Source organism: Lysinibacillus macroides (assembly GCF_001281525.1).
GTDB lineage: Bacteria > Bacillota > Bacilli > Bacillales_A > Planococcaceae > Lysinibacillus > Lysinibacillus macroides.
This window is the reverse complement of the sequence record NZ_LGCI01000011.1, coordinates 142,735-200,405: the sequence shown is the minus strand read 5'-3', so window position 1 is coordinate 200,405 and position 57,671 is coordinate 142,735. Positions and strand designations below refer to the sequence as shown.

At 37.2% G+C, this 57,671-nt stretch carries 61 protein-coding genes and 1 other annotated feature (2 of these 62 only partly in view); of the genes, 11 read left to right on the top strand and 50 right to left on the bottom strand.

Annotation, left to right across the window (positions count from 1 at the left end; translation table 11 throughout):
* From ADM90_RS21350 to ADM90_RS21290, 13 genes are all read right to left on the bottom strand, one after another.
* Positions 1-621, bottom strand: the 5' portion of a protein-coding gene (locus ADM90_RS21350; protein WP_053996888.1) for a YebC/PmpR family DNA-binding transcriptional regulator. It extends 99 nt beyond the left edge of the window; 621 of the gene's 720 nt are visible here — the first part of the coding sequence; the start codon lies at positions 619-621; its stop codon lies beyond the left edge, outside the window.
* A gap of 167 nt (positions 622-788) precedes the next feature.
* Entirely contained in the window at positions 789-1,256 is a 468-nt protein-coding gene (locus tag ADM90_RS21345; RefSeq protein WP_053996887.1) for a low molecular weight protein-tyrosine-phosphatase, read from the bottom strand.
* 59 nt (positions 1,257-1,315) lie between these two features.
* Positions 1,316-1,918 (bottom strand): lysophospholipid acyltransferase family protein, encoded by a 603-nt coding sequence (locus ADM90_RS21340; RefSeq protein ID WP_053996886.1) that lies wholly within the window; start codon positions 1,916-1,918, stop codon positions 1,316-1,318.
* Positions 1,919-2,000: 82 nt separating this feature from the next.
* Positions 2,001-2,834, bottom strand: coding sequence for a putative RNA methyltransferase (locus ADM90_RS21335; protein WP_053996885.1), 834 nt, complete (start codon positions 2,832-2,834; stop codon positions 2,001-2,003).
* A 2-nt stretch (positions 2,835-2,836) separates the two neighbouring features.
* Complete coding sequence (locus tag ADM90_RS21330) at positions 2,837-4,204, bottom strand: MATE family efflux transporter (protein ID WP_053996884.1); 1,368 nt, start codon at positions 4,202-4,204, stop codon at positions 2,837-2,839.
* A gap of 125 nt (positions 4,205-4,329) precedes the next feature.
* Positions 4,330-5,097 (bottom strand): tyrosine-protein phosphatase, encoded by a 768-nt coding sequence (locus tag ADM90_RS21325; protein WP_053996883.1) that lies wholly within the window; start codon positions 5,095-5,097, stop codon positions 4,330-4,332.
* A 152-nt stretch (positions 5,098-5,249) separates the two neighbouring features.
* A complete protein-coding gene (locus ADM90_RS21320; RefSeq protein ID WP_053996882.1) occupies positions 5,250-5,753 on the bottom strand; it encodes a hypothetical protein in 504 nt (167 codons plus the stop codon).
* Between the two features lie 12 nt (positions 5,754-5,765).
* Entirely contained in the window at positions 5,766-6,998 is a 1,233-nt protein-coding gene (locus tag ADM90_RS21315) for an aminopeptidase (RefSeq protein WP_053996881.1), read from the bottom strand.
* Between the two features lie 24 nt (positions 6,999-7,022).
* Positions 7,023-7,784: an ABC transporter permease gene (locus ADM90_RS21310; protein WP_235473772.1), complete on the bottom strand. Its 762-nt coding sequence runs from the start codon at positions 7,782-7,784 to the stop codon at positions 7,023-7,025.
* Positions 7,785-7,787: 3 nt separating this feature from the next.
* The gene (locus ADM90_RS21305) at positions 7,788-8,726 is read right to left on the bottom strand and encodes an ABC transporter ATP-binding protein (RefSeq protein WP_053996880.1); all 939 of its coding nucleotides are present in this window, start codon (positions 8,724-8,726) and stop codon (positions 7,788-7,790) included.
* Positions 8,727-9,329: 603 nt separating this feature from the next.
* Positions 9,330-12,737, bottom strand: coding sequence for an InlB B-repeat-containing protein (locus ADM90_RS24090; protein WP_083448652.1), 3,408 nt, complete (start codon positions 12,735-12,737; stop codon positions 9,330-9,332).
* A gap of 590 nt (positions 12,738-13,327) precedes the next feature.
* Positions 13,328-13,516: a hypothetical protein gene (locus ADM90_RS21295; RefSeq protein WP_053996879.1), complete on the bottom strand. Its 189-nt coding sequence runs from the start codon at positions 13,514-13,516 to the stop codon at positions 13,328-13,330.
* A gap of 138 nt (positions 13,517-13,654) precedes the next feature.
* Positions 13,655-14,209, bottom strand: a complete 555-nt coding sequence (locus ADM90_RS21290) for a hypothetical protein (protein ID WP_053996878.1) — start codon at positions 14,207-14,209, stop codon at positions 13,655-13,657.
* Between the two features lie 90 nt (positions 14,210-14,299).
* Between ADM90_RS21290 and ytvI the strand changes: the two genes are divergently transcribed.
* The gene (gene ytvI / locus ADM90_RS21285; RefSeq protein WP_053996877.1) at positions 14,300-15,358 is read left to right on the top strand and encodes a sporulation integral membrane protein YtvI; all 1,059 of its coding nucleotides are present in this window, start codon (positions 14,300-14,302) and stop codon (positions 15,356-15,358) included.
* 59 nt (positions 15,359-15,417) lie between these two features.
* On the opposite strand, the gene ADM90_RS21280 is transcribed toward ytvI, so the two are convergent.
* The 11 genes from ADM90_RS21280 to hmpA all read right to left on the bottom strand — a co-directional run bounded on the left by ADM90_RS21280 (position 15,418) and on the right by hmpA (position 24,808).
* Positions 15,418-16,551, bottom strand: a complete 1,134-nt coding sequence (locus ADM90_RS21280) for a C40 family peptidase (protein WP_053996876.1) — start codon at positions 16,549-16,551, stop codon at positions 15,418-15,420.
* A 330-nt stretch (positions 16,552-16,881) separates the two neighbouring features.
* Positions 16,882-18,870, bottom strand: coding sequence for an ABC1 kinase family protein (locus ADM90_RS21275; protein WP_053996989.1), 1,989 nt, complete (start codon positions 18,868-18,870; stop codon positions 16,882-16,884).
* Between the two features lie 150 nt (positions 18,871-19,020).
* Complete coding sequence (locus ADM90_RS21270; protein ID WP_053996875.1) at positions 19,021-19,803, bottom strand: sulfite exporter TauE/SafE family protein; 783 nt, start codon at positions 19,801-19,803, stop codon at positions 19,021-19,023.
* A gap of 69 nt (positions 19,804-19,872) precedes the next feature.
* Complete coding sequence (locus tag ADM90_RS21265; RefSeq protein WP_053996874.1) at positions 19,873-20,100, bottom strand: sulfurtransferase TusA family protein; 228 nt, start codon at positions 20,098-20,100, stop codon at positions 19,873-19,875.
* Positions 20,101-20,190: 90 nt separating this feature from the next.
* Positions 20,191-21,318, bottom strand: a complete 1,128-nt coding sequence (locus ADM90_RS21260; protein ID WP_053996873.1) for an MBL fold metallo-hydrolase — start codon at positions 21,316-21,318, stop codon at positions 20,191-20,193.
* A gap of 83 nt (positions 21,319-21,401) precedes the next feature.
* The gene (locus ADM90_RS21255; protein ID WP_053996872.1) at positions 21,402-21,797 is read right to left on the bottom strand and encodes a DsrE/DsrF/DrsH-like family protein; all 396 of its coding nucleotides are present in this window, start codon (positions 21,795-21,797) and stop codon (positions 21,402-21,404) included.
* A 15-nt stretch (positions 21,798-21,812) separates the two neighbouring features.
* Complete coding sequence (locus ADM90_RS21250; RefSeq protein WP_053996871.1) at positions 21,813-22,361, bottom strand: sulfurtransferase TusA family protein; 549 nt, start codon at positions 22,359-22,361, stop codon at positions 21,813-21,815.
* A gap of 62 nt (positions 22,362-22,423) precedes the next feature.
* Positions 22,424-22,723: a rhodanese-like domain-containing protein gene (locus ADM90_RS21245; RefSeq protein WP_053996870.1), complete on the bottom strand. Its 300-nt coding sequence runs from the start codon at positions 22,721-22,723 to the stop codon at positions 22,424-22,426.
* A gap of 11 nt (positions 22,724-22,734) precedes the next feature.
* Positions 22,735-23,076 (bottom strand): rhodanese-like domain-containing protein, encoded by a 342-nt coding sequence (locus ADM90_RS21240; RefSeq protein ID WP_053996869.1) that lies wholly within the window; start codon positions 23,074-23,076, stop codon positions 22,735-22,737.
* 43 nt (positions 23,077-23,119) lie between these two features.
* Positions 23,120-23,380, bottom strand: a complete 261-nt coding sequence (locus ADM90_RS21235; protein WP_083448651.1) for a metal-sensitive transcriptional regulator — start codon at positions 23,378-23,380, stop codon at positions 23,120-23,122.
* A gap of 264 nt (positions 23,381-23,644) precedes the next feature.
* Entirely contained in the window at positions 23,645-24,808 is a 1,164-nt protein-coding gene (hmpA, locus tag ADM90_RS21230) for an NO-inducible flavohemoprotein (RefSeq protein ID WP_053996868.1), read from the bottom strand.
* A gap of 189 nt (positions 24,809-24,997) precedes the next feature.
* Here hmpA and ADM90_RS21225 point away from each other — a divergent pair, with 189 nt between their 5' ends.
* A complete protein-coding gene (locus ADM90_RS21225; protein WP_053996867.1) occupies positions 24,998-25,435 on the top strand; it encodes an Rrf2 family transcriptional regulator in 438 nt (145 codons plus the stop codon).
* Positions 25,436-25,470: 35 nt separating this feature from the next.
* Here ADM90_RS21225 and ADM90_RS21220 read toward each other — a convergent pair whose 3' ends face one another.
* The 5 genes from ADM90_RS21220 to ADM90_RS21200 form a co-directional block, all read right to left on the bottom strand.
* Entirely contained in the window at positions 25,471-26,451 is a 981-nt protein-coding gene (locus ADM90_RS21220; RefSeq protein WP_053996866.1) for a GNAT family N-acetyltransferase, read from the bottom strand.
* A gap of 345 nt (positions 26,452-26,796) precedes the next feature.
* Positions 26,797-27,141 (bottom strand): hypothetical protein, encoded by a 345-nt coding sequence (locus ADM90_RS21215; RefSeq protein WP_053996865.1) that lies wholly within the window; start codon positions 27,139-27,141, stop codon positions 26,797-26,799.
* Positions 27,142-27,393: 252 nt separating this feature from the next.
* The gene (locus ADM90_RS21210; protein WP_053996864.1) at positions 27,394-28,521 is read right to left on the bottom strand and encodes a DUF4179 domain-containing protein; all 1,128 of its coding nucleotides are present in this window, start codon (positions 28,519-28,521) and stop codon (positions 27,394-27,396) included.
* Complete coding sequence (locus tag ADM90_RS21205; protein WP_053996863.1) at positions 28,493-29,083, bottom strand: RNA polymerase sigma factor; 591 nt, start codon at positions 29,081-29,083, stop codon at positions 28,493-28,495. Before ADM90_RS21205 ends, ADM90_RS21210 begins: the two co-directional genes overlap by 29 nt.
* Positions 29,084-29,337: 254 nt before the next feature.
* A complete protein-coding gene (locus ADM90_RS21200; protein WP_053996862.1) occupies positions 29,338-29,832 on the bottom strand; it encodes a DUF1648 domain-containing protein in 495 nt (164 codons plus the stop codon).
* A gap of 309 nt (positions 29,833-30,141) precedes the next feature.
* On the opposite strand from ADM90_RS21200, the gene ADM90_RS21195 reads away from it, so the two are divergent.
* Together ADM90_RS21195 and ADM90_RS21190 are read left to right on the top strand one after the other, a co-directional pair.
* The gene (locus ADM90_RS21195) at positions 30,142-31,836 is read left to right on the top strand and encodes a methyl-accepting chemotaxis protein (protein WP_053996861.1); all 1,695 of its coding nucleotides are present in this window, start codon (positions 30,142-30,144) and stop codon (positions 31,834-31,836) included.
* Between the two features lie 227 nt (positions 31,837-32,063).
* Positions 32,064-32,303, top strand: a binding site (T-box leader).
* Between the two features lie 85 nt (positions 32,304-32,388).
* Positions 32,389-33,960 (top strand): 2-isopropylmalate synthase, encoded by a 1,572-nt coding sequence (locus ADM90_RS21190; protein WP_053996860.1) that lies wholly within the window; start codon positions 32,389-32,391, stop codon positions 33,958-33,960.
* A 95-nt stretch (positions 33,961-34,055) separates the two neighbouring features.
* Here the strand turns inward: ADM90_RS21190 and ADM90_RS21185 are convergent, their stop codons facing one another.
* From ADM90_RS21185 to ADM90_RS21165, 5 genes are all read right to left on the bottom strand, one after another.
* Positions 34,056-34,715, bottom strand: coding sequence for an HAD family hydrolase (locus ADM90_RS21185; RefSeq protein ID WP_053996859.1), 660 nt, complete (start codon positions 34,713-34,715; stop codon positions 34,056-34,058).
* Positions 34,716-34,909: 194 nt separating this feature from the next.
* Positions 34,910-35,668: an ABC transporter permease gene (locus ADM90_RS21180; protein WP_053996858.1), complete on the bottom strand. Its 759-nt coding sequence runs from the start codon at positions 35,666-35,668 to the stop codon at positions 34,910-34,912.
* Entirely contained in the window at positions 35,665-36,381 is a 717-nt protein-coding gene (locus tag ADM90_RS21175; RefSeq protein WP_053996857.1) for an ATP-binding cassette domain-containing protein, read from the bottom strand. Before ADM90_RS21175 ends, ADM90_RS21180 begins: the two co-directional genes overlap by 4 nt.
* A gap of 347 nt (positions 36,382-36,728) precedes the next feature.
* Entirely contained in the window at positions 36,729-36,947 is a 219-nt protein-coding gene (locus tag ADM90_RS21170) for a hypothetical protein (RefSeq protein WP_053996856.1), read from the bottom strand.
* A gap of 48 nt (positions 36,948-36,995) precedes the next feature.
* Positions 36,996-37,205 (bottom strand): helix-turn-helix transcriptional regulator, encoded by a 210-nt coding sequence (locus ADM90_RS21165; protein WP_053996855.1) that lies wholly within the window; start codon positions 37,203-37,205, stop codon positions 36,996-36,998.
* A 290-nt stretch (positions 37,206-37,495) separates the two neighbouring features.
* Between ADM90_RS21165 and ADM90_RS21160 the strand changes: the two genes are divergently transcribed.
* The 3 genes from ADM90_RS21160 (at position 37,496) to rpmG (ending at position 39,373) form a co-directional block, all read left to right on the top strand.
* The gene (locus ADM90_RS21160; protein ID WP_053996854.1) at positions 37,496-38,578 is read left to right on the top strand and encodes a type III polyketide synthase; all 1,083 of its coding nucleotides are present in this window, start codon (positions 37,496-37,498) and stop codon (positions 38,576-38,578) included.
* A gap of 1 nt (position 38,579) precedes the next feature.
* Entirely contained in the window at positions 38,580-39,122 is a 543-nt protein-coding gene (locus ADM90_RS21155; protein WP_053996853.1) for an isoprenylcysteine carboxyl methyltransferase family protein, read from the top strand.
* Between the two features lie 101 nt (positions 39,123-39,223).
* Positions 39,224-39,373: a 50S ribosomal protein L33 gene (rpmG, locus tag ADM90_RS21150; RefSeq protein WP_053481849.1), complete on the top strand. Its 150-nt coding sequence runs from the start codon at positions 39,224-39,226 to the stop codon at positions 39,371-39,373.
* Positions 39,374-39,471: 98 nt separating this feature from the next.
* Here the strand turns inward: rpmG and ADM90_RS21145 are convergent, their stop codons facing one another.
* The 4 genes from ADM90_RS21145 to ADM90_RS21130 all read right to left on the bottom strand — a co-directional run bounded on the left by ADM90_RS21145 (position 39,472) and on the right by ADM90_RS21130 (position 41,770).
* Complete coding sequence (locus ADM90_RS21145) at positions 39,472-40,203, bottom strand: coiled-coil domain-containing protein (RefSeq protein ID WP_053996852.1); 732 nt, start codon at positions 40,201-40,203, stop codon at positions 39,472-39,474.
* A gap of 11 nt (positions 40,204-40,214) precedes the next feature.
* Positions 40,215-40,475 (bottom strand): hypothetical protein, encoded by a 261-nt coding sequence (locus tag ADM90_RS21140; RefSeq protein WP_053996851.1) that lies wholly within the window; start codon positions 40,473-40,475, stop codon positions 40,215-40,217.
* On the bottom strand, positions 40,468-41,040 hold the full coding sequence (locus tag ADM90_RS21135) for a hypothetical protein (protein WP_152928063.1): 573 nt from the start codon (positions 41,038-41,040) through the stop codon (positions 40,468-40,470). The genes ADM90_RS21140 and ADM90_RS21135 overlap by 8 nt, the downstream gene beginning before the upstream one ends.
* A gap of 91 nt (positions 41,041-41,131) precedes the next feature.
* The gene (locus ADM90_RS21130; RefSeq protein WP_053996849.1) at positions 41,132-41,770 is read right to left on the bottom strand and encodes a BMQ_0737 family morphogenetic spore coat protein; all 639 of its coding nucleotides are present in this window, start codon (positions 41,768-41,770) and stop codon (positions 41,132-41,134) included.
* A gap of 200 nt (positions 41,771-41,970) precedes the next feature.
* Between ADM90_RS21130 and ADM90_RS21125 the strand changes: the two genes are divergently transcribed.
* Complete coding sequence (locus ADM90_RS21125; RefSeq protein ID WP_053996848.1) at positions 41,971-42,969, top strand: coiled-coil domain-containing protein; 999 nt, start codon at positions 41,971-41,973, stop codon at positions 42,967-42,969.
* A 266-nt stretch (positions 42,970-43,235) separates the two neighbouring features.
* A complete protein-coding gene (locus tag ADM90_RS21120; RefSeq protein WP_053996847.1) occupies positions 43,236-43,856 on the top strand; it encodes an exosporium glycoprotein BclB-related protein in 621 nt (206 codons plus the stop codon).
* Positions 43,857-43,917: 61 nt separating this feature from the next.
* On the opposite strand, the gene ADM90_RS21115 is transcribed toward ADM90_RS21120, so the two are convergent.
* The 10 genes from ADM90_RS21115 to ADM90_RS21070 all read right to left on the bottom strand — a co-directional run bounded on the left by ADM90_RS21115 (position 43,918) and on the right by ADM90_RS21070 (position 53,930).
* Positions 43,918-44,430 carry a YfiT family bacillithiol transferase gene (locus ADM90_RS21115; protein WP_053996846.1) on the bottom strand — a complete coding sequence of 171 codons (513 nt, stop codon included), beginning with the start codon at positions 44,428-44,430 and terminating at the stop codon, positions 43,918-43,920.
* A gap of 197 nt (positions 44,431-44,627) precedes the next feature.
* Positions 44,628-45,107 (bottom strand): DUF4871 domain-containing protein, encoded by a 480-nt coding sequence (locus ADM90_RS21110; protein ID WP_235473769.1) that lies wholly within the window; start codon positions 45,105-45,107, stop codon positions 44,628-44,630.
* A gap of 49 nt (positions 45,108-45,156) precedes the next feature.
* The gene (locus ADM90_RS21105; protein ID WP_053996845.1) at positions 45,157-45,789 is read right to left on the bottom strand and encodes a hypothetical protein; all 633 of its coding nucleotides are present in this window, start codon (positions 45,787-45,789) and stop codon (positions 45,157-45,159) included.
* A 115-nt stretch (positions 45,790-45,904) separates the two neighbouring features.
* A complete protein-coding gene (locus ADM90_RS21100) occupies positions 45,905-47,470 on the bottom strand; it encodes a BCCT family transporter (RefSeq protein WP_053996844.1) in 1,566 nt (521 codons plus the stop codon).
* Between the two features lie 201 nt (positions 47,471-47,671).
* Positions 47,672-48,442 (bottom strand): alpha/beta hydrolase, encoded by a 771-nt coding sequence (locus ADM90_RS21095; RefSeq protein ID WP_053996843.1) that lies wholly within the window; start codon positions 48,440-48,442, stop codon positions 47,672-47,674.
* Positions 48,439-49,221, bottom strand: coding sequence for an ABC transporter ATP-binding protein (locus ADM90_RS21090; protein ID WP_053996986.1), 783 nt, complete (start codon positions 49,219-49,221; stop codon positions 48,439-48,441). The genes ADM90_RS21095 and ADM90_RS21090 overlap by 4 nt, the downstream gene beginning before the upstream one ends.
* A 29-nt stretch (positions 49,222-49,250) precedes the next feature.
* Complete coding sequence (locus ADM90_RS21085) at positions 49,251-50,246, bottom strand: FecCD family ABC transporter permease (protein WP_053996985.1); 996 nt, start codon at positions 50,244-50,246, stop codon at positions 49,251-49,253.
* A gap of 28 nt (positions 50,247-50,274) precedes the next feature.
* Entirely contained in the window at positions 50,275-51,282 is a 1,008-nt protein-coding gene (locus ADM90_RS21080; protein WP_053996842.1) for a FecCD family ABC transporter permease, read from the bottom strand.
* A gap of 798 nt (positions 51,283-52,080) precedes the next feature.
* Positions 52,081-52,932, bottom strand: a complete 852-nt coding sequence (locus ADM90_RS21075) for a DMT family transporter (RefSeq protein ID WP_235473767.1) — start codon at positions 52,930-52,932, stop codon at positions 52,081-52,083.
* Positions 52,933-52,970: 38 nt separating this feature from the next.
* On the bottom strand, positions 52,971-53,930 hold the full coding sequence (locus ADM90_RS21070) for a proline dehydrogenase family protein (RefSeq protein ID WP_053996841.1): 960 nt from the start codon (positions 53,928-53,930) through the stop codon (positions 52,971-52,973).
* 113 nt (positions 53,931-54,043) lie between these two features.
* Between ADM90_RS21070 and pdxR the strand changes: the two genes are divergently transcribed.
* Positions 54,044-55,435 (top strand): MocR-like pyridoxine biosynthesis transcription factor PdxR, encoded by a 1,392-nt coding sequence (gene pdxR, locus ADM90_RS21065; protein WP_053996840.1) that lies wholly within the window; start codon positions 54,044-54,046, stop codon positions 55,433-55,435.
* Positions 55,436-55,446: 11 nt separating this feature from the next.
* Positions 55,447-55,941 (top strand): SRPBCC family protein, encoded by a 495-nt coding sequence (locus ADM90_RS21060; protein ID WP_053996839.1) that lies wholly within the window; start codon positions 55,447-55,449, stop codon positions 55,939-55,941.
* A gap of 92 nt (positions 55,942-56,033) precedes the next feature.
* On the opposite strand, the gene ADM90_RS21055 is transcribed toward ADM90_RS21060, so the two are convergent.
* Complete coding sequence (locus ADM90_RS21055) at positions 56,034-56,771, bottom strand: hypothetical protein (RefSeq protein ID WP_053996838.1); 738 nt, start codon at positions 56,769-56,771, stop codon at positions 56,034-56,036.
* 62 nt (positions 56,772-56,833) lie between these two features.
* Positions 56,834-57,671, bottom strand: the 3' portion of a protein-coding gene (abc-f, locus tag ADM90_RS21050; RefSeq protein WP_053996983.1) for a ribosomal protection-like ABC-F family protein. 797 nt of this gene lie beyond the right edge of the window; only the last 838 of its 1,635 coding nucleotides appear in the window; its start codon lies off the right edge, out of view — the gene reads right to left on this strand; its stop codon occupies positions 56,834-56,836.

The following is a 57,671-nucleotide window of genomic DNA, read 5'->3' as shown; positions in this document are numbered from 1 at the left end:
TAAGGCTACCTCTGTTTGTGGCAACATTGACAACTCTGCTACTGTAAACTCTTCAACACCTGCAGCCTTTAATGCTTCTTGTGTCGCAAAGAATTGGTCTGGCTCTGCATAAATAATAACCGTTTCCTCTTCTTCTAAAATATCACGAGCATCAATATCTGCGGCCATTAAAATTTCTAGAACCTCATCAGCTGTTTTACCTTCTAAGCCAATAACAGCAGTTGAGTCGAACATATAAGCTACAGAGCCACTTACACCCATATTGCCATTATTTTTACCAAATGCTGCACGGACATCGGACGCTGTACGATTTACATTGTTTGTTAAAGCATCCACGATAATCATTGTGCCGGCTGGTCCAAAGCCCTCATAGCGTAATTCATCGAAGCTTTCATCGCCGCCACCTTTTGCTTTATCGATGGCTTTTTCTATAATATGTTTTGGAACACTGTATGTTTTTGCGCGTTCAAGCACTACTTTAAGTGCACGGTTTGACTCTGGATCTGGTTCGCCTGATTTAGCTGCCACATAAATTTCACGCCCAAATTTGGCATAAACACGGCTTGTGCTTTGATCTTTAGACGCTTTCTTTTCTTTAATATTATTCCACTTACGACCCATTGTTTCCACTCTCTTTCAAAGAATAAATTGATCAAAATTATAGATATGCCCTTGCATATCTGAAAATGGTAATTAAATACTTATCGTATCTTTACTCTGCAAATAATAACACAATGATGCCTGCAAAGCTAGATAGAGCGATGTGTAAGGCAATAATTTCTGAAAAATTAGCTTATAAGCTGTTCTTGTTTAATTTTTGCCAATAATGCCTGACAGCCCTCTAAAACTAGGTCATAGGTTTCTTGAAAATTTCCTGTGTAGTAAGGATCAGGAACGTCCTTGCGATGCTCTGTTAAATCTAAAAAACGAAAAATCTTTGCTGAGTCAGGGTTGCCCAGCATTGTTCGGATATTGCGAATATTACTGTCATCCATACCAATAATATATGTGAACGTCTCTAAATCAGCCTTTTGCAATTGTCGTCCTTGCATGCCCTTTGTAGAAATACCAAATTCTCTTAGCTTCTCCTGTGTCCCTTTATGAGGCGGTTCACCTATATGCCATGCACTTGTAGCGGCAGAGTCCACTTTAATTTTATTCTCCAAACACTCTTTTTTTACCAAGTCACGCATAACTGCCTCTGCCATTGGCGAGCGACAGATATTGCCTAAACATACAAAAAGCACTCGAATCATATCATTATCCTCCTATGACAAAGCACTCAAAATCAAATTGATTCTGAGTGCTAGTTTTTTTATTTTGCTGTAATACGCTGTTGTAATTCTTCTGTTAAAGCCTGTAGCTGGTGTTCAAGATGCTGTGTAAATTGCTCACGACCCTCTTTGCCTTTCCCTGTTACATAAAACGGCTCTCCATAGATTAAATAACCTTTCCCGCGCTTTAACACATCCCCAGCATTACGCGCACCTACATAAGCTGCTGGCACAATCTGCGCTTTTGCTAATTGTGCAATGGTAATCGCCCCTTGCTTTAAATCCGTTCCTTCTGCATTACGTGTGCCAGAAGGGAAGATTCCTACAATTTTTCCTTCTTTTAATAGCTGTGAAGGTATTTTAATAACGCTTGGACCTGGATTATCACGGTCTACTGGAAAGGCATTTAAATGCTTAACCAGCCAGCCAAGACCCTTCATATCAAATAGTTGCTTCTTCGCCATAAAGTGAACTTCCCTTGGATACATGGCTACCCCAAGGTTTAAAATATCAACATAGCCTGTATGTGTACAAGCAATAATAAACCCACCATCCTTCGGTAAGTTTTCTTCACCATATACACGAGCCTTTGAGCCCATTAGTTTTAATAGTACTTTGACAACATTTGCTGCGAATTTATACACCGTTACATTCCTACCTTATTCAATAGTTACTACCATCATTGTAATCGAAAAGACCAATATACTGCAATCGCAGATATCATGCTTAAGCTTCCCCTATCAATATCTCTACATCAATCGTAATTTCATTTAATAGGATATCTGTATTATCTTTTTTATACCAGCCCATTGGTGTCATTTCCAGTAATGCTGCCACAAGCTCCTTCGCAAGCGGCACTGTATAGGTGATACGCTCTACATCAACCTTATGAAAGCTTTCTCGAAAACGGGCAACAATTTGTTCATTGGAATACGTCTCCTTGCTAGAGTCAGCATATAATTGTGCACGAAGCTCCTGTAAATAGCCGCTCTGTGGTACAACCTTGATGACACAGCCATTTGGAGCAATAAGTCGTTTAAATTCATCATAATTGGCAGGCGATAAAATATTTAAAATCGCGTCAAAGCTTGAGGGGGCAAATGGGCTTTTCGCTAAATCACCCACACACCAAATTTGCTGGGGATAATGGCGAGCGGCAGCTACAATACCCTCTTTGGCAATATCAATGCCAAAACCAATACCCTTACTTTTTTCAGCCATAATACGGGCTAAATGCGAGCCCTCTCCGCAGCCAGTATCGAGGACGGTATTCGCAGACGTAATACATTCAGCAATTTTCGCCTCTATCGCATCATAAATACCACTATCAATGATAGCCTTACGAGATTCAAATAAGCTCTTACTATATTTCGAAGTAGCACCATGCGTTAGCATATTGACATAACCTTGCTTGGCAATATCAAAAGAATGATTGGCGGCGCAGACAAGTCTGCCCTGCTCATAGACATGCATGGAACTTTGACAAATTGGGCAAGCAAAAAGTGTAATATACTGCTCCATTAATGCTGCTCCTAGCGCACGTTTAGAAAGTGCTCCCATACCTATACCTCCTTCTGTTCATTAGGTGAAACGAGTGCAAACCGCTCCCATTTACGGCTTTTCCATCTAAGATATACAAGCGTTGCGCGTAGCCATTCATCAGCTGAAATAGCTAGCCAAATACCTATCAAGCCAAAATCCAGTACAAAAACAAGGAAATAGCCGAGCGGAACACTTATACAAAGCATAGATAGGAAGCCGATTTTCACTGGAAATCTTGCATCGCCTGAAGCACGTAAAGAGTTAATAATAACAATATTCATGGTACGCCCTGTTTCAAGCACAACACTTAATGCTAAAACAGAGGCACCTATCGCAATAACCTCAGGATTATCCGTAAAAATATGCATAAGCTGCTTTCGGAAAAGTGTTACAAGCGTTACCATGATTATTGTAAAGACAAATGCTGTACGTACACTTAGCCATAGCTGTTGATAAGCCTCTTCCTTTTTCCCTGCACCAACAGAGCGTCCAATAATAATTGCCGTCCCTGTACCAATAGCAATCGCAAATAAATAGGTAAACATGGAAATATTCATCGCATACTGACGGGCTGCTAGGGTTTCTGCCCCTAAATACGTTGCATAGTATAAAAAGATGATTTGACAAAATTGATAAAGCACTTGCTCAAAGGCAGATGGCAAGCCAATATTTAATATTTTTCGTACATATTCCTTGGAGTATTCAAAATAATAACGTAGCTTGATGCGTACTTCCAATGCTTGATATAGCAGCCAGAAAAACACCACTACTGCGACCCCACGGCTAATAACAGAGGAGATTGCTGCACCCTGTACACCTAGCTCTGGCAAGCCGAAATTCCCAAAAATAAGGCCATAATTTAATACCACATGCAGTATATTCATGCCAAGCGATACATACATTGTTTGTTTCGTCCAACCATGTACACGAATAATCGCTGCAAGTGCATTAATAATTGCCTGTAAAAAAATAAAGCTACCGATAATAACCAAGTAGCTTTGTGCATACTGGAGTACCTCGCCCTGTAAATTCATCATCGTCATTAAACGACTAGAAAACATGAGGAACATTAGACTCATTAAACACCCAAGAGCTAAGTTCAACGTTACGGCTAATGCTGAAATTTTTGCTGCCTCAAAAAAACGTCTCGAGCCTAAATATTGTGAAACAACAATAGACGCGCCATTCCCTACCACTTCAAGAATTAAAATAGCGATATGGATGTATTGATTGGCTGCACCAACGCCCGATACAGCATTATCTGATAAAGCACTAAGCATAAAAGTATCAGCCAGTCCCATTAACATAAATAAAAAGACCTCTAGGAAAATAGGCCATGTTAAATGAAATAAACTCAACTTATTCGCTGTTTTCAATATAGTCGCCAATCCAGTCACTTCTCCTATAGTTTGTTAAAAATCTATTGTATCTTATCACAAAATTTTAAGCTGTAAAGGTTTTTTTATTGAACATACAAAAATCCCTCTCACATCATTAGTGAAAGGGCTTTAAGTTAGTTTAAACAGTAAGATTGCAACTGTTCACGCTTTTCAGTAGTTAGACCAAACTCCTGCTCTAAATAGGTAGCCTTTGAACCATATTGCTTGTCAATTGCATCTAATGCCGCTTGTAAATACTCCTCACGAGCAGACATTAATGCATAAAATTGCTGTAACTCTCGATCATTATATTGATGTTGAATAGTTTGCGCCATTTTCTCTATCATTGGCTTTAAACATACATTTGTAGCGAGATAGTTCTCCATAATGGTCTCCTCAGGCACATCTAAAGCAAGTAAAATAAGGGCGCTTCCGATACCTGTTCGATCCTTGCCAACTGCACAGTGATGAACAAGCCCTAAATAATCAGGATTTTGAATCGTTACCATCAATTTCTGAAATGAAGCATTGTTAAAAGGCATTTGGGCATAAAAACCTCGAAACATATCAGCATTTATAACCTTATAAAAATCTCTAGCACCGGTATTCGTTGGCATCTCAAATGTATGCTCACCCTTTGCTGGTATTTGAATATAATGCGTGTGGGGAAAAACTGGATTTGGATTATTTTGCACCTCATGAGGATCACGATAATCAAAAATCGTTTTGATACCTAATGTTGCAAATAGCTTTTTATCTGTCGCTGTCATTTTACCGAGTGCTGCTGAACGATAAAATAAACCATTCTTGATCACTCGACCATCCCTTGCTTTATAGCCGCCCATATCTCGAAAATTATAAACTGCTTCAAATGGAATAACCTTTGTCTCTAAATGCTCCAATTTGCGGTACCTCCTTTAATAGTTGCATATACTTATTTCTATTTTATAAAACAAACTTTATTCCTTCCATTGTTTGCCCTTCCTATTACAAGGTTCATAAAAAAATTCCAATAATCATTCTATGAAATGATTGTTGGAATTGGTGTGTATATTTAGTCAAAGCGTTCTAAAAATTTTAGTAATTTATGAGCTTCTACTGAGAAAACATCTTGTGTACCAAACATCTCCTCTCTTTCATCTATAATCGTGGCAAATTTTTTGTAAAGACGATGGATATAGCTATGATGGCGATAGGCATAAAATTGAATTTCTGTCACTTCTGAATGTTCTGCTAACATATGTTTTATCATTTTTAGAAAACCCTTCACAAAAAAGCGACTATTTTGATATTCTTTCTTTAATAGCGCACAATCAATAAAAATAATCTCCTGATTTTCAAAATTATTTTCTCGTACTCCTAATGTATAGCTAGCAACTGCACTAACTTCCTCGTGCTCATTATAAAAAAGCAACACATTTGTCTTCTCTATCATAACAAATAAACTACCAAGCGCATCCAAAATAGCGTATACATCATCAAATAGCCTGCGATTTTGTAAAAAGAAAATAGCGAATTTTTCATAATCCTCTTCCGTCTGACATTTCACACACTCCATTAGGCACCCCTCCTAAATATTAAAATCCGTTTCCCACTTACCCTTCACTAAAATCGCTTTTACCGAACCATCCTCGCTTATCCCGTTAACATGTAAATGCTCAGAGCCAATCATAAAATCAATATGAATCATACTCGAATTAATGCTACTGGCATCATTTGCTCTATGTTCCTCTTGTAAGCCTGAGATATAGCCTTGCCCAATCGCTAAATGACAGGATGCATTTTCATCGAATAAAGCATGGTAAAACATCAAATTACTTGCTGAGATCGCAGAATCATGGGAAACTAACGCAACCTCACCAATATATTTGGCACCTTCATCCGCCTTTAGAATACCTTGCAAAGCGTCCAAGCCGCTTTTAGTCGTATAGTCAATAATCTTTCCATCTTTAAATATAAACGTAAAGTCATCAATAATTTGCCCATCATAAACTAATGGTCTCGTATTTTTTACTACACCATTAACGCCCGTTTTAAGTGGTGTTGTATAAATTTCTTCTGTGGGTATATTACAAATAAATGGGATGCCATTGTTGTTTTTTTCCATCCCGTGAACCCAATGATGATGCTGTGGTAGCTCGATTGTTAGATCCGTGCCCTCAGCTTTAAAATGTAAATATCGAAAATGCATATCGTTTAATAATGCCGCTCTTTTATTTAACCGTTTCATATGCTGCTCCCATGCGAGGATTGGATTTTCACTATCCAATTTCAATATTTTAAACAATTCCTCCCATAGCCGTTCTAGTCTATCATTTGGCTCCATCTTTGGAAAAATAGTTGCAGCCCATGCCTCTGTAGGAAGCGCAATAACCGTCCAGCTTACCTGCATACTCGTTAATTTTTCAGTAAAAGGGCGAAAAGCCATCGCCGCAGCATATTCCATTTTATCTAGTCTCGCAGGATCTATCCCTTTTATATCCTGTAAATGAGGAGAAAGAATATAAAGAAAAGCTGCCCCCTCATTCGCCATCTCCTCATAGCCTTTTACAAGCCAATCAGGTGTATATTCTAAGCCTTGCTCACTCATTAACTCACATTCAAGCCGCAATAATTTTTCATCATTCCACTTTACATAAACATAATGAGCGCCATTAAGATAGGCATAGCGGCAAACCTTTCTAACAAAATCAGCAGTATTAATGGATGCAGAAATAACCAATATCTGCCCTTGCTGAATATTGATACCTACCTTAATGACCAGCTCAGCATACTTATCTAGCCTATCCTCGAAATTTTTCATTCTATAAAACTCCTATTATTTATTCTATTGCACACGCCAATGTATTTTTTTACTTATTAATAAATAGGAAGCACAGGAAAAAATAATTAAAATCAGCACCTCTCCTAAGGTAGATTCCGTCCAGCCAACCGTTAACATACTGTGCAATACATTTGCAACATACGTTGTCGGCAGTACATAGGAAATCCATTGAAGAATAACAGGCAAGTCTTTGAGTTCAATCATTACAGGTGTCAAAAAAGTAACAAACATCAAGAGGAACTGTGCAACAACATTTGTAAATTGAGGATTTGGCGATAAAAAGCCCATTAATACACCAATCCCAACAACACTAAAAATAGCTAGGAAGGAAATTGGCAACAGTAACCATTCAAAATGCAAATCCACGCCATAAATTCGCTGACCTAAAGTAAAGACAATAATAAAGGATGGCGACGACGTTAAAATACCATAAAATAACAAAGACAAAATAAAATTCATCTTACGAATGGGCAGTGATGAATAATAAGTAAAATAGCCTCCAAATTTTTGATAGGAGATATCCTGCCCTAAAATATTCATGCCCATTAGTAAAATACTAAAAATCATATTGCCGATAATTAAGCGTGCCAATTGCTCTGGATTTGTTTCTCCAAGTAAAAATTCCATAAAAATTAACGTAACGATCGGAAAAATGGCAGACATCGCAATAATCCATAGCAATTGATGCCGCACAATGGCAATTTGGATTCGAAAAAGAATAACTAACTCAACAAAAAATTGTGTAAAAACATTCATTGTTCTCATGCACTATTCGCCTCCCCGCTGCTTTTGGAGCATTGAATAGACATCCTCTAGGCTTGGGGGTAGTAATGAATACTGGTTAATGTTTAAAGACTCATCCTGAATAATGTCAATCACTGTACGGACAGCACTTTTTTCAAGTGCCATTGTGAGCTTTGCATCCTCCACTATTTCGACATTGCCAAAAGCCTTCAGCCGATCTCGGATTTTTTGAACAGCAGCCTCCTGCGCATAAATTTCAACACGCATTCTTTGGTCCACTCTTTTCTTCAAATTTTCGATATGATCAAGCGCTAAAAGCTTGCCATGATCTACAACAGCTACACGATGCACAACCTTCTCAGCTTCTAAAATATTATGGGTCACTAAAATAATCGTCGTGCCTTTTTGATTTAGCTCACGAATAATATCCCATACTAATTTTCGCTTTAATGGATCCAATTCATTTGTAGGTTCATCTAAAATCATTACAGATGCCTGGCCAATCAATGTTGTGCCAAAGCTAATGAGCCGTCGCTGCCCACCAGAAAGCTTCGATAATATTTTATCCCGATATTCGTACATCCCTAATCGTTGCAAAATAGCATCCGTCTGTTGCTTAGCCTCCTTTTTAGATAGCCCTTTTAGTCTGCCTGTAAAATAAAGAGCTTCTTTTGTTTTTAAAAATGATAAGGCAAAGGTCTCCTGTGAATAATAAGCAATTTGTTGAATAACATCCTTTACATGTCGTGACACCTCATATCCCCGAAATTTCACTGACCCTCTTGTTGGTGCTAATTGACCAATCATTTGCTTAATCAACGTTGTTTTCCCTGCCCCATTCGGACCCAATATCCCAATAATTTCTCCTTGATAGATCGTTAGTGAAATATCATCATTTGCTTTAAACTTACCTTTTTTATAGTAAAGGGTTACATTTTCCAACTCATACACTGGTTTAAGCATCGTAAACAGCCTTTCCTAGTAAAATTCCTATAATTTAAGGCCTGACTCAATAAGCCAGACCTTAAAATAATACGCTTTGTAACAGCTACTATTTAGCTACTTATTTTCTCCTGCATACAGTATCTCCATAAGGTGTATTTGCAGGCGGTAGATACAGCGCTACTTTACGCTTATTTGTATACACTCAATATGCAGCAGCCCTTCCACCCGCCATTACTTTTCACCTCACTTTCAATAAATTAAAAAGCTGCCTCAATTTATATTATTTATAAGTAATATAGTGCTATAAAAATAAATAATATTTATTTTACCCAAGCACCTATATTACTATATGGTTGCAGCAATTCTTTTTCCTGATTCTCTCTTATTCAATCAATTGAATAGCAATGATGATAGGTATTTCTTTCTAACCTTATTTTATGTTACTAAAAAGTAATATTCAACTATAAAAAAGAGAAAATTTAATTTTTTCACTAGTGACGTTATTTAGGCTAATCAATAACCAAATCGAGGGACATATCTAGTATGAACAAAATCTCCCTTTCAGTATTAGCAATAGAATTAATATTATAAGGGGCTAAATTATTTATATTTTGTTATACCTTACTTATCTACTGTTTGTATCACACGATATAAAAATGTAATAAACTGTGCACGTGTAACAGGGTCATTCGGTCGGAATTTACCATTATCTCCAAGTGCAATACCTTCTTGCTCTAACACCGCAATATAGCCTGCACTCCAATGCTTCTGGTCTACATCCGCAAAAGAACTTATACCTTCAGGTGTTCGTCCCATTAAACCTACTAGCACCTTTGCCAATTGTGCTCTTGTCATCCTTTCGTTTGGCAGGAACGCACCATTTGTCCCATCCACAATACCCGCCTGCTGTAGGGCCATGATGGCTTTATAATAAGGATGAGTTGGAGAAACATCCTTGAAATCATTACCTTCTCTTACTTGTTCAAAAGAAAATGCTCTTGTGAGTAATGCTGCGACATGCATGCGGCTAATCGATTCATTCGGTCGGAAAGTACCGTCCTCAAAGCCTTGAATAATGCCTTCTGTCGCTAGCTCCTCAATCATTTCTTTTGCCCAATGGCGTTCGATATCGCTAAACGTCACGGTTAGCTTTGGTGGTTCAGGTTGTGGCTCTTGCGGTGGTTCAGGCTCTTCTACAGGCATTGCCGTCCATTTGGCATAGAGCGAAATATTTTCACGCAGCACCGTATCCGCTGCCCATGGCTTTGTTAATTCCTCATCCTGATACCAGCCATCAAAGCGATAGCCTTCCCTTGTTGGGACAGGTAAGTCACTAATTTTTGTATTATAGGCAATATCAATTGGTGCAATCGCTGTGCCACCATTTGTATGCAAGGTGATTTTTACCTTTTCAGATGGCGAATTGTCATTTGAGATAGGTGTCGTATTACTGCCCCCATCTGCTGGTGGTGGATTTGAATTGACTTGCCACTTGGCATACAATGTAATCGCCTCAGTTACAACATCTGCCGTAAAATCCCATTTCATTGTGAACCTTGAATCCTTATACCAGCCAACAAATGTATGACCTTGTTTGCTTGGCATAGGTGGTTCAATTACCCTCTCATTATATGGAACCTGTTGTTCGGCAACATCACTACCACCATTGGGTTCAAAGGTTACTGTATAGTTATTCGTTATCCATTGGGCATACAGTGTGGTATTCGTTGTCACTCGAAACGTATCATTTGCTTTGTATGATGTTCCTTTCCCATCTACTTGCGTGTTCCAATCGGCAAATGTATAGCCTACTCTTGTCAGATCACCACTATTGCCTTGCACTGTCACTTCATCATTTTCTTCATATATTTGGTCATCTTTTGGCACTGTACCATTCATTGCATTATTTGGATGGTAGTCTACGTAATAAGTAGTAGCCTCATATGCGCCTAAATCAATAGCTCTTCCTTGGATACGTGGTCTCTCCGCTAGGTCTGTCTGTAGTGCCCTGCTTAGTATCCCCTTTAGTTCCTCGGTTGAAGCCCTGTCTAGTAGCTCTTTTTCTATATCTTTATAAGTCGTTGTATTTCCTTTATCAATAGCTGGTGATTTTATTTTTAGTCGATAGTCTTGATTAGCTGGATCTAAAAAGATGTCTGTAGGTGTATATGTTTCGGTTTGTATATCTCCATTCGCATGAAATTTCGCTACAACCGTCCCACTTTCCTCTACATCCAATAAGCTATTTTCAATCGTACCTATAACGTCTGAATGAAGTGCTGGTTCTCCATTATTATTACCAACAATGATACTATTGGATATTCGGGGATTACCACCATAGATACTGCCTTTATTCGCTGATTTTGTTTCATTGCCACTCATTGTGACATTAATTAGCATTGGGCTACTCTCCTCAATTGGGCTATTACTATCAGCTGGGATAAACTCCTCATTGTACATGCCGCCGCCCAATTCCGCTGTGTTGCTACTGAATATCACATTCGTTAACATTGGGCTACTGCCCAGATTGTACATGCCGCCTCCTTCATTTGCTGCTGTGTTGCTACTGAACGTCACTCCCGTTAGCGCTGGGCTACTATTCTCATTGTACATACCGCCGCCACTCTCTGCTGTATTTTTATCAAATGTCACTTCCGTTAGTGTTGGGGTACTATTAGACATATTGAACATGCCGCCGCCTTCGAAAAATGCTACGTTGCTACTGAACGTCACTTCCGTTAGTGTTGGGCTACTCTTACCCCCATTAAACATGCCACCTCCCAAAGCTGCTTCGTTACTCTCAAACGTCACTTTCGTTAGCGTTGGGCTACTATTAGGCTCATTGTACATGCCACCGCCTCCGACATATGCAATGTTGCTCTTAAACGTCACTTCTGTTAGCGTCGGGTTACTCTCCTCATTGGCCATGCCACCTCCCAAATCCGCTATGTTACTCTCAAATATCACTTCTGTTAGTATTGGGGTACTATTAGCCTCATTGACCATACCGCCGCCTTGCCAATCTACTTCATTGTTACTGAACGTTACATTTTTTAGCGTTGGACTACTACTCGCATTGTACACGCCACCTCCTGCATTTGCTGTGTTACTCTCAAACGTCACATTCTGTAGTGTTGGGCTACCACCATTATTGTGCATACCGCCTCCATAATTATGTGGATCATCTGGATCATCTATATCTATCGGATCCTGTAGTTCATCTGAATTGATATCTGCATTTCCTTCTTTAATAGTTACACCATCTAAAATCGCTGTTTCATCTAAATCCAAGCCAGCGGGATGATAAAATACATGGTAGACATTATCGGTGTTATCACCTACTGTCCCAATATCACCGCTTAAAATCGTTTCATTATTTTCCCAATCACGTGCTGCTAAATTAATTTCTGTTCCATCAAAGCCACCATAAATCGCTACATTATTTTGCATTTGGAAGGTCGCAGTACGTGGGTCACTTGAATCTATTTGCTCTGTCGGTTTATATGTGCCTGCTGCCACCCAAATTTGTACAGGTTGTGCCATAGTAGATGCTTCAACAAGTGCCTCCTGCAAATCTCCAAAAGCATCTGTCCAGCTTGTGCCATCTTTATTTCCATTTCCATCTTCTGTAACATAAATAATCGCACTTGTCATTCGCAAAGGTTGCGCTAGCTGCGAACCAATTTTGATAATACGTCTTTCCTCCACATCTGCTAGGCGGAACCATAGCTCATGCTTGCCTTCCTCTGTGATAACCAATGGCTGTGTATCGTCAAAGGGCTGCCATGTTGTGCGCGCATCTTGTGAAATTTCAATTCCTGCGCTATCGCCAGAGGTCGTTGTTACCTGTACTTCTACAGGGCTTGTGGCAGTGTCCCCTTCATTATATGGTTGTCCGTTTGTTGTCATTGTGATATGCAAGGGGGACAGATTTCCTGTTGCCATGGCTGGTAAACTACCAAATAGCGTTTGCATAAACAAGGCAACAATTGCTATAAACGCCAGGGCTTGTTTTGTTTTTCGTTGCATGTAGAATCTCCTTTCTTTCTATAGTAGTTTTGTTGTTACATGGAGGCATGATATAGAGCAAAGATTTATGCACCATAAGCATCCTTTCCTAGTAAAATTCCAATAACTTAAGGCCTGACTCAATAAGCCAGACCTTCAAATAATACATTTTGTAGCGGTTGTTAGTTAGCTACTTATTTTCTACTACGTACATTGTTCCGATGAGATGTATCGGCAGGTGGCGGAAGCAATGCTATTTTACGCTTATTTCTATACGCCCAATATACATCAATTCCTCATCCTGCCATTACTTTTCATCTTACCTTCCAATGCCTGAGCCTCGTTTAAGATCCTGAGGAATTGATGGTGACGGTGGGTACATCATCGCTGCTCACCTCGCTTTCAAAAAAATTAAAAGGCTGCCTCTTTTTATATTATTATAAAGTAATATAATACTATAAAAATAAACAATATTTATTTTGTCCAAGTACCTATATTACTACGTTGGCAGCTCTTTCTAATTTTATTTTATATTACTAAAAAGTAATATTCAACTATAAAAAAAGAGAAAATTCAATTTTCCTTTTTCACTAGTGATATCATTGATAAATTTATGACAAAATCGAAGGACGTTTCACGCTACGTGCAATGTCAGTTGATGAAGAATCATTAGTTTGAATCCAAGACTCTTGACCATGCTGCGCTTTTTCTTGCTGTGTTTCTGCATCATTTGCATTAAAACCAACTGCTACACCTGCTACAAAAGTAAAACCAATTAACAAGCCCCATTTTCGCTTCATTTTTTCACCTCCTTAGAAAGTGATGTATTACAAACTTATCATACCACATCGCCATTAGAGAACAAGTAGAAAATACAGAAATATTAATACAAAGTAATATTTACCTTGTTTATTCATGGCAATAAAAAAACCATCTCATTACTTTGAACGGATGGCTGACTTGTATTTTCTTTTAGATTGAATTTCTTGCTCCTCGTCGATTAAACGATAGGCAATCTCTAATAATTTTGGATCATGTAATTCAACATATAAATTTTTAAAAGATACAATAATATCATAGCGGATAAGCGTTGGATGTTTCTCGTCTAAGCATGTTTGAAATCTTTTCGCTAAATATGATACGACTAAGTCTCTTTGTACTGGACCTGCTAGACCAATTTTCCAAATAGCCTGTAATGTAAGTCTTGCTGTAGTTGTTTTATCGTCATAGGTTACTGCCCAAATTTTTAAAAAATCCTCTAATACTCTTTCCTCTGGATCACTTTTAGCAGCTAAAGCACATAAAATTTGTGCTGCACGTGCGCGAGAATGATGATTGCTATATGTAAGAGCTTGAATAAGCTGTTCCCAAACGCCATATGTCCAATCCACAGGTTCTTCCATAATCTTCAGCAATTTCTCATAGGATTCATATTGAGTAGCTTGGTCACGCTCTGTTAGATTACTAAAAAGTTGCAAAATCTCTTTTTCCATAATATATCCCTACCTTTATTGTTTCAGAACCTATTACATTTTTATTTATGGTACACTTAACTTAATTTTTGTCGCAAAGAAGGTGAGTTTATGAATAAATTGAATATTAGGAAATGGCTTTTTCGATTACTTGTGATTCTTTCCCTAAGTGTAGCTGCTTATTTTATCATCCCTGTATCTATGCCTTTACTACTCGCAGGTATTAGTGCATTTCTCTTAGAGCCACTGGTGATGTTCTTTAAAAGACGATGGAAAATGTCGAGAAAAATTGCAGTTGCTGTTATTTATATATTAAATGTTATCCTAATTTCTGTTATTTGTTATTTTTCCATTACACAGATGATGTCGCAAATCATTTTAGTATCAAAGCAGGCTCCTTACTATATTTCCAAGCTATCAGATATGTGGCTTCATATGCAAGAAAATATTTCTAAATACACGGAAGACTTTCCACCTGAAGTAAGTGCCTCGCTTCAACACACTACAATGGACTTCATCAAAAAAATAGAAGAATCCTTTTTAGACTTCTTTAATTATAGCAAAGTTTCAACCTTGTTTTCTGAGATTCCAAACCTATTTATCAGTCTTCTCGTTTATATGATTGCCCTATTTCTTTTTATGCTAGATTTACCTAAATTAAAGCAAATGACCTATAACTATTTAAAGCCTAACACTGCACAAAAAATAAAAATTATTATAAACCGCTTAAAGGATGCAACAGTTGGCTATATGAAGGCACACTTATTGGTTAGCTTTATTATTGGAGGCGTAACGCTTATCGGGCTACTGCTAATCCAGCCTAAATACGCTATTACAATGACTATCATTATATGGCTTATTGATATTATTCCATTTCTTGGTTCTATTATTATTTTGGCTCCATGGGGGCTCTATCATTTATTGATGGGAAACACAGCGATTTCTGTAAAATTATTCATCCTAGCTGTTATTTTACTCATTATTCGTCGTGTAGTCGAGCCTAAACTAATGGGAGAGCATATTGGCTTATCTACGTTGCCCACCCTTATTGCTATGTTTATTGGTCTCAAACTATTTGGCATTATCGGTCTTTTAGTCGGACCTTTCGTGATTATTTTCTTTATTGCATTAAAAGAAACAGGTGTTATTAAGCTAAAGTTTAAAATTTAAAAAAGGTCATCTTTGTATGTTATTTTACAAAGATGACCTTTTTATAATGTTGATGTTTATTAAATACGACCAAAACCTACTAAGTATTGATTCCACCAGTCAAGTGATTCAATAACAACACCCTTATTTTGAGCGTTGATCATTGTGTTATTGCCTAAGTAAATACCTACGTGGGCTACACCTGAGCCATAGCTAAAGAATACTAAGTCACCAACACGTGCTTCACTTGCTGAAATACGCTGTGTTGATAAATATTGTTGTGATGCAGTACGTGGTAATGAAACGCCTGCTTGTTTGTAAGACCATTGCACAAGACCTGAGCAGTCAAAGCCTGTTGATGGATTGCTACCACCCCAAACATATGAACGACCTAGGAACTGCTTAGCTGTTGCAATAGCACCGCCTGACGATGCCGTACCAGCACCTGAGCCAACAGCGATTTGTTGTGATGCACCATTTTGAACAACTGGTGTTGCTGCTTGCAGTGCACGTAGACGAGCTGCCTCTTCTTCCGCTGCCTTACGCTCTGCCTCTAAACGCTCCTCTTCCTGCTTTGTTGCAATTTGAGCTTTTAATGCAAGCGATTTGGCTTCATTTTCAGCCTTTTTCACTTCCATTTCGCTCTCTTTTTGTTGAAGCTCTTGGAATTGTTTTTGAAGCTCTTTTTGTTTTTCATCTAATGTCGCTTTTTGTTGCTCTAAGATAGCTTTATCCGCTTCCTGTTGATCCACTAATTCTTGGTCAGCATCCATTAATGTTTTTACGGCTACAACACGGTCCATTAAATCTGCGAAGCTTTTTGCTTCAAGCACAACGTTTAAATAAACGCCTACTGTGTTATCTTGTGCTTGATAGGCAGCCATACGTTCACTTAAGATTTTAGAACGTTGCTCAATACGTTTTTTTGTTTCAACAATACTTGCATCCACTTCTTTAATTTCAGCTTGTACTTGGTTAAAAACTTTTACTTTTGCGTCGATCTCTTTTTGTAATTTTGTTAATTCTTCTTGTAATTTTTTAACTTCAGCATCTATTTGTGCCTTTTTCTCGATCATTTGTTGAGAAGTCTCTTCAGCATGAACTTCTGTTGGTTGAATTGTATTAAATAATAAGCCGCCCGCTAGTGCCAACGTTAGCACCATCGACTTACGCCATTTATTGCGCTTACCCACGTTTTCTTCATTCCCTTTCATCTATCAATTTCGCTCTTGGTATTCTCTACTCATCACTTGAACGATTTTTATTTTAATCAATTGTTCTTATATTTATCTCAGCCTTTTAAAGTTTAGCATTATTAACATAACTTTTATACTATTTCGTATCTATTTAACACATTAGTAAAACTCGAAATATTTCTGTAATATTTGCACAATTAATTATTTATTCTACAAAATACAACATTCTTCTATCTAACGTCATTGTTCGCTTATTCGACAATAGACCTATATATAATTTTGTAATGTTTTTGTAACATTTCTCTAAAGTTTTTATAAAAGAAAAAAGGTAAAGAAAAAATTCCCTACCTATTGTTTCATTGATCGCAATGCCTGTATGGACAATCTTACTAATAAAATTGCACATAAAAATAAGCCTAAATATGCTGCGGTGTTCAAGTAGATGGCATAGGAATCGTGAATAAATTGCGAAATAGCTAACAGCGCCACAGATATAATGCCAAATGTAATCCCAACGAGTAGTAGCACAAAACGAGCAAATAAATGGGTAATAAAACGGGCATTATGCTCATCTGAAAACACATCATGATGTAAAATAATTTTTCCACTTTCAACACGCTGAATAAGCTGGTCAACTCTTCTTGGCATTTTTCTTAATGTTGGAATGAGCATGGATAGCTCTTCTTGTAGACGTTCCTTTGTCGCCATTGGTTCTTTAAAGGGCTTTAGTAAAGATGCTCGCATATAAGTAGCAGAAAAATCCTTTGCCTCTGTAAAAATATCAAAACGTGAATCAATTACACGTAATGTACCATCAAGTGTCACCAAAGAACGAAGCGCCAATCCTACAGCAGGATAGAAGGCTAATCCAAAATCACGTACAACCATAAATAATGCATGAATTAATTCCTCAGTTGGTATACGATCTACATAAGAAATTTTTAATAAAATTTGATCAATCGCCTGCTCCATCCTTGCACGTTCCGCATGATCTGCATTTTCCACTAGTAATGTTAGGCCATCATAGAGGATGCTTGAATCATTGAGCTGAATGCCCATTAAAAATAGCTTTAAGCCCTCTTGCTGTGTCGCTCCTAAGCGTCCCACTGCCCCAAAATCAAGCAAAACCGGGGTACCATCTTTTTCATCAATATAAATATTTCCTGGATGTGGGTCTGCATGAAAAATACCAGAAAAAAGCATCTGCTCAAAAAAAGAATAGAGTATTGTTCTAGCAAATTGTCTGCGATTAATCGATAAACGCTTAAATTCAGATGCGCCATCTGCTACACTTTGTCCACGAATATACTCCATTACAATAATATTTTCATTGCTATATGTCGTATAAATCTTAGGAATTCGAACCTGATAGTCACTTTTAGCCAGCGCATTCTTCACCTGCAATGTATTACGTACCTCAATATCTAAATGGATTTCCTCACGTAACCCATCGGCAAAGCCAACAGCTAGCTCTCGAAAGCCTAGTGACTCTGCCCACGTTGATTTTGCCGTTAGCCAATTGGCGAATTCCTCCAAAATCTCAAGATCATCACGCATAATCCCCTTCACTTCCGGACGCAGTAGCTTAACAACAACCTCATCATAATTTTTTAGTCGTGCTTTATGCACCTGCCCAATAGAAGCTGATGCAATGGGCTCCATTTGAAATTGGCTAAATACCTCATTGCTTGGTTGAGGGAGTGAGCTTTCTAAAATTTTTGTTACCTGCTCAGCTGGTAAAGGCTTTACACGGTGTTGCAGTCTTTCTAATTCTTCGATAAATACTGGTGTAAATAATTCTTTACGTGTTGATAAGACCTGTCCAAATTTAATGAAAATCCCGCCACATTGCTCTAAGGTCGCTCGTAGTGCAACGGCAAGCTCTTTTTCATTTTCACGCTGTCTCGCATATTTAATCGTTTGTACAACACCATTGGTTACAGCAATCCGCAGCACCTGACGTAAGCGCTTCTGCTGTCGCCAGTAACTACGCAGTCGAAATAGCAATGATTTTTGGCCATTGCGGCGCTCTCCAGCCGTAATACCACTTGAATCAAATAGCTCGAAAACTAAATAAAGCAACATTGAAATAAGTAGCATGCTTCCAATCCAAATCAGTGTACTGACCTCTGTAACAGTTTGCATCATCGTTTCTGATAAAAAATCAGTATGGCGCAAATACGAATACCAATAAACAAAAGAAGTTAACGTTACACTAATCACAACGGACAGCACTCTGCGCATAAAATGAATCGTTGAACCAACTAAGCGTCCACTAACAATATAAATCAATCCCGATACGAGGATGATCTGAGACAGAAATTTCAAAAAAACCAACAGGGCCACCTCCATTTCCTCCTACCGCTAGTATAGCAAATTTAGGCATCAACTTTCTTTTACCAAAACCCTCTTAGCAATTTCATATACCCAAACCTGCTCCCATACAAAAAAGAGATGCCTGTGTGAGAGCATCCCTTTTGCTATTTTTTAGACCATCAATATATCCATCCATATTTTAATGGCAGTTGCTAAAATAAGTCCTGCTAAAATTACTTGTAAGATTTTTGTATGGATGCTTTTCCCTGCTTTTGCACCAAGAGGAGCTGCAATAAGACTGGCTATAATCATGAGGAGCGCTGGATAATAATCAACTTGACCTGTCATTAACTTTCCTATTGTACCTCCTATTGAGGAAATAAACGTAATGGCAAGGCTAGTCGCAATAGTCATACGTGTTGGGATACCTAGAACCACGAGCATAATCGGTACTAATAAAAAGCCCCCAGCTGCCCCTACAATTCCTGAACCAATCCCAACAATAAATGCTAATATCGCTGCAAGTAGCTTGTTAAATGTAACCTCCTGCATTGGTTTATCATCTATGTGTTTTTTCGGGATAAACATCATGACCGCTGCAATCAGCGCAAGGATACCATAGACAATGTTAACCCCAGATTCTGATAAAAATGAGGAGCCAAAGCTACCAACAAAGCTGCCAATTAATATAGCTCCTCCCATATAGAGAATCAGCGATTTATTTAAATAACCACCTTTGCGGTATGCCCATACACCAGCAATCGAGGCAAAAAATACTTGCACCGCACTAATGCCTGATACCTCATGTGCCGAAAATGCTGCAAAACCAAACAATGGTGGAATATATAACAGCATTGGATACTTAATAATTGAACCGCCAATACCTAGCATTCCCGATATATACGAACCGATAAAACCGATCAAAAATATGGTAATGACCCATGCAATATCCATCAAATTTCCTTCTTTCTAACCAGATGAAGAGAGGGCTGTTCTACTTTTATAGACAACCCTCCATTAGCCTTAAGCCTTCTGAATTAAAAATGTAATGACGCCAGCAGCTTCAGCTTGCTGTAAAATTGTATGACCACCAGCTTGTGCCCAAGCAGGAATATCCGCTAAAGCTCCTTTATCCGTCACATGAACTTCCAAAATTTCACCATGCTCTAATGTATCCATTGCCTTTTTTATCTTCACAATCGGCATTGGACAAGTTAAACCTTTTGCATCTAAATATAAATTTACCTTCATGATGATCTCCTTTGACATCGCAAAAATTATCATTGATTTTGCCGATTTTTTAGAATAGTTACCTTTCATTTATATGCTGTTTAACTCGTGCTATCGTACGGCACAGCGATTTGGCCCGATCTCCATCTCTGTCTGTTCATCTGGTGTAGGTGTTATTTTCCCCATATTCACCTGACGAATTTCTTGATAGGCATTTGGCTGCGGAGGTAATTCATTTGTCACTATACGCTTAAACTCTTCTTCATTTCGAATATTTAAGCCATGGTTTTGCGCAAATAAATCTCCTAATCGTTTTGCAACCGTCCCATCCCCATTAAGCTCTTCAATGATCATAAAATGCGCTGGTAATACAATAAGCTCATCGGACAATTTACGATAACGCTTATAAAGTGTATCTCGTAAATCGCCAACCCAATCTTCGGCAAGACCTGCTAAATCTGGACGCCCAATCGAATCAATAAATAAAATATCTCCTGTTAATAAATAGTTGTTATCAACAACAAAAGAGGTAGAGCCAATTGTATGTCCAGGAGAATAGATAGCTCCTACATCTATGTTCGATGCCCCAATTTGGACAGTCATGCCATCCTCTAATGGTGCATAGCTGAACACAACCTCTTCTGCATCTTTTGGTGGTAAATAGTAGGTCGCACCAGTTGCCTCTGCGATATGACGTCCACCTGAAATATGATCAGCATGTAAATGTGTATCAAAAACATGTTTAATTTCAACCTTTTTATGGGCTGCAAAGCTGGTAAACACCTCTGTAAAACGAACTGCATCAATAATAGCTGCTTCCCCTTCAGAAATGACCATATAAGACAGACAGCCCTTTCCTAAACGTACAAATTGGTAAAGCTCGCCACCACCTGTTAAATCACCAACTTTAATGGGCTCTAAATATTCACTCCAAGTTTTCATACCTCCAGCTAAATAAGCAACGTCACGACCAGCTTCTGACAGCATTTCAGCAATCATCAAGGATGACCCTTCTTTTGCACAAACTACCAAAACTTCTTTATCTGTTGGAATCTTAGGTAAAATATCCTCAATTCCATCTAACAATTCAAAATACGGTATATTTAAATATTCAAATTGATGACCATCAATTTTCCAGTCTTCAAATGCATCCGCATTACGAACATCTAAAATAAACAGCTTTTCATTGTGAATAACCTTTTTAGCAACGAATGATGCGTCCCATTGTTGAACCGACATTTATCTTACCCCCATAGGTATTATATTCAATATTTTTATAGTGGAGAGCTATCCTCACTTTCCGCCTCTACATCTGACATTCATTAGAATGATAGTGAAGGTGCTGCATCTTTTGCAAACTCAAGGAACGTTACAGCTCCACCAACCTCTATCCCTTCAATAAAATCATCAGTAGATAAGCCCATTACATCCATCGTCATTTGACAAGCAATAAATTTTACACCTAATTCTTGCGCCATCTCCACCAGTTGTGGGATAGCTGGCACATTCGCCTTTGCAAAGCCTTCTGCATAGCGCTCTGCTCCAGCGGGCATTGGTAGTGCATGCATACCTTGCTTATGAATAAAGTTCAACCCCTCAAATGTAAAGAAGATGGCTACCTCTTTATCAGAAGCTGCCGCTGCTGTTGCAATATTAAACACCTTATACGCATCAAATAACCCACCATTACTTGCAATAATTGCTACTTTGTTTGACATAATCAATTCCTCCAATTAAATATTTTTTATTAAATCGCCCGTCCAAGATGTCATTCCCGGCAGGACGTTAAATACCTTTGTAAAACCATGTAATACTAGCTTTTGTGCAGCCAGATCACTACGTTTTCCTGTGCGGCAAATCACATAAATCTCCTGTTCCTTATCAAGCTCTGCAAGACGTGCCTCTAGTTCACCCATAGGAATCGACTTCGCACCTTCAATATGTCCAAAAGCAAACTCAGCTTCCTCACGTACATCCAGGATAAGCCCCTCACGATTGGTAACTTGCTCTAGCTCAATTGTTTGATCAAATGTCATTTCTTCTGTTCGATCGTTTGTACATTTACGAATATAATGCTTTAACACATCATCTGTTTCGATCATGCCAATGTATTGATGGCCTACTGTTTCAGCCCATGCTATAAGATCAGCCTTTGAACCTTTGTCTGTCGCACATACTTCTAAAACCTGACCATCTACTAACTCAGCCATTGCCTTTTTTGTTTTCACAATTGGCATCGGACAGGAAAGCCCTTTGGCATCAAGTTGAAAATCTGCCTTCATATTTACGAAAACCTCCTTATACCTATAAGGGTATTATTTTTAACAAAAAAATATATGTTGTTCTATTGCTGCACTTGCCCTTTCCAGGCACTCATACCACCAGTCATATTAGCAACATCAAAGCCATAACTTGCTAATAATTGAGTAGCACGACCACTACGAGCCCCTGATCGACAAACCATAATATAAGACTTATTTTTATCTAATTCCTGCATTCGAAATTCCATTAGATGAAGTGGAATATGAATGATTCCTGGAATATGTCCAGCTTCAACCTCATCACTCTCTCTTACATCAATAAGATTTAGCTTTTTTCCTTGTTCTATAGCTTGTTGGACTTCTTTCACCGTAAATTCCTTCATTTTCGCTCCTCCTAATAGGCACTCATACCACCACGAACATTGACAACACGCTCAAATCCTTGCTTTTTCAGCTGCTTACATGCCTGATTGCTCCGCATACCACTTTGGCAAATCACAACAATTTCTTTGTCCTTCGGTAACTTGTCAAATTTTGAACCAAGCGGCATATTTTTGAATTGCGGGATATTGCGACCTTTATATTCAGCTGGTGTACGTACATCAATAAAAATCTTATCTTTATCATTCAACATGGTTTTTAACTGTTCTGCTGAAATAGATCGAACACCTTTCGTTGGCATGAGTCGCCAGAACAAAAATGCTGCGATCATTGCAATAATAATCCATGTTTCCATATTTATTATTCGCTCCCTTTATACGATAATGGGTATATTGAATTTATCGACTTTTTACAACTAAATCCATTGCCTCTTGGATGGCAGCATTCATTTTATTCGTATCTCCCTCAGCATTTGCTACACAATCCAATAGGTTTTCACTAACAATAACACCTATTGTTCGATCAACCGCAGAACGTACAGCAGATAGCTGCGTAATTACATCTTTACAATTTTGTCCTTCTTCTATCATGCGTAGAATACCACGCATTTGACCTTCAATTCGCTTCACACGATTTGCAGTTTTAACACCATAAGCCACCCTTATTTACGCCTCCTTTCCAAACGATTGATTGCACCTGCTTATGCGATTTATAATATACCCCATAAGGTATATTGTCAATAAGCAAACTTAAATTTTTATTTCGTTATCGCTCTATCGGCTCATTATTACGTCCTATCCGCTATAATACTGGTTCTATCCACCATAATATTAATTTAATCCACCAGTTCGCCCTATTTATCCGCCCAACAAAAAACCCTGTTACCGTCATATCGACAGATAACAGGGAAATCCATTACTTTATTAAGCTAATTGCATAGCTGGTCCAAAGAATTCATAGTGAATTTTCTCATCCTTCACACCAAGCTCCTGTAAATTTTTAATAACGGCTTCCATAAAGCCTACAGGTCCACATACATAAACATCTGCATTATCAGCTACTTTTTCTGCTAATAACTCTTTAGTAATCAGCTTATCTTCATCAGAATATAAAGCTGTATAGGATGCATTCGGTAGTACATTTACTTTCTCTTGAATATCATCACTGAACGCTACAACTTTTTCATTACGAGCACACTGAATAAAGTTTACTTCATTGGATGCATCCTCTTTTAAGGATTGCAGCATACTATTCAACGGTGTTACACCAATACCGCCACTTACAAATGTAATTGGTGCAGTTGTTTCTTCTAATACGAATAATCCTGCTGGAGCACTTACATCTACTAGATCTCCAACCTGTAAATGGTCATGAATATAGTTGGATGCTTTACCATTCGGTGTTTGGTCGCTCTCACGCTTTACCGAAATACGATAGCCATCTTCTGCACTTGCCTGTGAAAGTGTATATTGACGACTTAGTAAATACTCTTCGCCTGGTACATTCAAACGGACGCTAATATATTGACCAGGCTCATAAGATGGTAATGGTGAACCATCCTCATTGACAAAGTAAACAGATGTTACTAAATCATTTTCTACCACTTTTTTCGCTACTTTTAAAGGCTTAAATAAACGCCAGCCACCATTATTTTCAGCCTCTTTGTATAAATCTTCTTCTACTTGAATGAACACATCAGCAATAACACCATATGCCTCAGCCCAAGCATTAATAATATCATCTGTTGCCGCGTCCCCTAGTACTTCCTTAATCGCCTTTAATAAGTTTTCTCCAACGATTGGATAATGCTCTGGTAAAATACCTAGGCTACGATGTTTATGTGCAATAAGCATCACGGCTGGTAAAATTGCCCCTAAATTTTCAATATGAACGGCAGCAGCATACACTGTATTTGCTAATGCTGTTTGTTGACGACCTTTTTCTTGATTTGCATGATTAAAAATATTCAATAATTCTGGATGAGCTTGAAACATATTTTTGTAAAACGTCTTTGTAATTTCTACACCATGAACTTCTAATACAGGTACAGTTGCCTTAATGATTTGAATAGTTTCTTGTTTTAACATATCGCTTACCATCCTTTCGTGATTATAATATAACGCTTTCATCCTCTTAAAGCAATATGTAAAATACATCTTTAACAAAATAGACATAATTAATGTATTTTAAATACATCTTTTAATAAGGATTGAACATATTATAGTTTCACGTAAAATGCTATAATAATTTTGAATCATAGAAAGTAGGGTGTGCCTATGCGCTTAACTTTATACACGGACTATTCGCTTCGAACACTTATCTATCTAGGTGCAAAAGAGGATGGTCAATTATCAACAATTCAAGAGATTTCAGAGGCTTATAATATATCAAAAAACCATTTAATGAAGGTGACGCATCAGCTTGGGTTGTTGGGCTATATTGAAACAATTCGAGGACGTGGCGGAGGTATTCGTCTAGCCATTGATCCTAAAACCGTGACAATTGGTGAAATTGTCCGTCATACAGAGGAGGATTTTCATCTTGTAGAATGTTTTGACAAGGAAAATAATCTATGTAAAATAGCGCCAGAATGTCAGCTTAAAGGTGTTTTATATGAAGCTTTGCAAGCCTATTTAAACGTGCTGGACCGCTACACATTAGATGATTTTCTACATTCTAAGGAAAAATTGCTGGCTCTTCTACTTGGTCAATAAAATGCCCGCTCAACCTTTGTTGAACGGGCATTTTTTTATAATAGCTTTGAGAAGAAAATCATATCCAATGCACGAATACCATTTTCATAAATAGGCTCTGGGTAGTGGTAAAAGAAATCCTTTTCAATAGACTCCATGCGAAAGCCTGCTTTTTGGTAGAAGGCGATCGTATCAATACTAGAATTTGCGGTTCCAACTAAAATCATTTGGTAGCCCTGCTGTTGGCAAATATCCGTAAGTTGCTGTAATACTTCTTTCCCTACTCCCTTCCCTTGATAGCGTGAAACAATAGCAATATTTTTTAACTCAATGACTGTTTCAGATTGTGGAATCAATAACGCCAAACCCGCTAAATCTTTTCCACACTTAATTTCATATAAGACGCCCTGATATAAATATTTCCGAACCATCTCTTCATTTTTATCTGCCAATAAAAGCTGTGGTAAAAAAGCTTCTCGCTTCCCCTTCACTTTCTTGAGAGATATACGATAGCGCACAAAATCCTCACGTTCAAAAACATTTAATACGCATGGCTGCTTTTCCTTTACCTCTAGCCATGAATGCTCATCTGGATAATCATTTTCTACCCCTAATCGAATAAAAGGTAGCTTTTCCTGTGCTTTTTGCGAACGAATATTCACCTTTCGAGCCCCAGCAAAGACACGCAATAAACCAAGCTCAAAAAACGCAATATCTAAAATAACCTCTTTTGCCTCAAGATTATAGCCCTTTCCCCAAAACTCGTAGCCTAGCCAAGATCCTATATGACAGCTCATTTTATGACGATCGATAAACATTAATGATGTCACACCAATTACTTGCCCCTCCTCATCCAAAATAACACGAGGCACGGTCTTACCTTCTTCTTCATCTATACATTCACGCTTAATAAAATGAATCGTGTCTTCTACCTTGCCAGCAGGTAAGCCTAGCGCATCTCGAACCTGTGGCATAGAAGACAACGCATGAATAGCCTCAGCATACTTTAAATCATGCTTTACTAAAGTTACCGTCATCTTCTATTCTCCTTTATTTCTTGTTAACAATACATTTTCTTCATTGCAAAGCGTACGAAAGAACATTTCATCCATTGGAGCATACATAAAAATCCCTGCACAAAGTAATAATCATTGTAGCCTTACAATCCACTTTAAAATAAAGGTAACGAAAACTCCAACAAAACCGATTATAAAAAAGTTGATTTTCCTATTCGTTTATTATTCCTCTCTTTATTTTAAAAAATCAACTATATTTTATACGTTAGTTAATTCCTAATTTTTTACCAGTGATTTTTTATAGGTTCATCACCCAAAATTGCGGTTGACAAAACACAAGACAATTTCCTAAAGAGATAGATGTACTCATTTACTTTTTTTAGAGAAAGCTAATAAAAGTTGATTTCCCTTACAGGGGACGCTTTCTACATATAGCATGCCATTGAGCCTATCAACCCAAGTCATGATAAATAACCTTTTTATAACTTTGATTATAAAATGCTTGATATAATATTTTGGTAAGTTAGCTTCTGTAGCCTTAGCTACAACTATTGTCGGAGGTGGATTTAGTATCAATGCCAATGCTTCTGAATTAGAAACAAATGCAATAGGAAATACATAAGAGGTTCCTGCATCAGCCTTAGAAGAAGCAATTAATTCAACTGATGAATTTACAGTTATTTTTGAACCTGCAGATAGATCTATCAGCACTCAAAATCAGCAAATTCAAACATTTGTTGGCTCTAAAATCCCGATGAATGGTGATTAGTGGGTAATTTCGAAAGGACAGAATGTTGTCTGGCTTGAGGGTAATGTAGCTATTATGATTAATACAGGAAAGGCTGTAGTTCAAGCTTATAAATCTAACGGAGCCCTACTTGGTACTTATTATTTTATGTAAAAAGATAGTTTGAAGTACTAGACAGTAAAGAAAGTGAGCTTTGCCCCACTTTCTTTACTTTTTTATTCTTTTGAGTTAATTGGTATTGTTATTTCTAACTCTGGAATGTATTGAATGATCGGGTCTCCGTTTTCATCCAGTTGGTATGATCCCTCATCGTCATAAAGATGAATATACGGTTTGATTGTAATAGCTTTTGGTAAGGTTTCAACTGGATGAACCCGTAAATCCATGATCAAATCGCTAGTTCCTTTATTTGTCTCACGTCTACCATTGCCATGAATTAGTTTTAGTTCGTGTCCTTGTTCATCATAAACTTCGATACTTATTCCTTCCCGGAAATCTACAGAAGTTGATTTATCAAGCAAGGCTATTCTTGTTGTAATACTAGTTGTTATGGGAGTTAGTATAATTTGTTCAATAGTAAACTGATTATTTTTGTATTTTCTACTTATATTAGGTTGTAGGTTTACATAGTTACCAATATCACTCACTGGAATATTCATTTTAAAAGGTTCAGAAATTCCAGTTATTGTAGCGGATAATGTCAAAATAAATTGCTTTGGGAAAGGAATCCCACCTTGGTTTTTCAAATCTGCAAATTCAAATATTGCTGAATTCTTATCCTTACTTGGCTGTCCAAAAACACCACTAAAATTGGTGTGATTCAATAGTTCACCATTTAGTAAAAATTCAATATTACTAATTTGATCTGATAAACTTTCTTTGGCATTTTCACCTTCTTTATGATGGCGTTCAATCCCGATTGCAACACGTGTACCGTCATAAACTACTTCTGTTACATTTAATGTAAAGCCTTCATGCGTAACGCTTATATTCAATTTTGTTGAGAGTCCCTTTTCATCTGCGGCATGTAGACCAAGATCCCTTGTTGTAAGTTTAAAAACAGATGATAATAAAGGCACTTCTTTCATCGTCGCAGCCATCGTTGGCGAAATTAAACCCGTAACAATAATCAAACTAAAAATCATTGCTGCGGAGGCGGTAATCAGCATGACTCTTTGACGTAATTTCTTACGAGTTCTAAATTTTTCAGACGGCTTTGTATCACGACTGCTTTCATATTTGCCCATTGTCCGATTTACTAAATCCACTTCCACAGGTGTTTCTCGAATAAATCTTTCTATCTGAGCTAACTCCTTATCCTCCAATTTTGAACGAGTGTCCATAAATATCCCCTCCTAACATATTTTCCTTCATCAATTTTTTACGTAATCGTTCATACTTTTTTCTTACTGTAGCTGCTTTCATATCCATAATGGCAGCAATTTCATCAAAGCTATACTCCTCAATAGAACGAAGTAATAAAATCCTTTTTTCATCTACACGTAAGTTTTCCAATAGCCTATGTACCATTTCATCGTATTCAGGTATCGGAGCTTGCGTCTGCTTCACCTGTTCTTGCTTCATATTTAGCCAAAATTTATAACCCTTATTTTTGGCTTTTATAACATCAATACAATGATGGTGGGCAATTTTATAAAGCCATGCCGATAAGGAAACCGTATAAGAAAATCTATGAATATTCTCCAATCCTTTAATAAAAATATCTTGTGAAGCATCCTCCGCCTCCTCTTTGGTTCCTAGCATATAGTAACAATAAATATAAATTTGCTTTTGAAAACAACGAATGATTTCTGCATAGGCACGCGTGTCACCTGATTGAACTTGCTCCACAATGGATTCAATATCTATATCAGCTCGCTCTTTTGATTGATTTAGTGCAGTCAAAGTTGTTCCCCCCTTTCTAATCTATATAACTGAAATTAATAGAAGTTTGTGACACTAGAAAAGAAATTTTAAAAATATTATTTAGATCTTGAATGTCATCGGGTTACTTGGAGAAATCTTTTATTTCGTACTATCAAAGCTGTTTCTTCCCTTTTTCGCCTATATAACTGAAATCAACAGCCATTTGTGACACGCTATAAAAATTTTTCTGCAAAAATAAAACGCTTAAGGGTGTCCTAAGCGTTTTAGACTCTCTATTTTATTTTGGAGCTTGTTATAAATCCTTTAATCGTTGGAATAAATGCTCCTAGTAATACCATCGGTAGGAACCACCAGCCTAATGAATCTGCGTCGCCAAGACCAATGCGTACCATTTGAAACGATAGAAAGGCAAATAAAATCAAACACAGATTCTTCACTTCATTTAGTATTTTTCTGCTATTGCGATAAAATGCCTCCACATTTTGCTCATTTAAACGTGTTGGATAATTATGCATGTGTGGTGCTTTTTCTAACAATGTCATCACTAGCCATAAAAATCCGCCAATAATCGGCAGAATAATTAATTCCATTTTTGAACCCCAGCGATCCACCTCTCCTATTCCATTGAAATGACCCGGGATTTTATCAGGTAATTTAGACCACATCACTACAATATAAAAAATGGCTAGAACAAATAAACCACCACCAATACAGTCCCATACTTTTTCAGATTTTGTTTTTGGTATTTTTAAAATTGGCCTATACATATTTCCCCACCTTTACCTTTCTCATATTATCTGTACGTTATGACTACTGTTGAAGTTTCAAAATTTATGTGAATAGACTTAATAACCAATATCATTTGTCAATAATCTATATAAAAACATTATTTTTATTATTAATTGATGCTTTTTCATCATACGGTTCCTAACTCCTTTAATTTTTAACACTATTACAGAAAGCAATGCTACTCTTAATACTTTGTAAAACGTTGATAATCTGATATAAATGTTATAGATACATATTTCATTAATTTGTAACATTTTGACTACCTACGGAGAAAGGATATTACATCTATGCGGTTTACTATCTACAAGAAATTATTGCTCGGTTTTTTTATTGTGATTTTAGTTCTCGTTGCAACAATTGGCTTAAATATTAAACAGCTCGATTCCGTTAATAAAACATACCGTGCTTTGCTAGAGGAACAAACAACCACATCCATCAGTATTCAGGAACTACGTGTACTAGCAAAGCAAGAAATTGTTAGTATGCGCGGTTATTTACTACTGGGCGATAAGCAAAACCTTCAAAGCAGTCAGGAAGCACGGGAACAATTTAAGCTTAAATCAGAAGAATTACTGGACACCTTTCATTCTAAAAAATCCATTGAATTACTAGAAGCTATTATTAAAAGTGAACAAAGTGTACAACAGTTTGCAGATCGTATGTTTACATTAAAAGCCCAAGGTGAAACAGAAAAGTATGAAAAGCTTGATAGCACGCAAGGTCGTTTAATTATTAAGCAATTTGATGAGCGTGTTGAAAACTTAGCGAACTATCAAAGGGAATATCTCGATAGCAAAATCGCTGCTACAACAAAGGGAATTCAACATATTAAGCTTCAAATGATTTTACTTGGGGTATTTGCCGTTATCATTAGTCTGACAATTGCTATTTTGGTCGGTAATTTCATGGCTCGGCCGATTAATGGCATGGCAAGAGCAGCTAAAAAAATAGCAGCTGGTGACTTAACCACAGAACAGTTACATATTAAAAATCGCGATGAAGTTGGGGATTTAGCTCTAGCCTTTAACCAAATGGCTATTAATCTAAAAGACTTAATCACAAATGTCCGTCATAACACGGTACAAGTTAGTAGCTCAGCAGCTGAATTAACAGCTAGTGCCGATCAAACAATTCAAGCGACTGAGCATATTACTTCTTCGATTCAAGAGGTTGCAAGTGGCTCTGAAACACAAGGTAAAAATGCTACAGAAAGCTCCACAGCCATGAAAAACATGACAAAAGGAATACAACAATTAGCTTCTACTACAGCAGCCGTTTCCGAACTAGCCATAGAAACAAATTATGAGGCAAAATCTGGAAATAATTCGTTACAGCGAGTGATTACACAAATGCAGACAATCAATACTGCTGTAGCAGAGTCTGCTAGCGTTGTGAAAAATTTAGATAGGCATTCCATTGAAATTGGAAATATTATTAGCATTATTACAGAAATTGCGGAACAAACAAATTTATTAGCGCTTAATGCCGCTATTGAAGCAGCCCGTGCAGGAGATCATGGACGTGGCTTTGCCGTAGTAGCGGATGAAGTGAAAAAATTAGCCGAGCAATCAAAGCAATCTGCTGAACAGATCGCAGTCTTGATTGCTGAAATTCAACAGGATACAAATCATGCAGTGACAGCAATGCATGCAGGTACACAAGAGGTGCAAACTGGTATGCAAGTCGTGCAGGTTGCCGAAAAAGGCTTTGCGAAAATTGTAGATCTTATCGAACAAGTATCGATGCAAATCCAGGACGCAACAGCAGTTTCGGAGGAGATGTCATCGAGTGCACAACAAATTTATGCAGCCTTCGATGAAATAGCGACTATTGCTCAAATGTCTTCCACTAATTTGCAAAACGTGGCCTCTGCCTCAGAGGAGCAACTGGCAACGATTGAAGAAGTGGCAGCTTCAGCAGCAACATTGTCCAATATGGCTGAAGAGCTTCAAACGCAAGTGTCTCGCTTTAAATTAGAATAAATATAGAAGCTGCTTATTTTCGGAGAAATCCTTCTTATAGAAAATAAGCAGCTTTATCTATCATTATTTTTTTGATGGGTAGCCTACCTTTCCCCCTTTTATAATAATGATTCATCCCTTTCACTAAATGTTAAAATATAGCTCATACAAGTACAGAATAAAAATAATTTTTAGAAAATTGTTGACAGACTACCGATATCCAATGTATTATTGCTTTCAACAACACATTACAGGCCAAGATTGGAAATAGTAAAAGTGTTTGTGTACTTATAGAGAGCCGATGGTTGGTGGAAATCGGTAGACACACATTTTGAACTCGTCCATGAGCTACTCCCTGAACAGTAGTTAGTAAGGGATGTCGGTTTCCTCCGTTAACAGGATAGACAGTGATAGCTGTCGATAAGAGGACTTTTTCTGCAAAGAAAGGTCAATTAGAGTGGTACCGCGAGCAAAAACTCGTCTCTATTTTTAAAATAGAGACGGGTTTTTTTATGATTATTTGGCCTACGTGTAACCTTAGATACTGATAACTACAAAAGGAGTGTTTGAATAATGGGAAGAAAAATTTGGGTGTTTGATACAACTTTACGTGATGGCGAGCAAGTCCCTGGTGCAAAGCTGAATTTATATGAAAAAGTAGAGATTGCACAGCAACTTAAAAAATTAGGTGTAGATATTATCGAAGCTGGTTTCCCTGCTTCATCACAAGGTGACTTTGATGCCGTTAAAGCTGTAGCTGAAAAGGTTGGTAATACAAGCGACATTATGATTACAGCATTGGCACGTGCTGTAAAAGCTGATATTGATTCTGTTTATAATGCTGTAAAATATGCTGAAAATCCTATGATTCATATGGTACTTGGAACGTCCGATATCCATGTAGAGAAAAAATTCAGCAAATCTAAAGATCAAATTTTACAAATTGGTGTAGATGCTGTGAAATACGCTAAAACACTACTACCACAAGTACAATATTCTACAGAGGATGCATCTCGTTCAGACTTTGAATATCTTTGGAAAACGATTGAAGCCGTGATGAAGGCTGGTGCAACGATGATTAACGTCCCTGATACAGTAGGCTTTGCAGAGCCAGAGGAATTTGGGGCAATGATCTATAAATTAAATGATCGTATGAAAAACCTAGACGATAGCGTTCTTCTTAGCGTTCATTGTCACAATGACCTTGGTATGGCAACAGCTAATACACTTGCAGCTATTAAAAATGGTGCAGATAAAGTGGAATGTACTATTAATGGTATTGGTGAACGTGCAGGAAATGCAGCATTAGAGGAAGTTGTAATGGCACTAAAAACTCGTGGCTCTGTCTACAATGCAGAAACACGTATTAATACAAAGGAAATTATGAATACATCTCGTCTTGTTTCTAGCTTTATGGGCTTAGATGTTCAAGTAAATAAAGCAATTACAGGGGACAATGCTTTTGCCCATTCATCTGGTATCCATCAGGACGGCTTACTAAAATCTCGCGATGCTTATGAAATTGTACATCCAGAAGATGTAGGTCTTGATGATATGGAGCTAGTGCTAACAGCTCGCTCTGGTCGTCACGCTGTGAAAAATGCACTTGAAAAATTAGGGTTTTCTAATCTTTCTACAGATGAATTTGAAGGAATCTTTGATGGCTTCCTAAAATTAGCAGATGCGAAGAAGGAAGTATACGATCACGATCTATATGTTATTGTTGAAAGCTATTATGAAAAACATGATGCCACTAATAAGAATGCTACACATTACAGTGACCAATTCTTTGATTTCGATGATCTACAAGTCGTCAGCAATGCAAGCTTCCCTTCTGCAAGCGTAAAAATTCGTAAGGGCGGCGAAACATTTAAAGCAAGTGCTGTCGGCTCAGGTCCAATTGATGCACTATACTCAGCAATTGCCGAGATTACAAATATTGATGTGAAACTAGTCGAATATAATATCAACAGTGTTTCACGCGGCAAGGAAGCACTTGGTAAAGTAAAAATTACGATTGAGCACGAGGGCGAAAAATATATCGCAAAAGCAGCCGATACAGATATTTTAAAGGCAAGTGCGCTAGCTTATATTAACGCTGTTAATAGCATCGTTGTAGCAAAATTAACACCTGTTCTGAATTAAGATAAGATAAAGCAGTATGGCATACAAATCCATACTGCTTTTTTAAATATTGGTCAATAAAACTGAAAAGTTGGTCAATAAATATAAATTTTTAGTTAATAAACCTTTTCGTCTAGCTGTATCTTTAATAGTTCTGTTAAATCATCGATTACTATTTCTGCCTTTTCTAGCTCTTTATCTTGTGCAAAGTCGAAGCGAACGCCTATTGAGAGAAGCTGGTTATCCTGGGCAGCCTGAATATCCGAGGCACGATCTCCTACTACTGCCCCATACTGTATGTTGTTTTCTTCAATCACTTGTTTAACCAAGTCCGATTTATGCCCGCTCGCAATGGATTGAATGCTATATACTCCCTTGATAAAACGCTCTAAATGATAGGTTTCCACAATTGCTTGTAAATATTCAACCTGTCCATTACTCGCTATGTATAAAGGATAGTCTTGTACCAATGCTGCAAGGGTTTGTTCAGCATATGGATACAATGCACCGTTATGATTGCGTATTTGCTCAATTAGCTTTACATGAAATAACATATTGCTTTCCTCACGTATTTCCAATGAATGCATAGGACATAAGGTTTCCCAAACGACTGGCAATGGAACACCCATAATTTTCCGATATTTTTCAATTGGTGTATCGCCCTGCCATAAGCCCTTTACACGCAATATATCAAATGTAGCAGCCAATGCTGGCTCTAAAATAAGATTCGTTTGAAATAAAGTCCCATCCATATCAAAAATAAAAGCTTTTACCATTAAATCACTCCTTGGTTAGATATCAAAAAACTTCATATGAAATTTTTCCTTCTTATTTAATAATCCAAGCGATATGTGTATAGAAGTAAAACAGTGTCGGGGACTTGAAATAAAAAGCTATAGTATCTAAAAAGAGGGCCTATCTATATATAGCTTGCTTTTCTCCCTCTTCATTACCACGCTCTTTCAATGCTTTACTTTAAATATCGAAAAGTTCTTTTGGAAATTATAAATAATAGCATAAATAAGGCTAAAAGAATAACTAAATAACTTGTTAACTCCATCCATGGAGTTTCAGTTAGTCCTAAAATATGCTGCAATGTATCATTTAAAAATAGCATTGGGTTCCAGATTAAAAACTTATAATAATTTTGTGGATCGTTACCGCTTAGTGATACGAATAAATCTGTCATAGTAACTGAAAATAGTAATATTAACATTAATGGTACTAACATACTTGTTGCCGTTTTTCCATTTGGAAATAACGATGATAGTAAATAGTTAATGGGATATAATGCAAAGAATGTAAAGTTAGAAATTAATAAAATATGCCCCATATCTATTAATTCGAGTGTCGTAATTGTACTGAATGCTAATAAAATAATTATTAAAAATACATTTAATATTATTAAAATGCCGATTCCTAAGCCTACAAAATACTCATAATACTTAATATTTGTTTTATCTAGCCACTCAAAAACCCGCTCATTTCTCTTATCTGTTAAATAAACAGTACCTCCAGAAAATACCACAGATAAAATAGTGAATAATATGCTAGAAGTAAGAAATTGACCACGAATCATAAAATCAAGTGTTTCTGAACCGATAGAAGCTGCATTTTTTACAAATATAGATACCACAAAAAACATTATGGCAGGTAATAGAATACCAATAAAAGCTCCATAGTTGCGAAGTGTTTCCTTTAAATAAATCTTAGTAATCATTAAAGTCATTTATTGAACACCAGCCTTTTTCCAGTCACTGCATAGAATAGATCTTCGATACTAAAATTATCTGTTATTTTATATTTATTTGATAGTTTTTCCAAATGATCTGATTCCTTTATAACCCCATCATCTAATATTGAAATCGTCTCAAATAATTCTTCATATTCATTTACTTCATGGCTAATTATCAATATAATTTTCTCTTTTTCTTTTACATAATGAGTTAAAAATAAACGGAGATCTTTTTTCTTCTTCAAGTCTAAATCTGCAAATGGCTCATCCAGAATAATAATAGGTTTATTAAGTAGAAAAGTGATAAAAATTGAGACAGCTTTTTTCATACCACCAGAAGCATTTCTGATTAGGGTTTTTTCGAATTTTTTGAGATCCAACAAATTATAGAGATCTGGATTAAAATCGTATTGTTTTATCGTTTTTTTAAAGAGCTCGATAACCTCTTTAATTTTTAGATATTGAAAGGCTTCAAAATTTTGATATTGAATGGCACAATTCACTTTATTTTTTTGGTCAGTCTTTAGATAAACTTGACCAGAATCTACAGGTAATTTACCTTCAATAATCTTTGTTAATGTAGTTTTCCCTGCACCATTTTCACCTAGTAATAAATGGCATCCATTCGATGGGAAATTCAAATTTACACATTTTAGGATAGTTTGATTATTAAAGCTCTTACTAACGTTTTCTAGGATTAAATTCATTGTTATTTTGCCCTCCTCCAAAGAAAATTTTTATCTGTCTACTTTGTTGAATCTCTGTAAAATATTCTATTCATCAATTATGCCCCAGCGTAATTGCGTCTGCATTCAGTAAGCATTTGGACACTCACTGAAGAGAGGTAAAAATAGCATTTCTCCCCTCCCTACAGAGAGAAGCGGTCTTCAGTATCTGCTGCTGACGCCTTGCTTTGGATACAAAAAACATTTGCTGAATCAAGATAAAACAAAATTATATTTCAACCTTTTATGTTGATCGAATGAATACATTATTTCAGGCACAATAGCGAGCTGTCGAAACCTTTGATGAAATTGAGCTATACTAATAGTAGTTAAAATTTTAAATGATAGTAAGCTATCGAAAATGTCCATCCTACCATATGAACCAAGAAGAGAATGCCTAATACTTCAAATTGAACACCAACTATTACTAAAAATAATAGATAAATAGAGATAAGCGTTATTTTCCATCCACTTGCTAAAGATTTAACCGTAATTTCTTCATATCTTTTATCAAGCCCATTTTTACGAGCCGCCCTTTTTCGCCCCACCAAATACCCCTAACATTAAACCAGCTAATCCTAAACATTGATCCAAATTCATACTTCATCACTCCCTTTCACAAAAATAAATACTTCTTCAATCATTAGCTGAAATAGCCGTGCAATCTTATAGGCAAGCTCTAATGAAGGCTTATAACGACTATTTTCAATAGAAATAACTGTTTGCCTTGAAACATCCAGTTTTTCAGACAGCTGTTCTTGTATCCATCCAAATGATGCTCTTAGCTCTTTTATACGATGTTCCATATTCCACCACCCTTAAGTAAAGTAAACTTTACGTAAAGTATACTTTACTATTGATTTATTGTAAAGTTCACTTTACATTTATTATTTGAATAAGGGATAATGAGATTGTAAAGCTATCAATCCTTTGTAATCTAGCATTTATAAAATTAATCATTTTATGGATAATTTTATTTATATTAATTCTCTCTAATTCCAATAGTCATTTAACTACAGGTGAATTTATATAAGCATGTATCCCCTATCTTCCTGCATACAATGAACAAGACCACTAATTGCGAGGAGATGTTGAATTGCCGAAAATCACTTCTATTAGCACATATCAACCACCTTACACATTACAACAGGCAAATGCAGAGGAATTAACAAAGGAGCTTTTTTATGCCAAAATGCCAAAACTAGAGCGCTACTTAAAGGTTTTTGAAAACGGTGGTATCGAAACACGCCATTTTTGTGTGCCACCAGAATGGCATCGTACGAATCACTCCTTTGAAGAACGCAATGATTTATATATTGAATTAGCTACACAATATGGTGTGAACGTTATTCAGACATGTTTAGAAAATAAAGCCTTTTTATCTTCGCCAATTTCACCCCAAGACATTGATGCCATTATTTTTGTCAGTAGCACAGGAATTTCAACACCTAGCATTGATGCACGTATGATGAACAAACTCGCTTTTTCAGATCGACTTAAACGTATCCCGCTATGGGGTCTTGGATGTGCTGGTGGCGCAGCTGGTGTAAGTAGAGCCTATGACTTTTGTCAAGCGCATCCTCATGCAAAGGTGCTTGTTGTTTGTGTCGAGTTATGTAGTCTCACTTTTCAGCCAAATGATTTTTCAAAAAGTAATTTAATTGGTGCTTCACTTTTTGCCGACGGGGCTGCATGTCTACTCGTTTGTGGAGATGAGGTCGCCATCGAAACCATCAAACCAGCACCAACTATTCTTGCTACAGGCTCTAAATGGATGTCAGATTCAGAAAATGTGATGGGCTGGCACATTAAGAATAACGGACTTCATGTTATCTTTCAGAAAAGCATTCCTACTATTATTACCAACTGGCTTGGACCATTCATTGAACAATTTTTGATGGAACAAAATCTCTACAGTGAACAACTTACCCATTTTATCGCTCATCCTGGAGGAAAAAAGGTTTTAAAAGCCTATGAAGACACACTTTATCTTTCTTCCCAAAAAACCGACATTTCTCGGGAAATATTACGTCATCATGGGAATATGTCATCCCCAACAGTGTTATATGTATTAGAGCAATTTATGTTACATGAAGGAAAAGTGAAGGATACAGGCTTACTCGTTGCTCTTGGCCCTGGTTTTTGTGCAGAAGCTGTATTATTAAAATGGAGGGAGTAACATGATCTTCTATCTGATTATGATGCTTGTCATTCTACAAAGATTGACAGAGATTGTCATTGCTAAACGTAATGAAAGATGGATGCGATCCCAAGGAGCCTATGAGGTAGGAGCCTCTCACTATCCTTATATGGTTACAATGCATATTAGCTTTTTCTTATTTTTAATGATTGAAGTGGTGACGAATAATAATGGTGTATCGCCCTTATTTCCATTATTTTTTATTTTATTTTTAGCTGTGCAAGCTTTAAGAATTTGGTGTATTCGTTCATTAGGGAATTTTTGGAATACAAAAATTCTTATATTACCTGACACACAGGTTGTGCGTAAAGGCCCCTATGCCTATATGCGTCATCCTAATTATGCTGTTGTTTGTTTAGAAATTCTGTTGCTACCTCTTATGTTTCAGGCCTATTTCACAGCATTTTGTTTTACACTCTTAAATATTACAATGCTTTCTGTACGAATTCCTATTGAAGAACAAGCATTACGAGATGCAACAAATTATAATCATGTATTTCAAAAAAAGATTTCGGAATCTTAACCGAAATCTTTTTAATATCTGTAAAAACAAGCTTGACAATGCAGCAAGAAAAATATATATTTTAAATCGTAATGATTACTATTTATTCAGGAGGTTCTATTATGCGTGTACAAGTAACATTAGCCTGCACTGAAACAGGTGATAAAAACTATATAACAACAAAAAACAAACGGACAAATCCAGAAAGATTAGAGTTAAAAAAATACTCCCCTCGTTTAAAACGAGTGACACTGCATCGAGAAACCAAGTAATAATCTCTATTTTTTGAGCAGGTTTCCTCACTGGAGCAATAAAAATAACTGTTTCAAAAGTTTATAAGATACTTTTGAAACAGTCTGTATAAATTTTACTATATCTGCGCTCTATTGATTTCCAAAGTTAGCGCGTTTATCTTTTTGTCTAATTCGTCAAGCATACGTAAGCGATCATCTATTTGCTTATTAAAGCTAATAATTTGTACGCCAGTGGATTGCTTTTGAGCATCCACTATTTTATTAGATAATCTCTCTATTTCTTGATTTTTCAGTGTTAGCTCTTGCACTAAATGCTGATAAAGGCTGTCCGACTGGGCTTGCTCCATCGCTGATTTTTCAATTGCTTGTATAATGCTCTCTATTTGTCTACCCGTTGCTATTGTAAAATCATTTAATTTTTTATCTACTCCTTCCATTACCACCTTATAGCTTGCCTCTTTCTTTAGTGATAATAGCTTTTTATTCGCCTCCTTTATGCTTTCCTTTAATACTTTATTGTCAGCTCTCAATTCGACCAATTCCTTTAATAGCGACTCTATGGATGTAATTTGTTTTTTTCTTTGTAATTCTCGTCTCTGTATTTCTTCATTATAAGCTTGTCGTTCCTTTTCATAGTCCCTTGTCAATTTCAATAGCTCTATAGAAAGGTCTTTTTTCAGTTTCGTTAAATGGACATTTTCCCGCTCAAGCCGCAGGATCAATTCGTAATAATCACTATCTCTAAGCCGTTTTACCTCATTTTTATATTTAGCTAATTCTGCCCTTAAAAAAATAATCATTTGTTGGAGCTGTATAGGATCATTGTTTTTAATAACTTCACTGTCCACCCCTGCACCTCCTAACCTGAATAACTTTTCAGTAAATGAATCACCTCTTCAAACTGTGCTTTACTATCCACTAATATTTTATCAAGCTGCTGTATTAGCTTTGTCTCCAATACTGGCTGTTCATTGCTAGTCGTTTCTCCTGAAATAAGGTAGGCAATTAATAGATTTAGCGTGTTTTTTTCGAGAAATGCAAAACTATTATCTTGCCCATTGCGGCGATTTAGCTGCTCCTTTATTAATTGATGAATGGCATGCTTTTGAACATCACTCATTGTCACCCTCCTGTGTCTGACCAATTCCATTGAGATTAATAGGATTTAAAACAGCAACACCATCCGTTAGCTGATCGCAATATGTAAAGCCCATAATAGTGCCTGAATACGATAGGTTATGGGACCATCTTATTTGGAAATTGGTAAATGAAAGAGTTTCATTTTGTTCAAGAATTGTTTTTCCTACTGGTCTCAGCCAATACTCTTCTTTGCTCAATTTATCATTGAAGCGCTCCCAATGCTGCTGCCCCTGTGTTTTTAAATTAGGTGTAAAGTTTTCATGCACATATCGTCCGGAAAAATAAAATGGCGAATCCTTAGGTAGCTGAATACATATAGATGGGTTTGTAATGGGTTTACTGCCAATATTACGAATATGATAGGAACCTAAACATAAACTTTCTTGCTCAGAATCATAGGAAATATTAAAAGCAGAGGTAAAATAGCTAATGAGATTGACCCTATTTGGCATCTTTAGCGCTTCTACCAGCGTTTTAATTTCACGTATATAGGCATTTGTTTGTTGTTGCAACTCATGTATTTTGTCTTCCACAGGTGTTATCACCTCATGCCTCCTTAATATCATTATTTTTCATAAAAAAAAGAGAGGATTACCCTCTCTTCATCATATGACTTGCCTTGTTATGTTAGCACCATTAACCGCCATTTGGGAAAATAACGGAGCACTGTTTTGGACGAACCGCAGTTGGACATGAGAATGGTAAATCTGCTCTTGGTTCGCAGAATGTTGCTAAAAATTCTACAGTAACCGGGAATGTAGATTGAATACTTTGACAAACAGCAACAGTAATTGTTAACGCAGAAAACGTAATTGCACCTGCTGTAGGTGTAAGTGTTCCAGTTGTACATACGAAGCAATCTAAATCTGTATATAAAATTTCTACATCTGTACCTTTAGGTGCACATAATGTCACCTGCTCACAGCGAGAAACTGGAATTTCTGCACTTGTGAAAACAGTGCCGCTTGGTAAAGTAACGACAATCGTTAAAATGAAGTTCTTTTGAATATTTAAGTGTTGCAGACATACTGTTGACCCATCAATAGAGAACTGGCGATTCTCACGATTCAGGATCACAATTGGATTTGTAGGGGCTGGAATTACTCTACATGTAACGACCGCACCTGTTAAATCAGTACCTGGCGTTACACCTGGGAACGTAATTGAGCCAGTTGGAGAAATATCAAATGACATTTCCTTTACAATCCAGTCATACACCTTGTCAACATTTATACAAATTAGTTCCTGCGCCTGGGATGGCATATTCTCCTGCATCCTTTTGACACCTCCATAAAATTTTTATCTTTCGTTTGTAGCATATGTTTTTTCGCTCTAAGTGCATGGGCTAATAAATAATTACAGTTGTTTTTTATCTCTAGATGAAGGCTCTAAAATATGTGAAAGGGCAGGTATATTTGTAACAGAAAGGCAATATTTTTAATAAGATAATAGTGGACTGAAAGGAGTGACATGCAATGAAAGATTCAAAATTGTACTCCATACAAGAGCTTGAGGAATTAAAACAGCGAATTGAAGCCTATAAGGAAGCATTAACCTCTCTGAAAAAGGAAAATTCTATTGAAGATTATCTGTATATGAAAAATGAATTTGATGGATTAAAGACACAAATAGTACATTTAAAGAGCTTAACAGAAACACTAGACGAGAAACAAAATTCACAGATTAAAGGCTATGAGGAGCAAATTCAGCTACTAACCTCACAAGTTGGGTCATTAAATCAAACGATTGAAGAAATGAATCGAGAAATCTTAACCGTTTTAAATAAATTACTAACACTTGAAACAACAGCAGCACAGAAAACACCTAGTAAACCTTCCTCTACAATCCCTAATCTCTTGCAAAGAAAGTCGATGATGACCCAAGCAGCAAACCAAGCCTCTCTCCCACCTAAATCCAATGAACCTTCTTATAAAATGTTACAAGGTTTAGCAGGAAAGGCCATCAATACTCAGTTAAATTTCACCCACTCTCCTCCTTCTACTAGTCAAAATGAGCAACCTATGTATAGACCTGAAGAGCGCCATTTTAATCAACAATACTTTCAATCCATTAATACACATCCAAATCAAATTTATAATGGGCTTTATCGCAACACCAACGTAGGATCAACATTCCATTTCAGAAATGCCGCTGAGACACAAGAAATCCCTATTAATGATTTCATTCCTAACCCTGTCGTACCTGCTTCCGTTCAACCCACTTCTATTGATGAAACACCAACAAAGGATGAGCCTGAAGAGCTTCTTGAATCTGTAAACCTTGAGCATATTGAAGAGATAGACAACCACATAGAATCTTCCCCTGTTTTAATAGAAGAACCAGAAGTTATTGAAGTTCATGATAATCTCATTCCAGAAATCAACGAATCACCTGAACCTATAAACGATTTATCTGAGGAAGAAGCAAAAAAAGAAAAGCATTCATTTCTTCATTTCTTTAAGAAGTGGAGTTAATAAAAAATGATCCAGTATGTATCGCGTGCATATTGGATTTTTTTATGATTGATAACAGGAAAGCCGCAAAACCATTCATTCACCTAGAAGCCTTTTTGCTATGTGCGGTTTTTCACCTTATACAAAATCTTACATCGTCACGACATATGTAGAATAGGGCTTCAATAGTACATTTTAAAATTTTTTAATATGCAAGACAATATTAGATAATTGCCCTTAACCCTTTATCGAATCTGAATAGAATAATGAAGAAAGGGGGTGTAACAATGTGTTTAAATAATTCTATGTGTGGCTGTTCAGGAAATGGTAATGGCAACGGTGAATGTAGTGCACTAGGGCCTTTTGTGGCGATTGATGCTGCATGTATTACTCCGCCTCAAGCAACTGGCTCAATCATTCCTTTCTCTTCTGGTATCACTCCTGTGGTTTTAGCATCATTGGCAACTGGTTTAATTGACACACCTAGTTTGATCGGATTTGGTACAGCAGTTCCTGGTGTTACAGTTTTAGGAAATACAATTGATTTATCAGGTGTTGTAACAGAAGCTTTCTCTGTTCCTCGTCCTGGTAATATTACAGCTATTTCTGCATCATTCTCTGCAACGATTGCTATTGCATTGCTTGGTACAACAACAGTAACTGCAACAGTATACCGCGCTCCTGCTGGTAGCACTGTGTTCACTGCAACAGCTGCAACAGTAAGTTTAGCTCCATCCTTTACAGGGGCTATCGCGTTAGGCCAAACGGCATTCGCTTCTGCAAACGTACCACCAGTACCAGTTGTAACAGGTGACCGCTTATTAATGGTTTATTCCATTACAACTTCAGGTGTTGCTATTGCTCAAGTATTAACAGGTACAGCAAGTGCAGGTATTACAATTGCATAATTCCTTAGAAAAATAAATAAAATAGGCGATTTCTTATTCAAGAAATCGCCTATTTCACATTTTACTGTGCTAAGGCATTTTGGATATGTGCGAGATGATGCTTCCCATGCCATGCATATAGTCCAATTGTTTGTTCTAGTGTTGTCAGTCCAGAATCGGGATGATAAAACATTCTTTGTAATTGTTCCTCGGTTAAGCTTGTGAGTAAATAAACCCAGCGTTCATGTAAGCTTTCAATTAATTTAAAAGAGGTTGCTACTGCCATTTCTGAATCTGGTAATTGTGCCCACAGTGCTTCATTGTACGGCTTAATCGTTGGGGCCTCCTCTGTTAGTGCTAGCTTAAAACGGATATAACTGTTCATATGACTATCAGCAATATGATGGACGAGCTGTGTAACCGTCCAGCCATGCTCACGATAAGTTTTTGCTAGCGCCTGCTCACTTGCTCCGCTTAAAGCCTCTGCAAGCTGTCTTGGTAAAAGCCGAATATCCTCAATCCATTTCTTCACTTGCTGTAAAGTTACTTCTTCTGGAAATTGAAATTGCCCAATCGGGTATCGCACATCTGTCATAGCGCTCGCCTCCATTTTATTTTTATAGTACCAATTTATGATTTTTCTTGCTACTATTTTGAAAGATTCATATCTGAGAGGCTTCATAGGATCATCCTTCTTCTTTACACTTAATTCCATCAATACGACTATTTCCAATAAATGTTAAAACCCTTGTTTTATAAGCCATATCGCTTACAAAACAAGGGTTATTCATATTATTCGTGAATATCGTAAATTAACGTATCAAAATATTCCTCATTCGTATACAGCAAAATAGCCCATTTTCCAGGCTTTGGTATTTTCACACTTGATGGTGCATGTGCATCTGCCCCATTATTTGGTCCACCTAACGCTAGGGTCCATCCATCTGTTAAAATGGGCTGTACATCTTTTGAAGCTTTATGGTAACCAACAATCGTTAATTCCGTAGTGCGCCCTTCCGTTTTCCAAAGATGCCACATCCATTTTTGTGTGCTTAAACTTGGCATATCCGCACCGATAACACTGGATTTATTCACATTGCCAAACATTCCACTATCCTTAAATGCCACCGCTTTACGTTGCCAATCAATAGATGTCAAATCACTCACCTGGACAAAATCAGGAATATCCGCTGGCAGAACGACTTCCTTTTTATCGACACAACCTACTATCAAAAGCAATATCAGCCATAACAGCACAAATCGTTTCATCATACCATCCCCACCTTACTTTCTTAATGAAACGATCGTTTTAGGGCAATTGTTACAGCAATAATGATTTTTGAACAGCTTCAGCTAAGGGCTTCAAAGGATGGTGGATGCTTTGCCCAAACGCCCTTTCAAATTGCTGTGCAGCATCCACCATTGAAAGCTGGGCAACTGACACCGGCATTTGCTTAACTGACAAATGCTGCAAAGTTTGTATAATAGCATTATTATAGGCCCTTTGATCACCCTTCATAACCAGCTCAAAGGAACGCTCAATAACCTGTGCCGTAGCATTTATGGTTTTACCATGCTGTTTAGCATATTGAGTAAGTCTTGTTATTGTGCCATCAACGGTAGCAGGATTTGTAAAAAGAAGCACTTGAGGCTGCTGTTCTTTACAAAGTATTTCAAAATAGGGTTCATCAATCTTTATAATAGGTATTGAAAAATCAATCTCCTCTAACAATGCAATATAATTGGTGCATGTAATTAAAATGGCATCAACATCACAGCTTGCTATCCACTCAATCTGCTCTCTAACCTTCTGTGCTAACCCCGGCTCCCCTTGTGACACATGATAAATAAGCCCAGGGTCAACAAAATGAACAAGCTCAACACCTTTTATGCTCTGTTCCATATATATAATATTAGAATAATGTGCATGCAAACAGCCAAGCTTTTTCTTCAACTAAACGCCCCCTACCCTACTCTTTTTGTTACAATATAGCCTACTCAATCCTATCATTCAAATAGGAACAAGCTGATGGAAAGATCTAATCAAATCAGACTCTCCCTCAGCTCCTTCAATTTTTGTTTTTTGCTTTTGCTTCCTTTTCAATATGCTTTCTTGCTATCTTCAAACGTTGAATATCCTTTTTCTTAACAGGAATAATTTCATTCTTCATCATTTTAATAAAGGCGATCATTAATAACAGCAAAATTACTGTAAATGGTAAAGCAGCAATTAGTGAGGCCGTTTGCAGTGCTTCAAGGCCGCCCGTATACAGCAACACACCCGAAATGGCTGCCATCAATACACCCCAAATCAATTTTGACCATACACTCGGATTTAACGAGCCTTTTGTCGTCATACTCGCCATAATGAACGTCGCTGAATCAGCAGATGTAATTAAAAATATAAAAATAAGCAAAATCCCAAGTGCGGAGGCAATCATTGAAAGTGGCAGATGCTCTAGCATCTGAAATAGGGCAACTGTGACATCATTGCTTACGGTTTGTGCAATTTGAGCATTTTTTTGTAAATCCAACCAAAGCGCTGTACCACCAAAGACAGCAATCCAAAAACAAGCAATTAAAGGTGGAATAATTAATACACCTATAATAAATTCTCGAATCGTTCTCCCCTTTGATACGCGAGCGATAAAAGAACCCACAAAAGGTGACCAGGCAATTGCCCATGCCCAATAAAAGATTGTCCAATCCTTTACCCATGTTCCCCCTACATATGGCTGCATACGAAGACTATATTGAATAAAGTTTGAAATATAATCTCCTATTGCCAATGTAAAGGTTTCAAGTATAAAAACAGTTGGACCTGTAATAAATACAAATAACAGTAGGATAATTGCTAAAGCCATATTAACATTACTTAAAATTTTCATGCCCTTTTGCAGACCTGTAGTGGCAGACACCATATAGCCAATAAACATAATAGCAATAATCATTACTTGTAAAAGAAATGTATCAGGTAAACCAAAGACGAAACTCAAACCTCCGTTTGCTTGTAAAACACCAAGACCAATAGAGGTTGCTACGCCCATAATCGTAGCAATGACAGCTAAAATATCCACTATGCCTTTTACAGCTCGATTTGTGCCCGCTACTGGCTCCAAAGCTGTAGAAATCAATAGATCTCGTTTCTTATTAAATTGCACATACGCCATTACAAGCCCAAGTATGGCATAGACAGACCACTGGCTGAGGCCCCAATGAAAGAATGCGTAACCCATTGCCAGTCTTGCCGCGTCGGCTGTTAAAGATTCTGTGCTACTAAAAGGCGATGAAAAATAATGGCTCATTGGCTCTGCCACACCCCAAAAGACTAGCCCGACACCAAGCCCAGCTGAGAAAAGCATGGAGATCCATGTTAGGAAACTAAATTCAGGACGACCTTCCTGTGATCCTAAACGAATCGTACCGTATTTGCTAATAGCTAGACCAAATAAAAAAATAACAATACTGAATACGGCTAATAAATAAAACCAACTAAAATAGTCAGTCGTCATATGATATACGCTGTTTGCTACATTCTTAAATTGTTCTGGCAGAATGGCTCCAATAACCACCAACAGTAAAATAATCCCACTAGCAATAATAAATACTGGATTTTTTAAAATTTTATTATGCATACAGCGCCTCCGTTAATTCCAGACATAGCAATTACCAAATTTCCTTTATTATGTGTGTATTTGTGTAATTTATGTACGGCACAACAGAGAATACTAACACGATGACCACCACAGAAGTAATATTTATACATAAAGAAATATTTACTATAAAATTAGGACTGTTAGACAAGATAGTTCCTTTCCAACAGTCCCTTCATATTATTATATTGATTGATGCATAAAACGTATAGCTCTGCTCATGACAGTGGGCACAACAGAGGCATGATTTTCATCTAAAGCCTCGTAAAAAGCAACATCCATTATTTTTTCTAACATACTCATCATTTGTCGTGCATCATCCACCATCGTATTTTCAAGCTCTCCCGCACTCATAAACAACGCTTCCCTCATTTCCTGATGCTCATTCAAAAATACGGACGCACAGTGGAATAATTCCTGCTCATTCCACCAAATAGAGGGACTAATAGCCAAATAGCGTTGAAAGCTCGATTGATGGTGAAATAATTGCCAAAGCGTAAAATACCCTGCAAGGGAGTGTCCGAATAATGCCTGCTGCTCTCTATTTATAGGAAATTGCGCTTCAATAACTGGCTTAAGCTCTTTCTCTAAAAATTGACTAAAGTGAGCGGCTCCTCCAAGCTTGTCATGTCCCTTGCCTTTAAATCTTTCCGGGTAAACATACGTTTCAGCAGGAGCTGTAAAATCATAGAATCGTCTTTCTCGCATATCTGCACCATGCCCAATGCCAACCACAATCGATGGGACAACATTTGTTTTTGGCGCATTCCCGCTTTGTAGGCGCACTGCCTCCTTTACAAGTTCAAAATAAGAGGAGCCATCTAGCACATACAGGATCGGAAATCCTTCTTTTGGTACCTCATTGCTTGGCACGTAAATATTAATTGTATACGTATAATCCGTAAATTTGGAGGTCATTTGTTGTGTTGTATAATCCTTTTGTTCTGGGCTCATTTAATAGTCTCCTTTAAAATATCATAGCTGTAACAGACAGGGGTATTTGTTACAGGATCTTCCATAATACGTGCATCAATATGAAATACTCTACGCATCACCTCTGCACATAAAATTTCCTGGGGTGTACCTGTCTGCATAACAACCCCCTTACGCATTGCGATGAGATGATCGGAATATCTAGCAGCATGGTTAATATCATGCAAAACCATTACAATTGTACAAGCATGCTGTTCATTTAAGCTTTTTACAATATCTAAAACTTCTAACTGATGGGCCATATCTAAATAAGTAGTTGGTTCATCTAGCAATAAAATATTTGTTTCTTGTGCTAAGGCCATGGCTAACCACACACGCTGACGTTGACCTCCAGAAAGCTGTGCAAGCTCACGGTTCCTATATTCTATTGTATTTGTCACGGTTAAAGCCCACTCAATCATTTCCTCATCCTTATTTGTTAAACGATTAACATTATTACGATGTGGATAACGACCATAGGCAATCAACTCTTCTACCTTTAATTGACCAGGTGCAACAGGTGTTTGTGATAATATTGCTAGTTTTTTGGCAATATCTTTTGTCGATAAGTTTTGCATATTTTGCTCCTGTAAATAAACAGTGCCCTGTTGCTTTTTTAAAATACGTCCAATTGTTTTCAAAAGCGTTGACTTACCACAGCCATTTGGTCCAATAATTGTTGTGACCTTGCCCTCCTCTATGGTTAAATTTAAACCTTCAAAGACACGAACCTGCTCATAGCCCGACGCTAAATTTTCCATTCTAAATGCAGTTTGCACACTATTTCCTCCTATGCTTTAGATTTCACTAGTAAATATAAGAAATACGGAATTCCAATAATCGAAACAACAATTCCAACAGCCAATTCAGAGGGTGCAAATACGGTTTTACCAATAAAGTCGGCCAAAATTAATAAGCCAGCACCTATCAATGCACTTACTGGCATCACATAACGATGTTGAATACCAACAAGCTGTTTCGCAATATGTGGTGCCATTAAACCGATAAAGCCAATACTCCCTGATACAGATACACAGGCACTGACAAGACCCACGCTAGCTAATAGTAGCTTCATTTTCTCTTTTTCAACCGCAATTCCTAAGCTTGTAATGCTATCCTCTTCAAGTTGAAAATAATCAAGTAAATACGATTTTCTATATACATAAATTCCTAAGATTAAAAGCCAAGGTAACATTGTCAGTGCAAAAATCCAATTGGCATTATAAATAGAGCCTGCCATCCAAATAGCCGCGGATTCAAAATCCTGTGCACTCATTTTTAAAGATAGGAACAAAGACAATGCGCCAAAGCCACTATTAATCGCAATTCCTGTTAAAATTAAGCGCTGCATATCTAAATGACCATTTTTCATAGCAAATGAAAAAATCAATATTGCTGCAATTGTTCCACCGATAAAGCCGAACAACGGCATCATTAAAATAGACATCCAGCTACTCATATCTGCTGTCATCAGTCGTAATTGAAAGAAAAACATAAATATAACAACGGCTGCTCCAGCTCCAGCATTAATTCCTAAAATACCTGGGTCTGCAAGTCCATTACGTGTAATTCCTTGCAAGACAACCCCTGCCATACCCAAACCAATACCAACAAGAGCAGCTATCACAATACGAGGCAAGCGAAATTCAAAGATAACAAGATCAAAGTTTGAATTTGTCTCAAGACGCAATAAGGTTTTGATAATATCCGTCACAGACATATCAAAAACACCATTTGTAATATGAAGATAGCTCGCACCTAAAATCAATAATAGAAGCATTAGCATCGTCATTAGAAATACATTTGAGGCTTTTTTATGCACGTTTTTCACCTCCGTGCTTACGAACTAAATATAAGAAGAACGGTACACCGACCAATGCTGTTAAAACACCAATTGGCGTTTCAAACGGATAATTAACATAGCGACTAAGAACATCACAAAGTGCTAAGAAAAAAGCCCCAATCACAGCTGCACAAGGGATAATAGAACGATAATCCACACCTACAAGGAAACGTGTAATATGTGGGATAACCAAGCCGACAAAGGCGATCTTCCCAACAAGTGCTACAGCTGTACCTGTTAAACATACTACTGCCAGCATACTCACGATTCTTACAGCTTTTGTTTTCTGACCAAGCCCTGTAGCAATATCCTCACCTAGTGAAGTAATGGTAATAGCTCTTGCGGATAATAAGGCCAATATTAAACCTACTAATCCAAATGGAATAGATAGTATAAGCATATCCATATCCACCATATGTACCTTTGTGTTATACCAAGCACTTACTGTTTGCGATACCTGAAAATACATCGCAATCGCAGTAGCAATACTACTTAAAAATGTACCAATAACCGTTCCAATAATAGCTAGCCTTACTGGTGATAAGCCATTGCGAATTAATGAGCCAAAGCCAAACACAATCCCAGCTCCTAATGCCGAACCTAGCATCGATAATAAAATCATTTGATAATTTGGTAGATCTGGGAAGAATACAATTGCCAATGTAATGACAAAAGCCGAGCCATCATTAACACCCATTAAGGAAGGGGATGCTAAATAATTTCGGGTAATCCCCTGCATCACTGCACCAGCTACTGCTAAAAATGCTCCGACTAACAAGACTGCGGCTACTCTAGGAATGCGACCTGTCCGTATAATTTGGTGGTCAACATTGGAAGCATCAAACGCTGTTATTGCCTGCCACACCGTGATAGCATCAATATCCTTTGTCCCGTACAGAATGGAAACAAGAGCCACAAGCGCTATCAAAACAGGCGATAAGGCTAATATTGAAAATGACACCCTATTTGATTTTTTCAACTTTCACACCTTTTTTCTTTAGTAATTTCGGGGCACGGCATGTGATCCCTTAGCTGCTTTTACACGCTTTGAAAACACTGCCTTCAAACTTTGTATGAAACTTACAAAAGGCTGGTAATAGCCCGGTGATATCACCAAATCTATTACCAGCCTGTTTACACTATTCAAGTAATTCTTCAGCTACAACATCTAAAACCACATCTTAGATTAAGCAGCATCGTCTTGTACTAATGGCTCCATCATATTGGCAAAAACCTGATTATTTTGTGCTACTTTTAAACTAAGGGCATACATTCTCAACTATTTATTCATAGATATTCTCCCGGAGAGAGTTATACTTATATTGATAATGATAATCATTTTCGTATATATATGTCAATATATAATTGATATTCATTATCATTTGTAAATACTACTCTTATAAAAAGACCAAGATTGCGACTGGACGTTTTTAAATTAATATAGATTTTCATCATAAAAAACTGCTTCTTTTTTATAAGAAACAGCCTTTTAGACATATTTAACTTCCTTCAATTTTATCTTTTGCTAGGCGAAAGGTGACCTATATAGCTTTATAGTAGTCAATAACGTAGGTTTCATCTCGTTGCAAAGGGTATCTTTTTACTGAAAATTAATTTCAAACCTTGACCATTTTACATGCCAGTATTTTTGAGGAAAATAAATCCACTATGGATGTAGCATTCCCTTTACTTGCGGAAAATCATGTGTATTGGTTGCATGTATATAATGTTCTATTGCTTGGTGATACAACATAAACACCCTTCCTTTTAGAAATGACTATTGCGGTGTGGCCTGTTGCTTTGATAGTAAATAGAAGGCTCCTATAATAAAAACAAAACCACAGCCTTGCAAAAAGGTAATTTTTTCAGCTAATAGAAAGGTGGATAAAATTATACTAGTGACGGGCAGAAAGCTAGTTAATATACCTGCCCAAGATGCTGAAATTACCTGAAGGCCCGACTGCATAAGCAAAAAGCCTAGGACTGTAACAACAATACCAAAATACACTATTAATCCCCACTCAGTAGCTGAAACTTCTTCAAAGGCAAATGATTGACTTTCCATCACAGCAAATGGGAGAAATAAGAGAGCCCCAAAGCAGCTAACCATCGTTGAAACTGTAAGAGCGCTCATACGATGTGACAATGATTTACCAAAGATGATAAACAACGCTTCACAACATACTGCTCCTACAATAAACAGATTCCCTACAAAGGAAGTGGAAAGATGTATAGTAGCAGAGAGACTTGTAATATTCATAAAAATAGTTCCTATTACAGCACAGAGAACGCCGGTCCCTGTATATCTCGTAAACTTCTCCTTCAATATAAAATAGGCTAAAATAGCTGTACAGGCTGGTAAAGTGCCAGTAATGATGCCCGCCTCTATTGCCCCTGTTTTGGAAAGCCCATGTAGCATCAAAACATTAAATAAGAACACTCCTAATAGGGTCTGGAAAAAAATCACTACTAACTCTTTTTTATTACATGTAGAAAATCCCTCAACCTTTAACCATAAAGGCATCAAAACAACTGTGGCCACAGCAAACCTTAGTTCATTAGCTAGAAAAATAGGAAAGCTTTGAACAATGAATTTTCCAGCTACTACTGAACTACCAACGATACTCATTGCTATCATCACTTTTCCACTAGCCCATATCTGCCTATTCAATCACTTTCACTTCTCCCTAAAATAGAGGATTGTAGCATATCAGTGAGTGCCAAGTAGACATTTTCAGGGTGTTCTGCAATACGATGACATAAATATAAATACCACTCACGCCCATATGTTAAATAGACTCTACAACAATAATTCTTCGTCTTTAATTGCTTTAGTAGCTCTGATTGTACGCCATCAAGCATCTCCACTTCCACATTTGATTTATAAAGATATTGACGCTGTTCTAGCTCATTTATAAGAAAATTATCATGTGTAGCAATGGCTATCGGATGATTCGCATTCACCAGTTGTTCAACATATTGAAGATAACGATGATTAAGCTCCTTTGATCTTGCCATTGCTATATACTTAGGTTCCTGAAAAGCTCCTTTGACAAGTCTTATTTTTCCTGGGTATTGAATAAGCTCTTGTAAATCTACCTCTGAGCGATAAAGATGCACCTGAATTGTTATTCCTACATTTGGATAATGGGGGGCTATTTTTTTATAAAGCGTAAGAATAGCATCGGTTTTTGTGGATTCCTCCATGCTGATCATCAAAGTTATTCCATACATCTGAGCTTTTTGTGCAAGCTCTTCGAGATGCTTATAAGCAAGTTCAGCACTAATAGAAAGGCCAATATGGGACAAGTCAAACGAAATGGTTTGCTCCAATGCCAATTCTCCCATTTCCCCAATTAGCTGCAAAAATTCATCTTTTGCCCTTTGACATTCAAAAAAATTGGTTGTATTTTCTCCAATAAATTCTATAGAGATTTGATAATTTTCGCTGAGCCATGTATGTGCTGCTGCAATTGCATCCTGTCTCCTTTCTCCTGTTACATATCGTTTTGCTGCTCTCCATAATAAAGGATAGAGCTCAGTCGACCGTTGAACTACATGTTTCATCTGCTCATTTCTCGCTGCCATTTTTAAGGATTGCGTTGCTAATTCCTCTACTTTTTTCATGTTTATTCCTCCTATTCGCTATTGGTAAGTACTTTATCATGTTAAAATTGGTAACTGTAGAACCACTTTATAATGATTTTAAGGGTACCACTTTCAAATCGGAGGTATGAAACATGTTATGGCTACCTATTGATCGAGCATTAAATATTCCTTTAAATCGCCAAGTCTATCAGCAAATACGTAAAAAAATTTTACAGGGGCAGCTTCAAGCAGGAGAAAAACTAGCATCAACTCGTGAACTTTCTGACGAACTAAAAGTATCGAGGAATGTTATATTAGAGGCTTACGATCAGTTGCTAGCAGAAGGTTTTTTAATTGCACGAAGAGGCTCAGGTACTTTTGTTGCTGATGGGGCATTTTTAGCCCAGCCAGCCAAACCTTTTATTTTTGATAACATAGACAGACAAATGGCTGAAGAAAACATAATAAATTTTCGCTCAGGTATTCCCGCACTCCATTTGTTTCCTCGCAAAACATGGGTGAGGATCGCTCAACAGCTTTGGCATGATAGTGAATCCACTATTTTAGGCTATGGTGCTCCCGAGGGACGTATAGAATTAAGGCAAGCATTAGCACATTACTTATTAAAAACAAGAGGTGTTGAATGTCATCCAGAGCAAATTATCATTACATCAGGGGCTACACAAGCAATGACATTGATATCGAGATTACTGTTAACATCAGATGATATAGCTATTATGGAAGATCCTATTACCAATGATATTCAAACCATTTTCAAAGCTTCTGGTGCTACAATCTATCCTATACCGGTAGATGAATTGGGAATAAAGGCAAATCTATTACCAGACAATTTATGCCCTAAATTTGTCTTTCTCACACCTTCCCATCAATTTCCCTTAGGTGGCATATTGCCCATTCAACGTAGAATTCAATTAATTCAGTATGCTAGAAGGAAGCAATGCTTTTTACTGGAAGATGATTATGATAGTGAGTTTCGCTATGAGGGACCGCCTGTTAGCTCTTTACAAGGCTTAGATCCAGAACTTGTTCTCTATATTGGTTCTTTTAGCAAAATACTCTCCCCTGCACTGCGCATAGGTTATATTGTTCTTCCAACACAGCTTATTGAGAAATGTCGCCAATTGAAATGGTTTACAGACTTACACACGCCTTCCTTGGATCAACTTACTCTTGCTCGTTTTATCCAGAACGGCTACATGGAAAGACATATTACCAAGATGAAGAAGTTCTATAAAAGCCAACGTAACCTTCTTATGCACTGTTTACAGTCAACCTTTTCACATAAAGTAAAAGTATTTGGCTACTCGACAGGTATGCATTTAATTGCAGAATTTGAGCACATCAATTTTACACAAGAGCTCCTACTCAAAATTGAACAATTTGGTGTAAAGGTGTACCCAGTGGAGGATCATACAATCGAGAAAGGGAAGTATAATAACAGATTGATTATTGGCTATGGTCATTTAAAAAGGAATGAAATTGAGCAGGGTGTGACTAGACTATTTCAAGCAATTAATAACTAGGAGGGTACAGTATGTTCGCTATTATTGAAAAGCAATCCAATCATCATATCGCAAAATTTAAACGTCCATTCCCTCATTCAGTTGACACGGTTTGGACAGCTATTACTCAAAATGAAAATCTTCAAAAATGGATGGGCAATTTAGAAATTATAGATCTGCGGAAAGATGGAAAAATTCATTTTAATATGAATGATGGGACAGACGCCTATGAGGAAATAGCTATTACAGATTATGCTGAACAAAGGGTCCTAGAATTTGAGTGGGGTGTAGATACAGTAAGATTCGAGCTGTCTTCTACAGAAAATGGCTCAATATTACTATTAGTGGAGACAATACACGAGCTAACAGTGCATACACCAAAGGATCTGGCAGGCTGGCACATATGTCTTGACCTATTGATCGATTTATTGAACGGCATCGAACATACAAATTTCCCAATGGAGAATTGGCAACAGTGCTTCAACGAATACCAAAAACGGATAGGGGCAGTGGAAAAATTCTCTTAAGTCAGTACCATAAAAGTGTAAGGAAGCGGTCCTGTACGCACGTCGCAGATGTTCATAATAAAATCCTAGAGCTTCGTCACTCTAGGATTTTATTATTGATAAAACGCCATAGCTATTTCCAATGCTTGTAAAGGATCTTGAATGCTATCAAGTGTATAAACAAGCCTTTCATCCTGCCAAACAATTAAATTGCCTGATTGATAAACATCTAGCTGTGCCATACCATATTGCTTGGGAATAGGAAGCATATGACTTTCTAAATATTCGACTACCTGCTTTGCAAGCTGTACCCCTGCCTCTGGGTTATCTGTCCGCGTATGCGTAGCAAGTGCCCAGCGTCCCTCGTTCCAGCCTGTCCATAATGCTCCGGCTCCTGCATCTTGATAACCTTTTATACTATAGCCAAGGTCTACTTCTTGCCCACCGTTTTGACTAAAATCATTATAAGCTATCTGGGCACTAGCACCTTCTGCACTTTGATATTGCTTGACTAACAACCGTCCAATTACCGTTGCTGAATCTTTTAATCGAAGATCATTAATGGGTAAATCCTCTTTGCTTTCATAAAAAATAATTTCAATCTGATTTTCCTCAGCCCTTGTGGTTGCTGTTAAAAATGCATCCTCTGCAACTGGTAACATTGTGGGCATTTTAATAGGGATAGCCGTATTTAACTCATCCTTTATATGTTGAAGCGCTTCAATAGATGCTACATTATTTTCCTTACTAGATTGTGCCACAGATATATGATCCTGATTTTTCCCATTATCTGAACAAGCGCCTATAATACTCATACTTAATAGGAACATGATCACTATTGTTCTTTTCATTATGTTAACCTCCGCCCTCTTCTTAGCATTTTCCCCTAGCGAAGGTTAACTTAAACGTTAGGCTATTTTAGTGTATTGATTTGCTTCGTTAGTTCATTAAACTTTTGATCAAGCATCGCATAATCCTTATCCTTTACTGTCAAAAAGCTTAATTTACCAAGTATTTCTTGTCGTTCTGTTTCAAGTTTTAAACGTAGAGCCTCTTGATCATCAACTTGCTTTGGTGGAGCATTGTCTCTCCATTTCTTCTCGATTCGTTGATTATGAAGCTCCCATATGCTATTCGTTACTTTCTCTAAAAAATAACGATCATGTGAGACGACAAGCAAGGTTCCATTATATTGAGCAAGTGTATGCTCTAACTGTTCACGTGATGGGAGGTCAAGATGATTAGTTGGCTCATCTAAAATAAGAACATTTTTATCTTCTAAAATATAAGCCATTAGTTTACATTTTATACGCTCTCCCATACTCATATCACCAATAGCAGATGTCCAATGCGTAGCTGTAAATCCTAGATTTTTCATAAGGGTCCGAACCTTACCCTGCTCCTCAAATGTTTCTTTATAGAAATATTGCGCTGGTGTTTGGTCAAGTGGTAAATCAAAGACCTCCTGTGTCAAATAGCCAATCTTTGCAGCAGGAGAAAACCATATTTCGCCATTAGCTTCTAGTTGACCTAAAATAACCTTTAAAAAGCTTGTTTTTCCACTGCCATTCTTACCTGTAATCGCAACTTTATCACCATGTTGAGCTGTAATAGTAACATTTTTAAATAGTGTGCGTTCACCAAAGCTCAAAGACAGATGCTTTGTTTCCAATAGGCGCTTGCCAACACGCTGAGTAGTACCCAAAGAAAAGCGAACCTCTGCTTCAGGTGCTATGGCTTCAACCTTGGCC

Excerpts from the sequence above, each read along its gene's own strand:
- ADM90_RS21155 (WP_053996853.1), top strand. The coding sequence starts at position 38,580 with ATGATCTTCTATCTGATTATGATGCTTGTCATTCTACAAAGATTGACA.
- ADM90_RS21120 (WP_053996847.1), top strand. The coding sequence starts at position 43,236 with ATGTGTTTAAATAATTCTATGTGTGGCTGTTCAGGAAATGGTAATGGC.
- ADM90_RS21060 (WP_053996839.1), top strand. The coding sequence starts at position 55,447 with ATGTTCGCTATTATTGAAAAGCAATCCAATCATCATATCGCAAAATTT.
- ADM90_RS21140 (WP_053996851.1), bottom strand. The coding sequence starts at position 40,475 with ATGAGTGATGTTCAAAAGCATGCCATTCATCAATTAATAAAGGAGCAG.
- ADM90_RS21085 (WP_053996985.1), bottom strand. The coding sequence starts at position 50,246 with ATGCTAATGCTTCTATTATTGATTTTAGGTGCGAGCTATCTTCATATT.
- ADM90_RS21315 (WP_053996881.1), bottom strand. The coding sequence starts at position 6,998 with ATGAAAAATTTCGAGGATAGGCTAGATAAGTATGCTGAGCTGGTCATT.
- ADM90_RS21240 (WP_053996869.1), bottom strand. The coding sequence starts at position 23,076 with ATGGAAACATGGATTATTATTGCAATGATCGCAGCATTTTTGTTCTGG.
- ADM90_RS21075 (WP_235473767.1), bottom strand. The coding sequence starts at position 52,932 with ATGAGTATCGTTGGTAGTTCAGTAGTAGCTGGAAAATTCATTGTTCAA.
- ADM90_RS21265 (WP_053996874.1), bottom strand. The coding sequence starts at position 20,100 with ATGAAGGTAAATTTATATTTAGATGCAAAAGGTTTAACTTGTCCAATG.
- ADM90_RS21185 (WP_053996859.1), bottom strand. The coding sequence starts at position 34,715 with ATGGTAAAAGCTTTTATTTTTGATATGGATGGGACTTTATTTCAAACG.
- ADM90_RS21130 (WP_053996849.1), bottom strand. The coding sequence starts at position 41,770 with ATGCAGGAGAATATGCCATCCCAGGCGCAGGAACTAATTTGTATAAAT.
- ADM90_RS21270 (WP_053996875.1), bottom strand. The coding sequence starts at position 19,803 with ATGGATATTGCATGGGTCATTACCATATTTTTGATCGGTTTTATCGGT.
- hmpA (WP_053996868.1), bottom strand. The coding sequence starts at position 24,808 with ATGTTAAAACAAGAAACTATTCAAATCATTAAGGCAACTGTACCTGTA.
- ADM90_RS21305 (WP_053996880.1), bottom strand. The coding sequence starts at position 8,726 with ATGCTTAAACCAGTGTATGAGTTGGAAAATGTAACCCTTTACTATAAA.
- ADM90_RS21290 (WP_053996878.1), bottom strand. The coding sequence starts at position 14,209 with ATGGAAAAAGAGATTTTGCAACTTTTTAGTAATCTAACAGAGCGTGAC.
- ADM90_RS21100 (WP_053996844.1), bottom strand. The coding sequence starts at position 47,470 with ATGCATAATAAAATTTTAAAAAATCCAGTATTTATTATTGCTAGTGGG.
- ADM90_RS21195 (WP_053996861.1), top strand. The coding sequence starts at position 30,142 with ATGCGGTTTACTATCTACAAGAAATTATTGCTCGGTTTTTTTATTGTG.
- ADM90_RS21210 (WP_053996864.1), bottom strand. The coding sequence starts at position 28,521 with ATGGACACTCGTTCAAAATTGGAGGATAAGGAGTTAGCTCAGATAGAA.
- ADM90_RS21220 (WP_053996866.1), bottom strand. The coding sequence starts at position 26,451 with ATGACGGTAACTTTAGTAAAGCATGATTTAAAGTATGCTGAGGCTATT.
- ADM90_RS21055 (WP_053996838.1), bottom strand. The coding sequence starts at position 56,771 with ATGAAAAGAACAATAGTGATCATGTTCCTATTAAGTATGAGTATTATA.
- ADM90_RS21190 (WP_053996860.1), top strand. The coding sequence starts at position 32,389 with ATGGGAAGAAAAATTTGGGTGTTTGATACAACTTTACGTGATGGCGAG.
- ADM90_RS21225 (WP_053996867.1), top strand. The coding sequence starts at position 24,998 with ATGCGCTTAACTTTATACACGGACTATTCGCTTCGAACACTTATCTAT.
- ADM90_RS21165 (WP_053996855.1), bottom strand. The coding sequence starts at position 37,205 with ATGGAACATCGTATAAAAGAGCTAAGAGCATCATTTGGATGGATACAA.
- ADM90_RS21070 (WP_053996841.1), bottom strand. The coding sequence starts at position 53,930 with ATGAAAAAAGTAGAGGAATTAGCAACGCAATCCTTAAAAATGGCAGCG.
- ADM90_RS21245 (WP_053996870.1), bottom strand. The coding sequence starts at position 22,723 with ATGAAGGAATTTACGGTGAAAGAAGTCCAACAAGCTATAGAACAAGGA.
- ADM90_RS21175 (WP_053996857.1), bottom strand. The coding sequence starts at position 36,381 with ATGAATTTAATCCTAGAAAACGTTAGTAAGAGCTTTAATAATCAAACT.
- ADM90_RS21180 (WP_053996858.1), bottom strand. The coding sequence starts at position 35,668 with ATGACTTTAATGATTACTAAGATTTATTTAAAGGAAACACTTCGCAAC.
- pdxR (WP_053996840.1), top strand. The coding sequence starts at position 54,044 with ATGTTATGGCTACCTATTGATCGAGCATTAAATATTCCTTTAAATCGC.
- ADM90_RS21260 (WP_053996873.1), bottom strand. The coding sequence starts at position 21,318 with ATGTCGGTTCAACAATGGGACGCATCATTCGTTGCTAAAAAGGTTATT.
- ADM90_RS21125 (WP_053996848.1), top strand. The coding sequence starts at position 41,971 with ATGAAAGATTCAAAATTGTACTCCATACAAGAGCTTGAGGAATTAAAA.
- ytvI (WP_053996877.1), top strand. The coding sequence starts at position 14,300 with ATGAATAAATTGAATATTAGGAAATGGCTTTTTCGATTACTTGTGATT.
- ADM90_RS21295 (WP_053996879.1), bottom strand. The coding sequence starts at position 13,516 with ATGAAGCGAAAATGGGGCTTGTTAATTGGTTTTACTTTTGTAGCAGGT.
- ADM90_RS21250 (WP_053996871.1), bottom strand. The coding sequence starts at position 22,361 with ATGAAGGCAGATTTTCAACTTGATGCCAAAGGGCTTTCCTGTCCGATG.
- ADM90_RS21095 (WP_053996843.1), bottom strand. The coding sequence starts at position 48,442 with ATGAGCCCAGAACAAAAGGATTATACAACACAACAAATGACCTCCAAA.
- rpmG (WP_053481849.1), top strand. The coding sequence starts at position 39,224 with ATGCGTGTACAAGTAACATTAGCCTGCACTGAAACAGGTGATAAAAAC.
- ADM90_RS21345 (WP_053996887.1), bottom strand. The coding sequence starts at position 1,256 with ATGATTCGAGTGCTTTTTGTATGTTTAGGCAATATCTGTCGCTCGCCA.
- ADM90_RS21200 (WP_053996862.1), bottom strand. The coding sequence starts at position 29,832 with ATGTATAGGCCAATTTTAAAAATACCAAAAACAAAATCTGAAAAAGTA.
- ADM90_RS21280 (WP_053996876.1), bottom strand. The coding sequence starts at position 16,551 with ATGAAAGGGAATGAAGAAAACGTGGGTAAGCGCAATAAATGGCGTAAG.
- ADM90_RS21320 (WP_053996882.1), bottom strand. The coding sequence starts at position 5,753 with ATGGAGTGTGTGAAATGTCAGACGGAAGAGGATTATGAAAAATTCGCT.
- ADM90_RS21115 (WP_053996846.1), bottom strand. The coding sequence starts at position 44,430 with ATGACAGATGTGCGATACCCGATTGGGCAATTTCAATTTCCAGAAGAA.
- ADM90_RS21310 (WP_235473772.1), bottom strand. The coding sequence starts at position 7,784 with ATGAGAACAATGAATGTTTTTACACAATTTTTTGTTGAGTTAGTTATT.
- ADM90_RS21110 (WP_235473769.1), bottom strand. The coding sequence starts at position 45,107 with ATGATGAAACGATTTGTGCTGTTATGGCTGATATTGCTTTTGATAGTA.
- ADM90_RS21255 (WP_053996872.1), bottom strand. The coding sequence starts at position 21,797 with ATGTCAAACAAAGTAGCAATTATTGCAAGTAATGGTGGGTTATTTGAT.
- ADM90_RS24090 (WP_083448652.1), bottom strand. The coding sequence starts at position 12,737 with ATGCAACGAAAAACAAAACAAGCCCTGGCGTTTATAGCAATTGTTGCC.
- ADM90_RS21335 (WP_053996885.1), bottom strand. The coding sequence starts at position 2,834 with ATGGGAGCACTTTCTAAACGTGCGCTAGGAGCAGCATTAATGGAGCAG.
- ADM90_RS21090 (WP_053996986.1), bottom strand. The coding sequence starts at position 49,221 with ATGGAAAATTTAGCGTCGGGCTATGAGCAGGTTCGTGTCTTTGAAGGT.